At 63.5% G+C, this 56,610-nt stretch carries 51 protein-coding genes and 1 tRNA gene (2 of these 52 only partly in view); 29 read left to right on the top strand and 23 right to left on the bottom strand.

Translation table 11 applies throughout. The features are described 5' to 3' along the window. Positions 1-437, top strand: partial view of an SDR family oxidoreductase gene (locus C2I35_RS04730; protein ID WP_103761811.1) — the 3' portion only. The gene continues 412 nt to the left of window position 1, outside the view; the window shows 437 of its 849 coding nt (coding positions 413-849); its start codon lies off the left edge, out of view; its stop codon occupies positions 435-437. A gap of 132 nt (positions 438-569) precedes the next feature. Further along, complete coding sequence (locus C2I35_RS04725) at positions 570-1,181, top strand: BON domain-containing protein (RefSeq protein WP_103761810.1); 612 nt, start codon at positions 570-572, stop codon at positions 1,179-1,181. A 91-nt stretch (positions 1,182-1,272) separates the two neighbouring features. Here C2I35_RS04725 and C2I35_RS22080 read toward each other — a convergent pair whose 3' ends face one another. Then, a complete protein-coding gene (locus tag C2I35_RS22080) occupies positions 1,273-1,416 on the bottom strand; it encodes a hypothetical protein (protein ID WP_170067115.1) in 144 nt (47 codons plus the stop codon). Between C2I35_RS22080 and C2I35_RS04720 the strand changes: the two genes are divergently transcribed. Continuing rightward, entirely contained in the window at positions 1,415-1,978 is a 564-nt protein-coding gene (locus C2I35_RS04720) for a superoxide dismutase family protein (RefSeq protein WP_103761809.1), read from the top strand. The two genes, C2I35_RS22080 and C2I35_RS04720, sit on opposite strands and share 2 nt — an antisense overlap. A gap of 108 nt (positions 1,979-2,086) precedes the next feature. On the opposite strand, the gene C2I35_RS04715 is transcribed toward C2I35_RS04720, so the two are convergent. Further along, positions 2,087-2,356, bottom strand: coding sequence for a hypothetical protein (locus C2I35_RS04715; RefSeq protein ID WP_103761808.1), 270 nt, complete (start codon positions 2,354-2,356; stop codon positions 2,087-2,089). A 172-nt stretch (positions 2,357-2,528) separates the two neighbouring features. On the opposite strand from C2I35_RS04715, the gene C2I35_RS21805 reads away from it, so the two are divergent. The 5 genes from C2I35_RS21805 (at position 2,529) to C2I35_RS04690 (ending at position 9,233) form a co-directional block, all read left to right on the top strand. Then, a complete protein-coding gene (locus C2I35_RS21805) occupies positions 2,529-2,990 on the top strand; it encodes an ANTAR domain-containing protein (RefSeq protein ID WP_146049965.1) in 462 nt (153 codons plus the stop codon). Continuing rightward, positions 2,963-4,504, top strand: a complete 1,542-nt coding sequence (locus tag C2I35_RS04705) for a bifunctional aminoglycoside phosphotransferase/ATP-binding protein (RefSeq protein WP_103761806.1) — start codon at positions 2,963-2,965, stop codon at positions 4,502-4,504. Before C2I35_RS21805 ends, C2I35_RS04705 begins: the two co-directional genes overlap by 28 nt. A gap of 102 nt (positions 4,505-4,606) precedes the next feature. After that, positions 4,607-7,417 carry a xanthine dehydrogenase family protein molybdopterin-binding subunit gene (locus tag C2I35_RS04700; protein ID WP_103761923.1) on the top strand — a complete coding sequence of 937 codons (2,811 nt, stop codon included), beginning with the start codon at positions 4,607-4,609 and terminating at the stop codon, positions 7,415-7,417. Then, on the top strand, positions 7,414-7,974 hold the full coding sequence (locus C2I35_RS04695) for a (2Fe-2S)-binding protein (RefSeq protein WP_103761805.1): 561 nt from the start codon (positions 7,414-7,416) through the stop codon (positions 7,972-7,974). The genes C2I35_RS04700 and C2I35_RS04695 overlap by 4 nt, the downstream gene beginning before the upstream one ends. After that, positions 7,974-9,233: a cytochrome c gene (locus tag C2I35_RS04690; protein WP_103761804.1), complete on the top strand. Its 1,260-nt coding sequence runs from the start codon at positions 7,974-7,976 to the stop codon at positions 9,231-9,233. Before C2I35_RS04695 ends, C2I35_RS04690 begins: the two co-directional genes overlap by 1 nt. 218 nt (positions 9,234-9,451) lie before the next feature. On the opposite strand, the gene C2I35_RS04685 is transcribed toward C2I35_RS04690, so the two are convergent. Both C2I35_RS04685 and C2I35_RS04680 read right to left on the bottom strand, forming a co-directional pair. Then, positions 9,452-10,819: a hypothetical protein gene (locus C2I35_RS04685; protein ID WP_146049964.1), complete on the bottom strand. Its 1,368-nt coding sequence runs from the start codon at positions 10,817-10,819 to the stop codon at positions 9,452-9,454. Between the two features lie 8 nt (positions 10,820-10,827). Then, positions 10,828-12,663, bottom strand: coding sequence for a site-specific integrase (locus tag C2I35_RS04680; RefSeq protein ID WP_146049963.1), 1,836 nt, complete (start codon positions 12,661-12,663; stop codon positions 10,828-10,830). Between the two features lie 137 nt (positions 12,664-12,800). On the opposite strand from C2I35_RS04680, the gene C2I35_RS04675 reads away from it, so the two are divergent. Beyond that, complete coding sequence (locus tag C2I35_RS04675; protein ID WP_103761801.1) at positions 12,801-13,136, top strand: hypothetical protein; 336 nt, start codon at positions 12,801-12,803, stop codon at positions 13,134-13,136. A gap of 169 nt (positions 13,137-13,305) precedes the next feature. On the opposite strand, the gene C2I35_RS04670 is transcribed toward C2I35_RS04675, so the two are convergent. The 5 genes from C2I35_RS04670 to C2I35_RS04650 form a co-directional block, all read right to left on the bottom strand. After that, the gene (locus C2I35_RS04670) at positions 13,306-14,106 is read right to left on the bottom strand and encodes a hypothetical protein (RefSeq protein WP_146049962.1); all 801 of its coding nucleotides are present in this window, start codon (positions 14,104-14,106) and stop codon (positions 13,306-13,308) included. 81 nt (positions 14,107-14,187) lie between these two features. Then, complete coding sequence (locus C2I35_RS04665) at positions 14,188-16,443, bottom strand: hypothetical protein (protein WP_103761799.1); 2,256 nt, start codon at positions 16,441-16,443, stop codon at positions 14,188-14,190. A gap of 276 nt (positions 16,444-16,719) precedes the next feature. Continuing rightward, complete coding sequence (locus C2I35_RS04660; protein WP_103761798.1) at positions 16,720-17,085, bottom strand: hypothetical protein; 366 nt, start codon at positions 17,083-17,085, stop codon at positions 16,720-16,722. Positions 17,086-17,399: 314 nt separating this feature from the next. Beyond that, on the bottom strand, positions 17,400-17,813 hold the full coding sequence (locus C2I35_RS04655; protein WP_103761922.1) for a hypothetical protein: 414 nt from the start codon (positions 17,811-17,813) through the stop codon (positions 17,400-17,402). A gap of 482 nt (positions 17,814-18,295) precedes the next feature. After that, complete coding sequence (locus C2I35_RS04650) at positions 18,296-19,183, bottom strand: LysR substrate-binding domain-containing protein (RefSeq protein WP_245890389.1); 888 nt, start codon at positions 19,181-19,183, stop codon at positions 18,296-18,298. A gap of 116 nt (positions 19,184-19,299) precedes the next feature. On the opposite strand from C2I35_RS04650, the gene C2I35_RS04645 reads away from it, so the two are divergent. After that, positions 19,300-20,004: an SDR family oxidoreductase gene (locus C2I35_RS04645; RefSeq protein WP_103761796.1), complete on the top strand. Its 705-nt coding sequence runs from the start codon at positions 19,300-19,302 to the stop codon at positions 20,002-20,004. After that, positions 19,994-20,242 (top strand): DUF6552 family protein, encoded by a 249-nt coding sequence (locus tag C2I35_RS04640; RefSeq protein ID WP_103761795.1) that lies wholly within the window; start codon positions 19,994-19,996, stop codon positions 20,240-20,242. The genes C2I35_RS04645 and C2I35_RS04640 overlap by 11 nt, the downstream gene beginning before the upstream one ends. A gap of 145 nt (positions 20,243-20,387) precedes the next feature. On the opposite strand, the gene C2I35_RS04635 is transcribed toward C2I35_RS04640, so the two are convergent. The 4 genes from C2I35_RS04635 to C2I35_RS04620 all read right to left on the bottom strand — a co-directional run bounded on the left by C2I35_RS04635 (position 20,388) and on the right by C2I35_RS04620 (position 24,204). Beyond that, entirely contained in the window at positions 20,388-20,957 is a 570-nt protein-coding gene (locus tag C2I35_RS04635) for a DNA-binding protein (RefSeq protein WP_170067113.1), read from the bottom strand. A gap of 216 nt (positions 20,958-21,173) precedes the next feature. Then, positions 21,174-23,231: a tyrosine-type recombinase/integrase gene (locus C2I35_RS04630; protein WP_170067112.1), complete on the bottom strand. Its 2,058-nt coding sequence runs from the start codon at positions 23,229-23,231 to the stop codon at positions 21,174-21,176. A gap of 299 nt (positions 23,232-23,530) precedes the next feature. Then, positions 23,531-23,605 (bottom strand) — tRNA-Gln (locus C2I35_RS04625). A 95-nt stretch (positions 23,606-23,700) separates the two neighbouring features. After that, the gene (locus C2I35_RS04620; RefSeq protein WP_103761792.1) at positions 23,701-24,204 is read right to left on the bottom strand and encodes an SH3 domain-containing protein; all 504 of its coding nucleotides are present in this window, start codon (positions 24,202-24,204) and stop codon (positions 23,701-23,703) included. A gap of 103 nt (positions 24,205-24,307) precedes the next feature. On the opposite strand from C2I35_RS04620, the gene C2I35_RS04615 reads away from it, so the two are divergent. The 5 genes from C2I35_RS04615 to cysK all read left to right on the top strand — a co-directional run bounded on the left by C2I35_RS04615 (position 24,308) and on the right by cysK (position 32,817). Next, complete coding sequence (locus C2I35_RS04615) at positions 24,308-25,294, top strand: 2-hydroxyacid dehydrogenase (RefSeq protein WP_103761791.1); 987 nt, start codon at positions 24,308-24,310, stop codon at positions 25,292-25,294. Between the two features lie 35 nt (positions 25,295-25,329). Further along, complete coding sequence (gene ggt / locus C2I35_RS04610; RefSeq protein ID WP_103761790.1) at positions 25,330-27,120, top strand: gamma-glutamyltransferase; 1,791 nt, start codon at positions 25,330-25,332, stop codon at positions 27,118-27,120. 89 nt (positions 27,121-27,209) lie between these two features. Then, a complete protein-coding gene (locus tag C2I35_RS04605) occupies positions 27,210-28,916 on the top strand; it encodes a hypothetical protein (RefSeq protein ID WP_146049961.1) in 1,707 nt (568 codons plus the stop codon). A gap of 152 nt (positions 28,917-29,068) precedes the next feature. Then, positions 29,069-31,576, top strand: coding sequence for a GcvT family protein (locus tag C2I35_RS04600; RefSeq protein ID WP_103761788.1), 2,508 nt, complete (start codon positions 29,069-29,071; stop codon positions 31,574-31,576). Positions 31,577-31,746: 170 nt separating this feature from the next. Continuing rightward, positions 31,747-32,817, top strand: coding sequence for a cysteine synthase A (gene cysK, locus C2I35_RS04595; protein WP_103761787.1), 1,071 nt, complete (start codon positions 31,747-31,749; stop codon positions 32,815-32,817). 175 nt (positions 32,818-32,992) lie between these two features. Here the strand turns inward: cysK and C2I35_RS04590 are convergent, their stop codons facing one another. The 3 genes from C2I35_RS04590 to C2I35_RS04580 form a co-directional block, all read right to left on the bottom strand. Then, the gene (locus tag C2I35_RS04590) at positions 32,993-34,114 is read right to left on the bottom strand and encodes an acyltransferase family protein (RefSeq protein WP_103761786.1); all 1,122 of its coding nucleotides are present in this window, start codon (positions 34,112-34,114) and stop codon (positions 32,993-32,995) included. Between the two features lie 412 nt (positions 34,115-34,526). Continuing rightward, a complete protein-coding gene (locus C2I35_RS04585; protein WP_103761785.1) occupies positions 34,527-35,273 on the bottom strand; it encodes a glycoside hydrolase family 25 protein in 747 nt (248 codons plus the stop codon). Continuing rightward, positions 35,270-35,929, bottom strand: coding sequence for a DUF938 domain-containing protein (locus C2I35_RS04580; RefSeq protein ID WP_103761784.1), 660 nt, complete (start codon positions 35,927-35,929; stop codon positions 35,270-35,272). The genes C2I35_RS04585 and C2I35_RS04580 overlap by 4 nt, the downstream gene beginning before the upstream one ends. 193 nt (positions 35,930-36,122) lie before the next feature. Here C2I35_RS04580 and C2I35_RS04575 point away from each other — a divergent pair, with 193 nt between their 5' ends. Beyond that, the gene (locus C2I35_RS04575) at positions 36,123-36,764 is read left to right on the top strand and encodes a Hint domain-containing protein (protein WP_170067111.1); all 642 of its coding nucleotides are present in this window, start codon (positions 36,123-36,125) and stop codon (positions 36,762-36,764) included. A 473-nt stretch (positions 36,765-37,237) separates the two neighbouring features. Here C2I35_RS04575 and C2I35_RS04570 read toward each other — a convergent pair whose 3' ends face one another. The 4 genes from C2I35_RS04570 to C2I35_RS04555 all read right to left on the bottom strand — a co-directional run bounded on the left by C2I35_RS04570 (position 37,238) and on the right by C2I35_RS04555 (position 41,950). After that, positions 37,238-38,311, bottom strand: coding sequence for a BMP family ABC transporter substrate-binding protein (locus C2I35_RS04570; protein WP_103761920.1), 1,074 nt, complete (start codon positions 38,309-38,311; stop codon positions 37,238-37,240). A 28-nt stretch (positions 38,312-38,339) separates the two neighbouring features. Further along, the gene (locus tag C2I35_RS04565; RefSeq protein ID WP_103761783.1) at positions 38,340-39,260 is read right to left on the bottom strand and encodes an ABC transporter permease; all 921 of its coding nucleotides are present in this window, start codon (positions 39,258-39,260) and stop codon (positions 38,340-38,342) included. Next, on the bottom strand, positions 39,260-40,342 hold the full coding sequence (locus tag C2I35_RS04560) for an ABC transporter permease (RefSeq protein ID WP_103761919.1): 1,083 nt from the start codon (positions 40,340-40,342) through the stop codon (positions 39,260-39,262). The genes C2I35_RS04565 and C2I35_RS04560 overlap by 1 nt, the downstream gene beginning before the upstream one ends. A gap of 90 nt (positions 40,343-40,432) precedes the next feature. Then, positions 40,433-41,950, bottom strand: coding sequence for an ABC transporter ATP-binding protein (locus C2I35_RS04555; protein ID WP_103761782.1), 1,518 nt, complete (start codon positions 41,948-41,950; stop codon positions 40,433-40,435). 165 nt (positions 41,951-42,115) lie between these two features. On the opposite strand from C2I35_RS04555, the gene dnaE reads away from it, so the two are divergent. Beyond that, on the top strand, positions 42,116-45,664 hold the full coding sequence (gene dnaE / locus C2I35_RS04550) for a DNA polymerase III subunit alpha (protein WP_103761781.1): 3,549 nt from the start codon (positions 42,116-42,118) through the stop codon (positions 45,662-45,664). 116 nt (positions 45,665-45,780) lie between these two features. After that, a complete protein-coding gene (locus tag C2I35_RS04545) occupies positions 45,781-46,635 on the top strand; it encodes a hypothetical protein (protein ID WP_103761780.1) in 855 nt (284 codons plus the stop codon). Between the two features lie 13 nt (positions 46,636-46,648). Here the strand turns inward: C2I35_RS04545 and C2I35_RS04540 are convergent, their stop codons facing one another. Continuing rightward, positions 46,649-46,843, bottom strand: a complete 195-nt coding sequence (locus C2I35_RS04540) for a SlyX family protein (RefSeq protein ID WP_103761779.1) — start codon at positions 46,841-46,843, stop codon at positions 46,649-46,651. Between the two features lie 163 nt (positions 46,844-47,006). Between C2I35_RS04540 and hisS the strand changes: the two genes are divergently transcribed. The 5 genes from hisS to C2I35_RS04515 all read left to right on the top strand — a co-directional run bounded on the left by hisS (position 47,007) and on the right by C2I35_RS04515 (position 51,418). Further along, positions 47,007-48,503: a histidine--tRNA ligase gene (hisS, locus tag C2I35_RS04535; protein WP_103761778.1), complete on the top strand. Its 1,497-nt coding sequence runs from the start codon at positions 47,007-47,009 to the stop codon at positions 48,501-48,503. After that, complete coding sequence (locus C2I35_RS04530; protein WP_103761777.1) at positions 48,503-49,600, top strand: ATP phosphoribosyltransferase regulatory subunit; 1,098 nt, start codon at positions 48,503-48,505, stop codon at positions 49,598-49,600. The genes hisS and C2I35_RS04530 overlap by 1 nt, the downstream gene beginning before the upstream one ends. Further along, positions 49,597-50,292 (top strand): ATP phosphoribosyltransferase, encoded by a 696-nt coding sequence (gene hisG / locus C2I35_RS04525; protein WP_103761776.1) that lies wholly within the window; start codon positions 49,597-49,599, stop codon positions 50,290-50,292. Before C2I35_RS04530 ends, hisG begins: the two co-directional genes overlap by 4 nt. A 122-nt stretch (positions 50,293-50,414) precedes the next feature. Next, positions 50,415-50,876 (top strand): thiol-disulfide oxidoreductase DCC family protein, encoded by a 462-nt coding sequence (locus C2I35_RS04520; protein WP_103761775.1) that lies wholly within the window; start codon positions 50,415-50,417, stop codon positions 50,874-50,876. Continuing rightward, on the top strand, positions 50,831-51,418 hold the full coding sequence (locus tag C2I35_RS04515; RefSeq protein ID WP_170067110.1) for a DUF4166 domain-containing protein: 588 nt from the start codon (positions 50,831-50,833) through the stop codon (positions 51,416-51,418). Before C2I35_RS04520 ends, C2I35_RS04515 begins: the two co-directional genes overlap by 46 nt. On the opposite strand, the gene phnX is transcribed toward C2I35_RS04515, so the two are convergent. Together phnX and C2I35_RS04505 are read right to left on the bottom strand one after the other, a co-directional pair. After that, positions 51,383-52,165, bottom strand: coding sequence for a phosphonoacetaldehyde hydrolase (phnX, locus tag C2I35_RS04510; protein ID WP_103761773.1), 783 nt, complete (start codon positions 52,163-52,165; stop codon positions 51,383-51,385). The two genes, C2I35_RS04515 and phnX, sit on opposite strands and share 36 nt — an antisense overlap. 66 nt (positions 52,166-52,231) lie before the next feature. Continuing rightward, entirely contained in the window at positions 52,232-53,245 is a 1,014-nt protein-coding gene (locus C2I35_RS04505) for a histone deacetylase family protein (RefSeq protein ID WP_103761772.1), read from the bottom strand. A 364-nt stretch (positions 53,246-53,609) separates the two neighbouring features. Between C2I35_RS04505 and C2I35_RS04500 the strand changes: the two genes are divergently transcribed. The 5 genes from C2I35_RS04500 to C2I35_RS04480 all read left to right on the top strand — a co-directional run. Further along, complete coding sequence (locus tag C2I35_RS04500) at positions 53,610-54,155, top strand: hypothetical protein (protein ID WP_103761771.1); 546 nt, start codon at positions 53,610-53,612, stop codon at positions 54,153-54,155. Between the two features lie 201 nt (positions 54,156-54,356). Beyond that, positions 54,357-54,806, top strand: a complete 450-nt coding sequence (locus C2I35_RS04495) for a hypothetical protein (protein ID WP_103761770.1) — start codon at positions 54,357-54,359, stop codon at positions 54,804-54,806. Continuing rightward, positions 54,806-55,222 carry a phage holin family protein gene (locus C2I35_RS04490; protein ID WP_103761769.1) on the top strand — a complete coding sequence of 139 codons (417 nt, stop codon included), beginning with the start codon at positions 54,806-54,808 and terminating at the stop codon, positions 55,220-55,222. The genes C2I35_RS04495 and C2I35_RS04490 overlap by 1 nt, the downstream gene beginning before the upstream one ends. Continuing rightward, positions 55,191-55,961: a coiled-coil domain-containing protein gene (locus C2I35_RS04485; protein ID WP_146049960.1), complete on the top strand. Its 771-nt coding sequence runs from the start codon at positions 55,191-55,193 to the stop codon at positions 55,959-55,961. Before C2I35_RS04490 ends, C2I35_RS04485 begins: the two co-directional genes overlap by 32 nt. A 15-nt stretch (positions 55,962-55,976) precedes the next feature. Next, positions 55,977-56,610, top strand: the 5' portion of a protein-coding gene (locus C2I35_RS04480) for an AI-2E family transporter (RefSeq protein WP_103761767.1). Its footprint extends 371 nt past the window's final position; only the first 634 of its 1,005 coding nucleotides appear in the window; its start codon is at positions 55,977-55,979; the stop codon falls past the right edge of the window.

Genomic DNA, 56,610 nt, shown 5'->3' with positions numbered 1-56,610 from the left:
AAGAGCAGATAGCGGCCACGTTCCGCACCAATATCTTTGGACAGATGTTCATGGTGCAGGCCGCGCTTCCGCATATGGGGGAAGGCGCGGCAATCGTGGCCACCACATCGGTGACGGCCTATCGGGGGGAAGATCTGCTGATCGACTATTCCGCCACGAAGGGGGCGATCCTGTCGTTCATCCGCGCGATGGCGCACAAGCTGGCGCCGCGCGGGATCCGGGTCAACGGCGTGGCGCCAGGTCCGATCTGGACACCATTGATCCCTGCGTCCTTCCCGCCGGAAAAGGTGAAGCACTTCGGCAAATCCAGCACGCTTGGCCGCCCGGGGCAGCCCAACGAGGTGGCCCCCGCGATCCTGTTCCTGAGTTGTCGGGACAGTTCCTTCATGACCGGTCACGTGCTGCACCCCGACGGTGGCGAGGCCACCGCCGACTGACGCCGGTGTGGCCCGGGTCCGTGCCTTTCCACGCGCCGTCGATCAGGAACATCTGCGCGGCCGTTTTCGTTTTCTGGCAGGAACCCGAATTCAAGCCGCCAGACTGCTGGCGCGCCGCGAGAGGAGAACACCATGTCCAGAAGATTGAACGACCTGACCGAGCAGGAAGCCCGCGACGAGTTGGCCCGCCACCACCGTCATAGCCGTCGGGGCCCCTACGGCTATGACGAACAGATGGACAGGCCATGGGATTCCGCAGCCTACGTCGCCGGACGACACCCGGTCGCGGGCTACCCTTGGACTGTACCGGTCTATCCGGCGCCCGAGCCCGGCCTGCCGGCCGCGTATCCGGGGTATCCTCCCAGGGGGTCGGATTACGGGTATCGCCAGGCACCGCGCGGTTATGAGGAACGTGGCTTCCTTGCGCGCGCGGAAGATGAGGTGACGTCATGGTTCGGCGATGATGCGGCCCAGCAACGTCGCGAGGTCGACCATCGTGGTCGCGGGCCAAAAAGCTACGTTCGTTCCGATATCCGCATCGAGGAGGATGTTAACGACTGGCTGACCGACGACCGGGATGTCGATGCCACCGAGGTCAGCGTGGGCGTGAAAGACCGCGAGGTCACGCTTGACGGCACGGTGGACACGCGCTGGGCCAAACGCGCGGCCGAGGACTGTGCCGACAGCGTGTCGGGCGTGGTCCACGTTCAGAACAACCTCCGCGTAGACCCAGCCGCGGCCTGACCGTTTCGGCGGGCGCCCATCGCGCCCGCCGGTTCATTCTCGCGGCCGGGGCGCCTGACGGGCGCTCCGCCGCATATCCCTCTCAGCCAAATCATGCCGAGTAATCGCCCGCATGGGCCACGCCTGTTTCGGTCTGGAACATGTGTCGGTGGCTGTCGGTTTTTCTCTGAGTAGACACCGTGCCGCCGACGAAAGACCGGTGGGGCGGGCCAAGCCCGAGAAAGGACATGATCATGACTCATCATCCCTCAACCCATGCCACATCGACCCGCCGCCTCTGGACGGCGGCCGCCGCCGGCGCCCTGTGCCTGGGCGTGGCGGCGCCCATGGCCGTTGCGCAGAGCAGCGGGGCGCAGATGCCTGAGAAGGATATCACCTTTACCTCTGCCGAGGGCGAGGAGATCGGCACCGGTACGCTGACCGGCACCCCCGCCGGCGTGCTGATCGAGGTCGACTTGCAGAACCTGCCGGCCGATAGCTGGCACGGGTTTCACATCCACGAGAAAGGGGTGTGCGACGTCGAGAGCGGCTTCAAATCCGCAGGCGGGCATTTCAATGCCGGTGACACCGAGCACGGCCTGATGGTCGAAGGCGGGGCGCATAGCGGCGATATGCCGAACCAGTATGTTTCGGCAGACGGCAAGCTGATCGCGCAGGTTCTGAATACCGCCGTGTCGATTGGCGGCGAGGCCGATGTTTCGGGCCGCGCCATCGTCATCCATGGCGGGGCGGATGACTACGAAAGCCAACCGTCCGGCGACGCCGGTGAACGGATCGCCTGTGCGGTCATCGATTGATGGTTGCTTTCCGGCCGGGTCGCGATATGCGGCCCGGCCGGGTTTTTTACGAATTCCGAATGGATGGGCTCTGCCGTTGATTGACCTGCTGGCTTGGCCCGAGGCGCCTCAGACGTCGTCCGACATCGGGGTCTGACCCTGCTTGCCCTGTTCTTGTGACAGGATGTTCCGCACCTCCCGCATCAGGGCTTCACGCTTTTCCCTGTTATCCGCGGGATCGGATTCAATCTTGCTCAGCTCGGTCAGGATCGACTTGAGATACTGCTCGCGCGTGCCGGCGGAGTATCCCTCTTCAGCGAGGATGTCGTGAAGTTCCTCCGGGCCGATCCAGTCGCCGTGGCTTGCCTTCAGTCTCGTGATGTCGGGGGTATCTGACATGGGCCTTTCCTTTCTCCCCCAACCTTCTCTGGCACGGCGAGGTTCCATCAAAGGGGCGAGGCCCGCGGAATGCGGCCGAGCGGAAAACAGCGCAGTCGAAGGTCGTTTCGTTAGGTGCAGCCGGGAACACTGATTACCTTTTTTGGACGAGAACCGGGAGAAAGGAAATTCCATGTCCTCGCTCAGAGTCCTGATCCTCGAAAATGAAAGCGTCGTCGCGCTTGACCTCGCATCGATCCTGGAAGCGCGTGGATGCGATCCCGTGATCGTCTGCGAGACGGCAGAACTGGCCGACCGGAGCATCGACATCGCCGTTCCTGATGCCGGAGTTCTCGACATCGAACTGGCAGAGCGGGATGCTTGCCTGGCTATCGCCACGCGGCTTGCCGGCAATGCCTGTCCGGTTCTGCTTATTGCAGATGACATGGCGTTGCCGGAGCATCTTTCCGGGATGCACGGGGCTTGTCATCATATCGAGAAACCTTTCAGCGAAACTTGCTTTCTCAGCGCGTTCGATATGCTGACTGCGGAAAAATCGCAGGGAGGCGTCGAACGACCTTGCGGAGGCGTATTGAGGCCCCATTCTGATTGTCGCGGAGCATTGGCATGGCAGAGGACACACAGGACAAGGTGATCGCCTTTCTCGGCCGTCACGAAGGTGACGGCGGAAGTCGGAGCGATCACGTCGAAACGCATAGCGCGCATGTATTCCTGCATGGCGATACGGCCCTGAAAATCAAGAAGGCCGTCCACTACGATTACCTCGATTTCACTGCGCTCGAGACGCGCGAAAGGATGCTGCGCCGCGAACTGGAACTGAACCGGCCGGGCGCGCCGCAGATCTATCGCGATGTTGTGGCGGTGACGTGCGACGGCGACCGTTTGGAACTGGACGGGCAGGGGGCACCGGTGGAATGGGTGCTGCGGATGTGGCGTTTTCCGAAGGAGCATGAGCTTTCGGCTGTCGCCGCCCGCGGCGAGTTGAGCGATGCCCTGGCGGATGACCTCGGCCGAGCCATCGCGGATTACCACGCCGATGCGCCTTTGCGAGAGGGCGACGGCGCCGACCGTATACGGGCGATCATCGAGGAGCTGGAGACCGCCTTCGGGGCCATGCGCGATGACCTTGGCGGCGGCGAGGCGGATGCATTCATCGCGATGACAAAAGCGGAGTTCGGCCGGGTCGCGGCGCTTTTGCGGGAGCGGGCCGCCGGGGGGCATCTTCGGCGCTGCCACGGCGATTTGCATCTGCACAATCTCGTGCTGATCGACGGCGGGCCGGTTCTCTTCGATGCGCTCGAGTTCGACGAGGAGCTGGGGACTTGCGACGTGCTCTATGACCTGGCCTTTCTGGTCATGGACCTGCTGAACCGTGGCCTCGGCCGGCAGGCGAACATCGTTCTGAACGCGTGGCTGCATGCAAATGAGGGGCAGCAGGATGAGGGGCTCGCCGGGCTTCCTCTCTTTGTGGCGTTGCGCGCTGGCATTCGGGCGATGGTGGCGGTGCAAACCGGCGCCGGTGACCGAGAGGAGATTCGGGCGCAGGCCCGGGGGTTTCTCGAGACGGGCCTGGCCGCGCTGGAGCACTGCGAGGCACGGCTCGTAGCGATTGGCGGGATGTCCGGATCCGGCAAGTCGACGATCGGCAGGCGCCTGGCGCCGCAGATCGGCCGGTTGCCGGGGGCCGTGCATCTGCGGAGCGACCTGGAGCGCAAGTCGCTTGCCGGCGTAGCCCCGGAAGACCGCTTGCCGGAGAACGCCTATACGGCGGCGGCATCCGATGCGGTGTACGATCGTCTCGCGGCGCGTGCGGCGGCCGTTCTGGCAACCGGGCAGAGCGTCATCCTCGATGCCACCTTCCTGACCCCGGTCGAGAGGACACGCGCACGAGACCTGGCCGCGCAGGCAGGGGTGCCGTTCACGGGCATCTGGCTCGACGCGCCGGTCGAGGCATTGACGCGGAGGGTTGATGCAAGGGAAGGCGACGCCTCTGACGCCGACGCTTCCGTGGTGCGTAAGCAGGTGGAAAAGGATACGGGCCCGATTGACTGGCAGAGGGTAGAGGCCTCGGGCGACAGAGAAAACGTGGCCAAGGTGGTTTGGGCGTGGATCGCCAGTCCGGGCAGGTCGTCTCCCGCCGGTTCCTGAGCCGAATGACCTTCTGATCTTCTTGAACGGCTTCCATGGCCAGTCCTTCAATCAACATGGAACGTGATCGAAAGCCTGTGCGTTGAAATACTGGAGGCACTCATGAACCATTTGTCGCGACGGGGATTCCTGAAAGGGGGCGCGACTGCCGTGGTAGTGAGCGTGACCCCGCTTCACCAAGCTTTGGCCAGGCTTCAGACCGAGCGACAGACACAGCCGCCCGGATGGCGTGAAAACGGCAATGTCCGCTTTCGCCAGGATGGCATTCCCAAGGTGACCGGGGACAAGGTCTTTGCGGTCGATATTCGGGCCAAAGACATGCCCGACTGGCCGGACGGACAGGCTCACGCCTTTCTCATTCGGGTGCCTCGGGCGGATCGGATCTTCGAGGGCGTGACGCTCGACCCGCTTGGCGAAGAGATGCGCCCTGACACCGTCGTGACGGCAGAGACACTGCGCAACGATGGCGTCGAGATGGTCGAGCCGGACTTCTACGGGGCGTTCTTTCTCGAAGAGGGAAACGTGCCGGCCTACCTGGGGCAGCCTGTGGCGCTTTTGGTTTACCACGACTACGCGCGGTTCCGCGCGGCGCGGACAAGGTTCAAGTTCAACGAGGATGCGCTGATCTGGGGCGATGCGGCCGAACCGCCGGCGCGCACGCCCTATGGCGCCACCCGTTACGTCCGGATCGGCGGGGAGACGCGGGAGGCCGAGGATCGTTTCTCGCCCCTCAGGAACGGCACGATATTCGCAGGGTTCGAAAACGGCGAGGCGGATTGGCCGGACGCAGACAGCGAAGGCGATGTCGGCGGCAAGGCCATGGCCCTGGCCGGTGAGTTGCGGTCTGAGCTGGAAAATCCACCCGAAGGCTGGAATGTCTATCGCCGCAAGTATCGCTCGCAATATGTCGATCCCGCGGCGCTCGAGCCCGATAACGGCAACGCGTGGTACGATACGGCCACGGGCCGCCTTCACGTGGTGACGGGCACTCAGTCGCCCTGGATCAATGCCGACCATATCGAAAGGATGGTCAGCGCCAGCCGTTTCGATCTGACAGAGCTGCGTTTTAGTCCCGGCTATACCGTGGGCTATGGCCAGAAAGAGCACCATGTGCACCCCTATTACGTCGCCATGGCGGCCCTCTACGGTGACGGCCGCCCGGTGCGGTTGGCGCTCGACCGGTGGGAGCAGTTCCAAAGCGCGCTGAAGCGCCATCCGTTCGATACCGATATCACGCTCGCCGTCGACCGCGAGACGGGCGAGTTTCGCAGCTTGGCCGCCGACCAGCGGGCCGATGGCGGTGGGGTGATGAATTTCAGCCCTTCGGTGGGCCAGGTGTCCGCGACGGCGCTGCAATCCATCTACTATCTTCCGAAAAGCGATCTCGCCGTGCAGGTCGACGCCTCGCGGGCGCCGACCGCGGGCTCGATGCGCGGCTACGGCACGCTGCAAAGCATGGTCGCGATGGAGCTGATGGTCGACGAGGTGGCCGAGGATCTGGGGCGCGACCCGATCGAGCTGCGCCGGATCAACGCCTTCCGCAGCGGCAACAAGAACACCCAGGGCGCAATTCCGGGTGGGCACCTGCGGGCCGTCGAAATGCTCGAAGCCGCCGCGGCCGACCCGATCTGGACCGAACGCGCCGAGAGAAAGAAGGCGTTCGAGGCCGAGAACCCGGGCTATCATTACGGTGTCGGCTTCTCCTGCGTGCAGAAGGACTACGGCACCGGGGCAGAGGCCGCTCTCGTGCAGCTTGAGCTCTCGCCAGACGGCCACCTGCACATGCGGCACGTGGCCTCGGAAATCGGCTGCGGTGCGACCACGTCGCAGATGCTGGTGACCGAAGCGCATCTCGGCAAGCCGGCCGACAGCGTCGATTTTGCCGTGACGGATTGGCCCAGCCTGTCGCTTGAGGCCAACAACGAACCTTACACGATGAGCCAGGACACGCAGGACAGCCTGGCGGAAAACCCCCGCTGGGTGCCGCGCATCACGTCGCCCCGCAGCGCCTCGAACTCTGCCTATTACTTCACCCACGCCACCACGGAAGCGGCGCGGCTGCTGTTCGAACTCGGCCTCTGGAAAGCCGCGCTCAGCTTCTGGCGCGAAGGCATCGGGGGCGGGCAGGCGGGCCCGCTGTACGTGCGCCGGGAAGAGGCGGAGTGGCGCGACGGGCACTTGGTGGCAGGCGGGCTGAACCCGCTTCCGCTGGAAGACCTGGCGCGCCGCGCCCACGAGCGGGGTTACATCACCGGCGTCACGGTGCACACGTTCAATCGCTGGGCCTGGGCCCGGGCGGAATTCGAGGTCGAGGGCGAGCGGTTCGAGGCTCCGATTGACGCGCTTTCCGTCCGCTGGGGCGAAGGGGCCGATTCCGGGAAGCGGGCGGCCATGACCGATGGGGGCTATGCCTTCCAACCGCGCCAGCGTGTCGAATACCCGCCCACGCAGCGCAACAATGCCGCCGTCACCTATTATGCCCCCTGCGCGACGCTGGTGGAGCTTTCGGTCAATCCCGGTTCGGGAGAGGTCAAAGTGCTCAACCACCGGTCCTGGCTGGAATGCGGCCGGCAGATCGTGCCCGAGCTGGTCTCGGGGCAGATACAGGGCGGTATCGCCATGGGCATCGGCCACGCGCTCTACGAAGAGATGCCGCCTTATGAAGACGGGCCCGGAAACGGCACCTGGAACTTCAGCCGCTATCGTCTACCCCGCGCCGAGGATGTCGCGGTTTGGGCGCAAAGCGCCACGGTGCTCGAGCCCCTGTCGCCCACGGACCCGCCGAAAGGGATTGCGGAGGTGGTGATGATCCCCGTGGTGGCGGCGATCGGCAACGCCGTGCATCACGCCATCGGCCACAGGTTCGACCGCACGCCGATCACGCCCGAAAGGATTAAGGAGGTCACAGGATGACCGCCATGATGACCGTTTTCATGACGATCAACGGCACCGAGACCGAGCCGTTGGAGGTGCCCGAAGACCTGATGCTGCTGGAGTTCCTGCACGAATACCTCAACCTGACCGGCACGCGCTATGGCTGCGGGCAGGGGGTCTGCCGCGCCTGCGCCGTCATTCATGACGGCCCGATGGGTGCGCGGGTGGTGCCGGCCTGTGTCACCGGTGTGGCATGGGCCCACGGACGCGCCTTCCGGACCGTCGAGGGGCATGCCGATCGCGACGAGGAGGGTAACGTCACCGCGGTCACGCCGGTTCAGCAGGCGTTTCTCGATCACTTCTCCTTCCAGTGCTCCTATTGCACGCCCGGCTTCGTCGCCGCGGCGCAGGCGTTGGTTGAGCGGCTGGAAGTCGATCCGGTGCCCGCGGAAGACGTCGAAAATGTCGTGCTGGAGGCGCTGAACGAAAACATCTGCCGCTGCACCGGCTATGTCCGCTACCTCGAGGCGACACGGGACGTGATCCTGGCGACACCCGGCCTGACGATCGGCGACGGCCGGGCGGAGGGAAGCTGATGCGCACCGTGCTTCGCGTCCTGGCCGGGCTCGTTCTTCTTGGCGTCATCGTTGCCGTGGTCATCTTTTTCGGCTTCACCGGGGCCGGGCCCGTGCCCCCGGCCAGCCGCGATCTCGAGGCGCTGGATGAAGAGACAAGGGCCGAGATGGTTTCGCTGGGTGAATACGTTGCCAAGGCCGGCGATTGCGCCGCCTGCCACGAGAGTGAGGATGGGCTGGCGCTTGCCGGAGGCACGCCGATGGAAACGCTCATGGGCACCGTCTATGGCACCAACATCACCCCGTCAGAGGCCCACGGTATTGGCGACTATTCACCCGACGATCTCTATCGCGCCATGGTCTACGGTATCGCGCCCGGCGGGCGGCGGCTCTATCCGGCCATGCCCTACACCTCCTACCATGCGGTCTCTCGCGAGGATATCGACGCCCTCTACGTCTATCTCATGGCGCAGGAACCGGTGGAAAAACCGAACCGCGATGCCGACATGGCCTTTCCGTTCAACATTCGGCCCCTGATCGCCTTCTGGAACCTGATCTATCGGCCTGACCCGCCAGAGGGTCCGGGCCCCGGATTGTCGGCTGGGGAGAAGTTGGCCGACACCGGTCGCGGGGCTTACCTGGTCGACGTGCTGGGCCATTGCGGGGAATGCCACACGCCCCGCAACCTTGCCTTTGCCAAGACGGGCGAGCATCTGGGTGGCACGGTGATCGAAGGCGCCGTTGCCCCCGATATCACACCGCAGGGGCTGGCCGGCCGGGGCTGGACCGAGACGGACCTGTCGCAGTTCCTCTCGACCGGTCTGTCGCCGCAGGGCGTGATGACGTTTCGCATGTTTCCGGTGCTCAGCCATTCGACCAAGTATCTGCCCGAGCGCGATATCGAGGCGGTCTCGGCCTATCTGGCGCAAGACATGCCGGAACCGTCCGAACCGCCCTCCGATCCCGACGCCATCGACGCACACCCCGAGGGGCACCGGCTTTATGTCGGGCTTTGCGCCGGCTGCCACGGCACCAACGGGAGCGGCCAGCCCTCCGGCTCTGTCCCGATGGTGGGCAATACCACATTGATGCTGGACAACCCGTTGAACCTGCAGCGCGTGATCCTGGAAGGGATTCCGGCCCGGCAGCTGAGCGGTCATCTCAGAATGCAGGAAATGCCCGCGTTTGACGCCACCTTGGCGGAGGCGGAATTGGAAGACCTGAGTGGCTATCTGCGAGCCCGGTGGGGTGTGGATGCAATCGCAATGCAAGACCAATAGGTATGAGGGGCTTAGCTGCGAACGCGAACGCAGAGGGTTCGGCGCGGTGGCGTCGACAGATGCTTGCCGGCGATCCTGATCAAGTCTCGTGCGGAGTCCCGAATAGAGTGTTCGAAGTGTCTCCAGTTGGCTGCGCGTATTCTTGGGGCCGGACCAGCGCCGTCCTTCCTCTTTTATTGATCAAATGACAATTTCAACCTGAAAGCCGGCTTTGCTCTTCAGACGTCGAATGAGTTGAATATCTTGTCGATTTCCCGTCCGGCCGCCGCGAGCGCAGCTTGCTTCGCCCGATCTCCGGTGTATTTCTTCCGGGCTTGCCGTGATGTGTGATCGTTCATCAGCATGCCTGCGAGCGTTGCATCCTCGCTGATTGCAAACACCACGTCGTAGACGATGGATCGGCAGATATGAGCGCCGGTACCGAACTCCGAGGACCAGACCTGCGACACGTAATTCGCGGCAACCGGTGTGCCGTCAGGATGTACAAACAGCGGCCATTCCTGCTGCTCGGCGATCTGGCGCAGGGTTTCGAGATATTTTGGGTCATCATCCTGAAGCAAGCGCGCATCGACAAAGTGCTGCACGCTCGGGTGAACGGAACCGGGGTATTCCTCTCGACCGGGACGATGCCGGGTCTTGCGAAGCTTGTAGTCCCGGAGGCGATAACGGTCCTCGGTCCAGACCAGGTCGCGGCCGAACTTGAGATCATGCCACTCCCGTCGAAGAGGAGTCAGCGGGGGCACCGCGATCGCCAGGGCCCGGTTGCGTTTGATCATGCGCCTTGCCGGGTTTGTTTGCCGCGGCACTTCCGCAAGAACCTCCTCCGCGCGAGGGTGGATGGTCGTGATGTCGATCGCGGCCAGGGCGGCAAATTTTTGCGCCGTCTCCATGTTGGCTCGGTCACGCAATTTCTGAAGGAGCTTGTCGAGCTCCTTGACCAAGGGCTTCGGATAGGCTTTCGAGAACCGAAGGAAATCCCTAAGGTCTGTGAATGTCGCGACGATGGTGGAAGTGCTCAAAGGAGCCCCACGCACGGAAATCCGGGTTGTCTCGTAAGCGTAGTATGCCCGAAACGACGGGATGTCGAAGTCCAGATCCAGACCGCTCTCCCGAAGGTACCAGCCGTATTGGCAGATCTTGCGGGTCATGCGGTCGTAAATATCCGGGGCCAGCTTGATCTCGCCATCGTCCCTCCGGTCCCGGATGCGGGCGAGATGGTGTTGCCAGTCCATCGGAAGGTCACCGGGATAAAGCGAGATCTTGCGGTCGTAGTTGCGACGCTTCTCGCGGGAAATGCCGGCAAATCCCCTGCAGGCGGTCAGGCTCTGTTCCGCTGCTCGAAGCGGTGCAAGCGGCGGGGCCTCTGGCCCGTCGGTCTTGATCATGGCCGCGATCACATCGTCAATCGCGGCGGCGCCGTCATTCAGACGAGCCCACACGCGGCAGTCGGATGGCGTGAGTTCGGTGCAGCCATGTTCGGACATGAATTCGACCAGGCTGTCGAGCGCCTGCAACTCACCGAGCGGCATCTTGAGCAGAACGGGAGAGGCCGCGTTCGGCTGCCAGTGCGGTTTTGCGAGTATCACGTGGCGAGTCATTGTCCCACCAAAGCCTCCGCCAACAAATCCTGCACTTCCTCGAGTTTCTGCCGCTTGTCGATCCATCCGTAGTATGTGTCGAGCACGCCGATCGAACATCCGAGATACGCGGAGGCGCGGCCGCGGTTGCTCCAGGACCGCGCGAGCAGGAGCGTGGCAAAGCCATGCCGGAAATTGTGCGGGTACATGGGAAGGCCGATCTCCGCGCTGCTGCGGGTCAGCCACTTGTAGAGCATTTGCCCTGCAAGCGGGTTCGCCGATCGCTCTGAAACGAAGAGGTGCGTTGCCCTGGCGCATTTATTTTTTTCGCAGAATTCTGAGTTGGCGAAGTCGAAGAGCGGTCGCGCCGTCTTCAGATACCAGTCAATCACCTCGTAGCCACAATACTTGTCGTCCCGTATGTGGATGGGGGGCAGTTCGACATACTCGCCTTTCATATCCTTCTGGGCGACCCGCAACTCGAAGAACTTCTTTTCGCCTGTCGTCTTGTGGAAAAAATTCTGCCCGGTGCCACTACACTCTGCAGCCAGCGCGCTGCCTTTCCGCAGGCCGGCGCCTCTGATTTCCAGCGCCGAGAAGGCCGCGCAGGTCGAAAGACGCCGTACAGTGCGCAGTTGGGTTCCCGTAAGGGGTTTGTCTGTTGCGAGAATGTCCTTCGCACGGTCCTGATAGAGCACATGCTGTCTCAGGAAGGTTCGGACATCTTCGGGGTTGTGAATGAGATTCTCGCAGAAGGATCGGTTTTTGGGTGACATCTTTTCGCCCGCCGCGTGACCCTCTTGGAGTTGCGGGTTCGTCGTCAAGTTCTTGAGCCATTTCTTTGTCTTGACGCCGTTGGCTTTGCCAATCTGCGCCACGATGCGAACGTAATCCGCGGCGGTTCTCAGACTGAATCCGGTCTCCGTTTCCGACTGGTCGATCCAGTGACGGATGACGGCTATCCGCACGTGCGTTTTGAACAGCGCGTCGAGACAGTTCAGTGACGCCAGGTCCGCCAGGCCGGTTTCCTGCGCGGCCCGGGCGAGTGCCACCAGCGCAGCACTGTAGGTCTCGGCCGTCGTCGCGTTGAAGTTTTCGGTGCAGCTCTCCGAGACATCATCATATGTGCTATGGTCATATCGCGCCGCCTCGACCATCTCTGCGATCATCATGCGCACGGACTCCGGCACAGGCGTGCGGGCCGTCGGAACGAGATAGGTTGGGTCGAAGTCGCGTGGCAGGTGTGCTGCGATCTGCGGGAAGACGCGATGGCGCGCAAGCGCCCTGAGGGCTGTCGCGGAGGCCGAACTCTCATGGGCCGGCATTCCCTCAAGGAACGATGGAACGATGTCAGGGGTCAGGTCCATCGGGTCGATGCCAGCCGCCCTGGCACGGTCGGAGAAGGTCCTGACCGCGCCGAGTGTCCCCGAATGCACCGGTCCGTGATCCTTTGAAAGCTCCTCAAGGAGCGCGAGAAATGGCGTCCAGCCGTCGATGCGGTCGCGCAGTGCCTTCTTCGCATCGACGAGACCAAGGGTGGTCCTGATCCTGCGGCGGACGACCTCGCGCCACTTGGCATAGGCCGTCTTGCTCGACCAGAAGCCCCGGGCGGCGCCCGGGAGCGGTGCCGCGCCAATCGTCTTCGGCGCCGGGAAGTGCGCGTCGAACCAAGTCAGGAGATCGTCACCGCCGCCATCGAATGTCGAAAGGGGGGCGCTGAAAAACTCTGAAACGCGCACAACGCGGGTGCGTTCGGTTTCGTCGACAGTCTCGTCGAACACCGTCTGCATCGTTCTTGAGGCTGGCAGGTTTGCGGCCATCGCCGTTTGCGAGGCACTGGAGAAAAAACCCATTCTGTTTCCCTTTTTGGGTTGGAGGGACCGCGGCCGTTTTTCCGGACGCCGAGCGATATCGGGCGTCAGTCGGACTTGGGGCCGGGTACGGCCTTGCGGAAATTCCCGTAGCAAGCCTTGGCGAGCTCGCTGCCGGCATGCGCAAGAACCTGGCTGGCCGAGGTCGGGACGTGGTCATGTGCCTTGGTGACGGACAGGTGGCGCGTTTGAAGCGGTCTGTGCTTGAAGTTCGAGATGCCGAGGGCAAAGAGATCCCGGCGGATGGCGCGGCGTATCGTGCTGCGCCAACGATTTTAAGCGCGGGCAGTGGTCCAGGGGACTTCGGCATCATCGCAGTGGTGCTTCGGAAAGCGCGCATCAAACCAGTCGACGTCTGCAGGCATGCTCTCGAGCGGCATGCCGAGAAGTCGCTGGAGCCGGCGCAGGGCGGACCGGAGGCCTCGGTCTGGGTCATGATCGTGTACCTCACGTAGCGTGGCCGGTGGCCGGTCGGCCGGGTTTGCGACGATGCGGTTGAGGTTTGTCGTTCTGAGAACCATGGGATTTCCTTTCATCTGGTTCGTGGAGGAGATTGGTCGCCTGGCGTGCAGACGAAGCGAAAATGTGCGTTCGAGTCGAAATATCCGGGAACTAAGCGGTGCCTTATGTTCCCGACAGTTTCGCCTCGGCCGACACCCCGTGCAGGCACTCGCCTCGGCGTGCATCTGGGCCGGATCCTGTGCAGGAGCGCTGTGTTTGAGAGTGCGCGGCCGCGCGGGCCGTGGTGTCCGCAAACAGGCCGCGGGGGGTGCCGCCGGTGGAGGTCGTCGCAGCGTCGGGCGCGTCGCCGTCCCGGGTGTCGGTTCGCGCTTCTTCTGACATGGCGGCGGGGTCAACCGCGCCCGAGATCCTGAGCCTGTGTGCCACGTCCGAGACGATGAAGCGAACGCGTCCCTGGCAGATGATACGGGCCGGGAGAGCGTCCTTGTCTGCGAGCATCGCGTCGATCCGGGACTGCGGGACTTTGAGATGCCGCGCCAGGCACGAGGCGGGCAGGGCATGTCCATGGATCGGTGCGAGGTTTTTCCACGTGTTCCGCGGGCTCGACAGCAGCTGCTCGACTTGTGCCCTCAGCATGAGGTTTCGCTTCGGTCCGAACGCGTAGAGCGGCGGGTAACCATTGTTGGACGCGCGCAGCTGGTCCAGGAGAACGTCTCTGGAAACACCGAACCACTCGGCGACGTTCGTGGCGCGCACCAAGCCTCCGCCAAGCATATTGTCTTCGAAGGTGTCCGATGGCGAGAGGCCGAGCAGGTGCTCGTAGACTCTCACCATCGGGTATTTACGACCAAGCGGGTGAATCCCGAACCGGGCGAGGAAAGGGCGCACTTCGTTGCGCGACAGCGTCGACCAAGTGTGCAGGTCGAGGAGCGTTGCGGCGTGAAATCTTGTGAAGGGAAGCATGGGCATCTCCTGTTTTGCAGGAGATGGTTCCCGTCACAGCGAGACGGAAAGAATTTCTGAGTCGACGCGGTTGACGCTGATCTAAACCAGACCTGGGCGGCTTTCGCGCCAATCGCGGATCCGCGCGACGTGGAAGCGGGCCGAGGCGGGCGTCATGAACGGCTGTTCGCTCATGATCCGCTCAAGATGCTCGTCAGTCACTATGGCGAATGGCGCGGGGTCGTCGCCGCGCGCATAGACACCGAACGCCCGCAGGCAGCGCCACAGAAAATGCGCGGCTTCCAGCACCTGTTTCGTTTCACCCTCGAGCACCGCCTGAAACCTGGCTGGAAGCGGATAGACCGCCTGCTTCAGCCGGCTCCCCCTCGCCGGCATCGGTCCGAGGCGGTCCGTCGGCAAAAGGCCGGTTGCGGCGACCTCCGGTACGGCGTGCAAGGCGTCGAGCCGGTCGATGTTCCGCGACCATGTTATTCGCAGATCCGGGCGCAACGATCTCTCATGCATCCATGCCCATTCTTTGTCGAGCTGCCAGGGCTCGAGCCCGGCGACGACCGCCACACCCATCAGCGCATCGACTGGGTTATCTGCGCGCGGGATACCGGCGTCGACGATATGTCTCTGGAGCTCTTGCCAGCCGGGTGTCCAATTGCGTCCAACATGATCGGCCAGGCGCAGCAATGCCAGGCGGTAATGTAACATTTCTCGCGGATGGCTCGCGTGAGCAGCCGCGATCAGGTCATGCCATCTTATGATGTCGACCGGAGCGTCGAACACCGTCTTGTCGGGTGTCAACTCATACAATCGCCGCGCCGCAACGATCAATTCTTTCACCCCGAAATCGCCGTAAACCGCCGCTACGGCGACAGATTGCAGCGCATTTTCCAGGGCTGTTGGGGGGCCGCCACTTTGAGCCCTGAGCCAAGCCCTCTGGTCTCCGATAATTGTGCTCGGCAGTCGCTCGGGAAACTCCGTGCGCAAGACATCAAGAGCCGCGAGACCGGCGAGGCATTTCGGGAGATCCCGGGTCCCTGCGGCTATCTTGAGAAATTCACGCGCGACATTCACGTCGATTTTCGCCGGAGGTATTGGCGGCTTGGCGCGTTCTGCGAATTTCCTTATCAGCAGCAGGCCCTGCATGTTGTTGCCGCTCGCAATGGTTCCGTTGGCGCGAGAGATCAAGCCGTCCCAGAGAGACAACCGGTCCGTGTGAGCGAGGAACGCGCGGAGAACCGTCCGGTAGCCGAGCAGAGTGAGAGGCGTGCGTTTCTGGGATGCGGTTTCGAGGAACGCTACGGCGTCGGCGAGAAAGGTCGGGGACTCGATGTCGAAGCCGGCTTCCAGAACGTCTCGCAAAAAGCGGCGCAAGTTCCGCACGCGACGGCGGTCAGTCGAGCGTTCATTGGCAAATGCAGACACTTCTGCCTCTATTGCTCCTGGTAAGACAACCGGGCGTCTTTCTGTCCTTCTTTTCCGAGGCTTGGCGGGCGCCTCCTGGCGTTCGGGACGGCGGACTCGGTCCGCGGTTACGTTATCGGGCACTGCGCCGGGGATGGTTTTTCGAAGCAACGAAAGTAGCGCCAGGAGATAGTTATCGGCGGAATACTCAGAAACCTTCTGCTTCACTGCGGCACGGTATCGAGTCGCGCACTCCAAAGACATTGACCATCCGGGTCGGGGGCCATCGACACCGAACACTCCAAAATCCACGGCAAGTTCGAAGGCACGACGGGCGCGGCGGGCTTGACTGACTGGCATCTCGTCCAGCACCCCATTAAACTCCGGAGGGAGGCCAAGAGGTTGCCTGTCTCCGTCACGATATGTCGGCATGGAGCCAAACTTGTTCGGACCAAGTATGCCCGCCGTCACGACGCGCGGATCGTCTCTGAGTTTGTCGATTGTCGATAATGAATTTCGGAAAGAATTTCGCTCCGTGCGACGCAAGTCCCGGTCAGCCGTCAACGCCATCTGTCGCGTAATATCCCGCAAGGCCACTCCGGGGAACATCGCTTCCATCAATCTCCTGTTCACGCCGGCGATGCGGTTTTCCCGGGCAAGCTGATTCAGCAGTGTGTACGGGTCCCCATCATGCAAAGCCCCGGCGAGTTTTACGTGACGCAAGATGCTGTCCCGGCATCGACGGTAAAGCGCCGCGTCCCCGAATGCCTCGACAAGTTCGTCGTCCGGCTCGTGGGGCAGCACGGTCGAGAAAGATCGCTCGGTTTTAAGTAGGTCGGGGTCCTGAAACGCTTCCGACCCGATAGCCGTCTGAGCGAGATCGAGCGACGCCAATATTGACGCGGTGCCGGGAGAAGGCAGCGTGCCGCTTTCGATCCGCATTCGCAGATTTGCAAGGCTTAGGGAAGTGTCTGAATGTGTCATACGAGAAAGATGGGACTGTTTGCGATGGTCAAAAAATTTTCCAGTGGCAACTGACGAGACCGGGAAAGACCTCATTCATTCGTTCAGAGCGAATTCGAAAGTACGAATGGCTTTGGAGAGCGGGTCGGTGAGCCACGGGGTCACGTCGCAGATATCCTGCTCCCCCGAACTCATTAGGATAGGACGCTCAGGCGGCGCTGGCGCGCCACCTGAAGGGAACAGCGTGCCCTGGCCTCAGTCGGCATGACGGAACTGCGCGAGAAGCTCGCTGACCCGCGCTCCGTGCCACCGTGTTATGTCGGAGGCTGGCAGGCCTCGCTCATGACCGATCCGGTCGAGCGATGAGGGTGACTGGTCAGCCAGGACGCGGTGGATGTCGCGCAGCGCGGCCTCGACGGCATTTGTATCCGGGATCGGCTGCCCGAAGGCGCCGTGCAGATCACAGAGCGCCGCGAACCCGCTCGGATCATCGAGCGCATCCAGCAGGTCGCAGAGACTCGCGCCTTCACGGCGAAGGTGCTGCTCCACAGTGTAAGCCGCGCCGAGACGGGCCTCGGCGGTGTCGATGGTGGTGGTGTTGAGGGTGGTGGAATTGAGCATGATGTTCTCCCTTCATGCAGTGTCGGAAACGGAGGTGTGCCTGGTTCATCGGCGTCATGTTCCGTCGCAGGGAGAAGGTGGGCGTTGGCAGGTTCCTTTCGTTTGTTCTCAATGGCTGGTCTTCGGTGCTGGTGATGAGAACATTAGTCGATCATCCGGATTACGAAGAAGAAATCTGCCGGGCGCTGATCTTTTGCTGTCGCGCCGCATCGGCGAAGACGTTCCGCGACGGTAGAAGGCTGGGTTATCGGACCTTGCATTCGTCCGAGGGCATGACGCCGACCGTGCAAACCCCGCATGGCCGGCGCCGAAGGTCAAGCGGCGTCCCGCGCCGGGAGGGCAAGCGCCAGCGCATCGCGCTCTTCGTCCAGTTCTCCGATCTCGACGAGGAGGTCATAGAGCCGGTCGGTGAGCAGGCAGAGCTCTTCCACCTCGATGCTCGCGGGATCGAGGAGGCTCCAATGTGACAGGTCCGGTTCGAGCTCGTCGATGACGGGGTCGAGGGACAGGAGCCGGTGTAGATCGACGAGCCTGCGCCGCGTCCCCCGGTCAAGTCGCGACGCTTCGCGCAAGCCGGTCATCAGACGCTGGACGCGGGCCATTCCGGCCTCGCCGTCGATCAGCCCCGCGGCGTTGCACAGAGCCGATCCGTGCTTGTCGAAATGCGCCCGTGCGGCAGCAAGTTGCAGGTCTGCGGACAGGGTATTCGTGGGTAAGTTACGCAGCATCGTGGTCCTCTTTGGTTGCGCGTCTGCCGTTCGTGGCAGCATCAAGCCTGTCCGCATGTTGTTTCTCCGAGATGATCCTCCTTTTTGCTGCCTCGGCTGAATGGTCGTTGTTTCGGTGTCTTGATATGGAGATTGGCCATTCGCCGGCGGCACGAAGCAAAAACTTCAGTTTTTTCGGCGCTGCCGGAAATCTCGCTTCCAGGGTCGTCAATCGGCCCCATGATGCCGACTGCCGATCTTCGCCGTTGGAGCAGGTGTCCGAAAGGATTTCTCTGATATCCACGAAGAAAACAGGAGGCGGGCCAAGCTTGAGGGCGACAGCCTCGTGGGACCTCTCGGACCTTCGCCGGCTTGCTCAATTCTTGTCGCACCTGCGATGGTCACCAGCAGGAAGGGCGGGAAGCCGTCGTTCGCTGCACATGACGTCAATGTACGTTAAGTGGACAAAGTTGCCTTAGCTGCGGCGAACCACGGCGACTCACTTAGGCGCTTTCGATAGTCATGCCGAGAAACCAGTCGCGGACGATCAATGACGCATCAGACGGGTTTTGTCGCGGCGTCAGCAGGTAGAAGTCCAGTCCACCTTCGAGAGCACAGTCGAGCGGTTGCACAAGGTGCCCAACCTTCAGGTCTCGCTGAACGAGGAAACGGCTTGCCAGCGCAATACCCTGCCCAGCCAGCGCCGCGTCGATAGTGAGTGTTGTCTGGTTAAACCGAAGTGCGCGCGACAGCTCAACTTCACCCCCAAAGGCGGCTTCGATGAATTTCGGCCAAAGATCGTGCGAGTCGTGCAGCAGCGTCATGCGCGACAAAGCCGCCGCGTCGAGCGGTAGATCCTGACGGGCGATCAGGTTGGGCGAGCAGACTGCAATCACCTCCTGCGGGAAGAGTAGATCGGCGCGCAGGCTCGCCCCGAAGGGCGGCCGTCCCTGCCGCACCGCGAGGTCGATCCCGTCGGCATGGAAGCTCGCGACGCGCTCGGTGGCGGTAATGCGCAGGTCGATCCCGGGATGGGCTTCGGTGAGCTCCGCGAGCCGCGGGATGAGCCACTTCGACGCAAAGGTGGGGGTCACACTGATCGTCGCTCGCGACGGTGCCGACCGGAGTGCCACGGTTGCCTCCGAGAGCTGTAGGAAAGCCCGCGAAACCGCCGCGTGGTAAGCGCGCCCCTCCTCGGTGAAAGCCAGACCACGGGACACCCGCAGGAACAGGCGAAGGCCGAGATGTTCCTCGAGTCCGCGGACTTGCTGGGCTACCGCCCCTTGGGTCACGCCCAGATCATCGGCCGCCGCGCGGAAGCTCAGATGTCTGCCCGCCGCTGCGAATGCCCGGAGGCCGTTAAGGGGCGGCAAGCCGTTTTCCTTCGACACGATAGATTTCCTACACTCACGAAATAGCCCATCTGGCTGGTCATAGTATCCCATACCACTTACTTGATGGAAAACAGAAACAACCGGATTCTCCGGCCACTAAGGAGCATAGGACCATGACGATAGAAAAAGTAGCGCTCATCACAGCAGGCGGTAGCGGTATGGGAGCTGCTGCTGCGAAACGCCTGGCCTCCAACGGCTTCAAGGTCGGTGTTCTATCTTCTTCCGGCAAAGGAGAGGCGCTCGCCGAAAATCTCGGCGGCTTCGGCGTCACCGGATCGAACCAGTCGGTCGAGGATCTCACACGCCTCGTTGACGGCGCGGTTGACCGGTGGGGCCGCATCGATGTCCTGGTGAACTCAGCCGGGCATGGACCCAAGGGAGATATCATCGAGATCACCGACGAAGAGTGGCATGCGGGGCTTGATGTTTACCTTCTGAACGTGATCCGTCCCACCCGCCTCGTCACGCCGATCATGGCGGCACGAGGCGGTGGCGCGATCATCAACATTTCGACCTTCGCAGCCTTCGAGCCCGACGCGCTCTTTCCAACTTCGGGCATCTTCCGCGCCGGCCTCGCCAGTTTCGCCAAACTATACGCCGACAAGTATGCCGCACAGAACATCCGCATGAACAATGTTCTGCCTGGCTTCATCGACAGCCTGCCAGAGACCGAGGACCGCCGCGCACGTATCCCGATGGGACGCTACGGCAAAGAAGAAGAGATTTCCTCACTCATCGGCTGGCTCGCTTCGGAAGGCGGCAGCTATGTCACCGGGCAGAACTGGCGGATCGACGGAGGGCTGACCCGTGGCGTCTGAGGCAACAAATATCATCCAGCGCGGCCAAACGGCGTTCATCGTGAAGTGGATCGCCTCGGTCATCCAGATCCTGGGCTACGCGGGAACCGCTTTCGGCTGGACGCCCTGGAACCTCTACCTGTTCCTCATCGGCGTTCTGGGCTGGCTGATTGTCGGCGTGATATGGAACGACAAAGCGATCATGTTGATCCACTTTGTTGCTCTTGGCTCCATGCTGGCGGGGATGGCGAGTCAATGACGCAAAAGGGTTCGAAGCCGCCGTTCGCTACTACTTGCATGGATGGCCGCTGTGGGCCGTTCGCAAAATGTACTACAGCAGGAGAGTCCAACGTCGGGTCATGCAGAGGCTACAGGGCAAAGGCTGGCCTATCCCCCAGTACAGGTCATTGCCGATCCCCCGAAACATTCCCGTGGAACAAACCTTTCAAGATTAGGTCTCGCTCGTCGAGCTTACCTTTCAACACCGCAAGCTCGCGTTCTTGCGCGCCGATGATCCCCTCGAGTTCGGTCGTGCGGAGTTTCGCATCATGCGCTACTTGCTTCGCCTGTTCGAGACGCTGGATAGTTTCATCCTTTTCGGTGTCCACTTTCACGAGGGCAGTTTCACGTTCCTCGATTTCAGCATCCTTGCGTTTGAGTTCGTCGGAGTAGCTTTTGCGCGCGGCGGCCGCCGCTTCGTCCGCGACCCGATAGACCTGCGACCAAACCGCCTCGAACAGGTCACGCACCGTGTCCGGAACGTCCGGTGCGGTCTCGGCCAGGCGCCGCTTTTCTTCGCGGCGCTCTCGCACGATGCGCAGAGCCGGGCAGACCTTCGAATAGGAACCGCCGATCTCGCCGCGCACAGCCTCTACAGTCGGATTGCGACCGTCCTTTTCAATGATACTAACGGTTTGATCAACGGACTTGAGATACGCCTCGGTGATTTGGCGCTCGTCTGTTTTCTTCGGCATGTTCCTGGTTCTCCTGGTAAGATTTGGTAGCGGTATTACTTCCGCTACCGCCTGGTTCTGTTTCGATGCGAAGGACATTGGTCCGGTCCGCTGCTGACGAAACAATTTTCAAGAGGCTGTCGTGCGGCAGGGTATTTCGTCGGTGCAGATGAGCAGTAACTGGACTGATACGGCTTGCCGCAACGCTCCGGCTTCGGCTTGTGGGCCAGTTGTTGATCACGCGATCGCGTGTTCCACCGTCCTTGCCTGTTTGAGGTTTTCGATGCGAGAGGATGGTTCAGATTTGTCGATCGACTTCCGGCTTGGTCGTTTCTTCGCCTTGCCTGGCTGATCGGAAAGCTTCGACTCGCTCGTCGCCGTGGACAACGCCAGGACGTGCTCGAACGCCAAACGCGCCTCTTCGTTCTCGTTCGGGATGATGTTGTACTCCGAAAGCACGTCCGCAACGGCATTGGGCGCGTTTGCCCAATCAAGCGTCTTCAGATTCCGCCAGTTCGGTCGCGCAGGCATTTCTGCGCCCGCGATCGCGATTGCCTCGATCTGCGCCCCATCGCTGTCGCGCAGGATCCGTAGGGCGCCCAGCACACCAACGTCATCGAATACGACCTCGGTTCTGGCGAGCTGACCGGCAACGAGCTGGCAGTCCTCGATCACCGGGTGACGGTGAGGGGCGGAGTAACCGACAACGATCTTGTGATCCGCCCGATCAAGGAGTTCCTTGAGTTCCGACATGTTGGCTTCAGTGTAGTGCTTCCCGATCATCGTCGATGAGACGTGACCGATGATCATCTGTCGATCGGCGAGGGGAACACCGCCAGCCCAGAGCGCCGAGGAAAGGGTTTTGCGAAGTGCGTAGAGATCTTCGTTGTAACTCGCGATCCCAAGACGTTTGCGGATCGTCAACATGCGCTTTGACAGGATCTCCTGCGGTTTCGTCTTGCTCTCGCACATTTCCGGGAAAAGCAGGTCCGTTGGTTTTTCAAGAGCCACGATCCAGTCGATGAACCCGAGGTCGATGAGGACCTGTGGCACCGGCACGATGCGCTGGCTTTCGACGGTCTTCCCGTACTGTTCGTCGGACCAGCACAGCCGGAGGCACCAGACCTCGCGCTGGACCAGGTCGCACTTCTTGAGCTGCAGGACTTCCGAGGGGCGTGTGCCCATGGTCAACAAGATGAGCGGGATCCAGTAGAGCCCGTCGCGATAGATGTAGCGGCCAGACCGACTACGTGACGTCCGGCTCATGCATCCCCGATAGAGTGGCGATGTCAGCAATGTCTTGATCCGCTGCCCGGACCAGCGGAGCCGAATCTTCGGACGCGTTTTGCGAATGTAGAGCGGGTTCAGGTCCTTGCGTCTTTCGCTGTCCTTTTTCATGAGCTTGGTAAGTTTTGGGTACGTGGTGACACGAACTTCGCCCACGTAGCCACACTGCTCGCGCGCGCTGTCGAGAAGCTGGTGGATACGGTCGAGGTGGCGCTCGAGATTGGTGTGCGTCACGCGCGGCTCCAGCTGGTCGCTCAACTCGGCGCGTTTCTGTGCCGGCGAGATATCGTCGCGTGCCGCGTAGGACTCGTAGAGGCGGGCATCGGCCTGGTCGGCCGCGTCGATCTCCTCCTGTTTCGACAGAAGGGTTTTTTCGGAAGTGCTTTTCGTATAGCGGTTCTTGCCGTGCGCCCGACCGTGCATCGCCGGCAGGCGGCTGAGCCACACCAGAAATGAGTCGATGAGTGCTGGCAGCCGTTCGAGCCGGATATCGCCAGCGTAAGCGATCAGCAACTCGGCCGTAACTGTGAGCTTACGACCCATTTCCTCCGGCCGCGACCTGAGCGCGCCGGCCAGTGCATCGGATATCCGCACCGCGCTGGGGATCTTTCCGTTTTTGACCGTGATGTCGTGGCGGCTGAGCAGGTCAGCGGCGCCTTCGAGGGGATCCTTGCCATCCTCGAAGACCTCGATCTCGAGCTTCATAAGGCTGCGTCGTGTCGCGCAGACGGTTCGGGCGAAGGCGGGTGCCAGGGGAAAGCGAAGGATCAGGTTCAGCTGATTGGCAGCGTCTTTGACGGCGCAACGTGCTTCCGAAAAATCATGGGTCCGCATGGCCTGGCGCAGGCTCGCGCATCCGGCCTCAAGCGCATCAATGCGGGCTTCGATGTCGATGTCGGGATCAGCCGTATCCCGAACCATGCGCGAGATATCGAGGCGCACGATCTCGCGTAGGACTTGCGCCTGTTCGCGGTCGCTCAACTGCGTTGCGTCGATGATGTTCTTCATGCCTGTCTCCCGGTCCGTGGCGGCAGCGGGCAGGGGCTCCGACGCCGGATCGGGCAGGACATGGCTATGCACATTCCGGGACGGAAAAACCGAAGAAAGAAAAACTGAAAAAAATTCGGTGCTACGGTTGTCCGTTTCGATGGTCGGTGACGCTACGGAATGCAGGGCCGGGTTCACGCATGCTGCGGACCTCGGCGGATTCTTCGAGATGCGAAAAATCGATGGCTCGGGCGGGGGAGCGAGAGTGCACGGACAGGGCGTGCAAGGAGCGTTGATTTCGTTGGGTTTTTTCTGGTTCATGGCTGGGGTGGTAGGATTCGAACCTACGATACACGGTACCAAAAACCGATGCCTTACCGCTTGGCTACACCCCAACAGTGCCGCGCTAATTACTCTGCTCTTTGACGCGGTTCAAGGCCCGAGATGAAATTATTTGACCGATCGGCTGTGAATGCCCGACGGCGCGGAATCATTCGAGAATCTCGTCTGGTTCCACGCCCCACAATGCCGACTTCTGCGCCCAGCCACGATAGCCTCCTGCCATAAGCCGGCACCACTCGAGCGCGCATTCGTCGATCCGTGCGACGACGCCCATCTCAAGTTGCGCCACGACCATGGAATTCGGATAGGGCTTGGAAAAGAGGTTCACCATATCGTCCTCGACGATCACGGTGCGGGTCCCCGACAGAAGCGAGTAGTGCACCCAGCCGCCTTGGCCGTCGCGGTCGCGCACCCGGCGCCAGTGGCCATGCTCTGCGGTAATTTCCAGCGGTAGGTCGCGGCGCTTGAAAACCCAGTCGATACGGTGCGTCAGGCTGGGACCACGGCGCACGTTGCCTTCGGCGGCCTTCATCGAGACAAAACGCGGAAGGGGCAGGTTTGTGACAGGCCCGCGTTCCTCTTCCTGGGCAAGGGCGGGCAGGCCGAGCGCCGCGATCAAGGCGGCGCCTATGCAGGCGGAAATCCGTTTCATTGTACTTACTGCTCACTCATCTGACCCGGGGTTCTTGTGCCCCGAGGCGTCCTGCGTCACTGTACAGAAGAAAGCGCAGTATGGAAGACGGGGGAGACGCTTCATGGCATCTGGACGACTGAGTGTTGTCGTAACGCGACGCCTGCCGGAGATCGTCGAACGACGCATGCAGGAATTGTTCGACGTCACGTTGCGCGAGGACGACACGCCGATGAGCCGCGAGGCCTTGGTCGAAGCGCTCAAGACCGCCGATGTCCTGGTGCCGACGCTGAGCGACCATATTGATGGCGGCCTGATCGGGCAGGCGGGTGAACGGCTGAAACTGATCGCGAACTACGGTGCCGGTGTCGACCATATCGACGTGCATACTGCCCGCCAGCGCGGCATTCTGGTGTCGAACACGCCCGGTGTGCTGACCGACGACACGGCCGATATGACCATGGCGCTGATCCTGAGCGTGACCCGGCGAATCCCCGAGGGGCTCTCGATGATGCAGAGAGAGGACTGGCCCGGCTGGTCGCCCACGGCGATGCTGGGCGGACGCATCGCCGGGCGGCGCCTAGGTATCCTGGGTATGGGCCGTATCGGGCAGGCGGTGGCGCGACGGGCCGCAGCGTTTGGAATGCAGGTGCATTATCACAACCGGCACAGGTTGCGAGCCGAGATCGAGGACGAGCTTGGCGCGACCTATTGGGAAAGCCTTGATCAGATGGTGGCGCGGATGGACGTGCTGAGCGTCAACTGCCCGCACACGCCGTCGACCTTTCACCTTATGAATGCGCGGCGGCTGAAATTGATGAAGCCCGACGCGGTGCTGGTGAACACCAGCCGGGGCGAAGTCGTGGACGAGAACGCCTTGACGCGGATGCTGCGAGCCGGAGAAATCGCCGGTGCCGGTCTGGACGTGTACGAGAATGCGAGCGCCATTAATCCGCGTCTGCGCGATCTCAAGAATGTTGTTCTGCTGCCTCATATGGGATCCGCCACGGTCGAAGGGCGGCTTGAAATGGGCGAAAAGGTGCTCCTGAATATCAAGACCTTCGATGATGGACACCGTCCGCCGGACCAGGTCGTGCCCTCGATGCTGTAACCGCCAGCTTGGGCGGAAAACGCCGGAGAATTGGAATGCGTCTCTTACTTGCCAGCTTGGCTTTGTGCCTTGTCCCGTTCCTAGCCGGGATGGCGGAGGCCCAGCAGGCCGCCGACGCGGTCCAGCCCGAAGGCGCGGGCGCCGGCGCGGTTAACACATCCGAGGCGGTGGCTGCGGCGCTGGAGGCGAAAGCTGCGGGTCGTCCGGTCGAGGCGCGGGACTGGATGGTGGCGGCGGCCAATCCGCTGGCGGTCGAAGCCGGCGCGCGAGTCCTGCGCGAGGGCGGCACGGCGGCGGATGCGCTGGTGGCGGTCCAACTGGTGCTGGGGCTGGTGGAGCCGCAAAGCTCGGGCCTGGGCGGTGGGGCGTTCCTCGTATGGTATGATGCGCAAAGCGGGGAATTGACCACATTGGATGGGCGAGAGACCGCGCCTATGGCCGCCACCCCCACGCTGTTCCAGGACGCAGAGGGCCAGCCCTTGGCGTTTTACGACGCGGTCGTGGGCGGTCGGTCGGTGGGTGTGCCCGGCACGCCCGCGCTGTTGGCGGAGGCGCATGCCAAGTGGGGACGCGCCGCGTGGGGCAGCCTGTTTGCAGAGGCCATCGCGTTGGCGGAGGATGGCTTCGAGGTGTCGCCGCGCCTGGCCGCGATGGTGGCACAGGATGCGATCCGGCTTTTCGGCACCCGGGCCACGAGAGACTACTTCTTCCCTGGCGGCGAGCGTTTGCTGGCCGGCGCGATCCTGAAGAACCCGGACTATGCCGAGACGCTGCGCCTTTTTTCCGCAGAAGGTCCCACGCCCTTTTATACGGGCGACATCGCGGCCGACATCGTAGCGGCGATCCGGGGGGCTGATGGCAATCCGGGGGTGATGGAAGAGGTCGACCTTGCGATCTACAGCGTGGAGCAGCGCGAGGCGGTCTGCGCGCCCTACAGGGGGTTCGATGTCTGCGGGATGGGCCCGCCTTCTTCCGGCGGCCTGACCGTGGGGCAGATCCTTGGACTGCTCGCGCCGTTCGACATGGGCGCAATGCGACCCGATAGCATAGAGGCGTGGCGGTTGATCGGAGATGCAAGCCGGTTGGCCTTTGCGGACCGGGGCCGATACATGGCGGACAGCGATTATGTGCCGGTGCCCGTCAAGGGGCTGCTGGATCAAGACTATCTGCACAAACGTTCCCGGCTTCTGGAAGGAGACGCGGCCCTGCAGGAAGTTGCAGCCGGAGAACCCGAGTTCGACCATGCGCTTGATCTTGCGGACGATGTGTCGATCGAGCTTCCCTCGACGTCGCATATCTCGATTGTCGACCGCTTCGGGAATGTCGCTTCGATGACCACGACGATCGAGAACGCTTTCGGGTCCCGGCTGATGGTACGGGGGTTCTTGCTGAACAATGAACTGACCGATTTCTCGTTCGTCAGCCACGAGAACGGGCGGCCCGTGGCAAACGGCGTGGCGCCGGGCAAGCGGCCCCGGTCGTCGATGGCGCCGACGATCGTGATGCAGGACGGAGCGCCTGTACTGGCCGTCGGAAGCCCTGGGGGCAGTCGTATCATCGGGTATGTCGCCAAGACGATCGTCGCTTACCTGGACTGGGGCATGGATGTGCAGAGCGCGGTTGCGCTGCCGCACCTGGTCAACAGGTTCGGCACCTACGATGTGGAGGCCGAGACCGAGGCGCTGGACCTGCTGCCGGGCCTGACGGCGCTGGGGTTCGATGTGGCGCCGCAGGTCCTTGTTTCGGGCCTGCACGCGATTTCCATCGGTGAGACGTTGCAGGGTGGCGCCGACCCGCGACGCGAGGGGATCGCTCTGGGCGAGTAGGGTCTGCGCCGGGAAATCGCCCCGCAGCCATCCAATTCCTGCCCGAATTGGCTGGCATCACCTTCCGCAAGCATTTTGTGGAGCAGTGCATGATCAACGCTTATTCCATCGGGTTCGTTCTGACCGCCGGGACCATCCTGGCCGGGGTCGATTACTACGATCAGTCGAACAGGGCCGGCTTTTCGTTGGGCGAGATGACGCCCGGCGCGTATATCGAGACCATTCCGAACCGGTTCAGTTCCGCCAAGGAAGAGAAACTGGCCGAACATGCCGAACGCGAGCGCAAGAGCCGGTGGCGCCAAGGTGGCCTGGTTTTCCTGCCCGAGGCGCCCGAGGGATGGGAGCGGCGTGCCCTACTGGAAGGCGACGACAGTGCGATTCTGCCACCCGAGGCTGGGCTGGACGGCTCCATGAGCAACTCCGCCGGCAAGGGCTTGATGCAACAGATGGAGGCGCGCGACCACGTCAAGCAGCTGAAGGAACGCGCGACGCGGTCGTGGATCTATCAACGCGGCACGGAAACAGTATTTGTCGAGGTTCGTCTGGTCGAACGGCCCAGTTCGAACTCGCTGTTCGGTATCGTGGCCAGCGCCATGGATGGTACAATGATGGACGCATTCGAACGCAATGTGGGATACGGCGTGACCGGCGGTTTCGGCCTGACCGAGAAGCTGGGGCATGATGGCGATCGTCCCTATCATTTCCGCTATCTTGAAGGGTCGATCGGTTTTGGCAACGAGGTGCACCTGCGGGTCCACGCCAACGCATCGCGCGAAGCCACGCAAGAAATCCTGAGCCGGATCGACTATGACGGCCTGAACGACCTGCTGCCGCGTCCAGTGCCCAGTGTCGGCAATGATGTCAGCTTGCCCGACGGCATCGACCCGGCCGCGCTGAGCATGGAATTGCGCCGTCTGAAATCGGAGTTCCTGAGCCTGCGAGCGCTGGAAGCCCAGTACAAGATCGAGAACATCGATACCGGGGCCATGGTTCTAAGCGCCTACTCGATGCGCCTTGGTGGGCAGGGCGGTGATGTGGACATTACCGGTGGCAAGGTCACCGACCTGAGCGGGCTTATAGAACTGGGGTATTTCCGCGGACGCGAGGCCGTGATGGCGGGCAAGTCCGCCGAGGTGGTGCAGGCAGAGGTCAAGCAGATGGTCGACACGGTGATGATGGTGGCCGATGCCGAGACCGCCGCCGCCGCCGCCCGCGCCGCAAATGCGCCCGAGCCGGAAACGTCGCCCGAGTTGCAGGCCGAGCTTGCCGCGCTGAGCGGAGACACGAACATGCCGGTCTCGACCGGGCAAACGTCGAATGCGCGTGACACAGCGGCGATTGCCGCCGCCAACCGGGCGCGGGACATGGACGACTCGGCCAGCGCCAAGATCCTGATGCAGGTAGACGAAGGCAAAAGCGACCGCGACGCCGGCATGATCTATTCCAAGGCCATCGACCTTGTCGAGTTCGAGTCCTTCCGCGCGGCCCGCAATGCAACGGATGAGGAAATGGAGATGGGCATGGCCATCGCCGCCTCGGGCTTTGAGCGCAAGCACGACCTGCCGCAGGGCAGTTGCAGCTTCGACATGGGCGCGCTGCGGTTGGAATGCGACACATCCAAGGGTGTGCAACCCAACGGTCTTCTGTCCAAGCTGATCAACCAGGTCACCGGCGGAGAGGAAGTGACAACGCTGACACCTCAACGAACAGAACCGGCGGCCAAGCCCAAGCGGCTTGAACTTTCCAACGGCAGCTCCGGCTCGGGTCAACGCTGCGTCGGAAGCTTCTGCGACTAAACCAGACCTGTTTTAACGAAACCTGAACGCACCGTGTCCCAGTATGGGTGCGGTGCGTCGTTTTTGTTCTGTGACATGTCGGATGGACCCGCCGCATGTTTACAGGCGTGATACAACGCTCGCCAGCATGCCTGCCAAGGGAGTCGGATGTCATGAAAACACAAGTCAAAGCCTTGATCGTGGGCGGCGGTGCCGTCGGGACCTCGATCGCCTATCATCTGGCCCGCGCAGGCTGGGAAGACGTGATGCTGATCGAGCGTGACGAGCTGACCTCCGGCTCGACCTGGCACGCCGCGGGCCTGCTGCCCTATTTCAACATGTCCTATGCGACGACGCATATTCATGACTACTCGATCAAGTTCTACAAGACCCTTGAAGAAGAAACTGGCCTGAACGCCGGCTTCTCGGTCGTGGGCAACCTGCGCATGGCCCAGAGCAAACCGCGTATGGACGAATATATGCTTTACGCCTCGACCGCCGAGACCTGTGGCGTGCCTTACGAGTGGATGACGCCTGCTCAGATCAAGGAGCGGTGGCCGTTGGTCAATACCGACGATCTGGAAGGCGCGATCTATCACCCGACCGATGGCTACATCAACCCCGCCGATGTCACCATGGCGATGGCCAAGGGCGCCCGTCAGCGCGGCGTGACAATCGAGCGGAAATGGCAGGCCGACGGCTTTGAGTGGAAGGGCGATCACTGGGACGTGACGCTGACCAAGATGGTCGAGAAGGGTGGCAACCTGGTGCCTTCGGAAGAGCAGATTGTCGTGTCTGCAGAACACGTTGTGACCGCCAGCGGCAACCACGCGCAGCGCACCGCGCGGATGCTGGGCATCAAGATGCCGGCGATCCCGGTGGAGCACCAGTTCATCGTGACCGAGCCCGATGCCGAGCTGGTCAAGTACCGCCAGGACGGCGGCGAAGAGCACCCGGTTCTGCGCGACGCCGACGCCAAGTGGTATGTCCGCGAAGAGCGTGGCGGCTGGATCCTTGGCCCCTACGAGCTGAACGCGCCCGCACGGTTCGAATACTCGGTGCCGGACACGTTCCGCGCCGACCTCTTCCCGCTCGACCTGGAGCGGATCGAGGAAGAATACATGTCGATGATCCACCGGATCCCGTCGACGGAAACCGTTGGTTTGAAAGACGATTACAACGGTCCGATCTGCTATACGCCGGATGGCAACCCGCTGGTTGGCCCCGCGCCGGGGTTGCGCAACATGTGGCTGGCCGAGGGTTTCAGCTTTGGCATCACAGCGGCCGGTGGCACGGGCTATTACCTGGCGCAGCTGATGGTCGAGGGCGAAGCCGAGATCGACATGGCGAGCCTGGATCCCAAGCGGTATTCCAGCAATTGGATGACGACCGAGTTCGCCGCGCGCAAGAACGAGGAAGCCTACGAGCACGTCTATATCCTGCACCACCCCGACGAGGAACGGCCCGCCTGCCGCCCGCTGCGCACGGCGCCCGCCTATGATAGGCAGAAGGCGCGCAGCGCGCAGTTCGGGTTCGTCAACGGCTGGGAAAGACCCAACTATTTCGGGCCCTTGGACGCCGATGACAATTTCGACCACGACGCGCGGTCCTTCCGCCGTGGCGGCTGGTGGGAGTATACCAAGGCCGAGGCGGAAGCGGTGCGCAACGGCGTGGGCCTGATTGATGCGACCGCATTCACCAAGCACGTGGTGAAGGGTCCCGGGGCGACGGCGTTCCTGGACTGGTTCACCTGCAACAAGCTGCCGAAGGTGGGTCGCATCAACCTGACCTACGCGCTGACGGATCATGGCACGACGCGCACGGAATACACGATCGTCCGGACCGGTGAGAACGCGTATTATTGTGTCTCGGCAGGGGCCTGGACGGAATACGACGCCGATTACCTGCGCAAGGCGGCCGAGGAGAAGGCCGAGGAGTTCGGGTATATCGAGATCCAGGACGTGACCACGCAATGGGGTGTGTTCGCCATCGCGGGGCCGAAGTCGCGCGACGTTCTGAACGAGGTGATCAAGGATGCCGATCCGGCTACTGCACTGAGCAACAAGCGTTTTCCGTGGCTGTCTTGCCGCGAGATCGAGCTGGGCATGTGCCCGGTAAAGGCGATCCGCGTGGCCTATACCGGCGAGCTGGGCTGGGAGTTGCATCACCCGATGGAGATGCAGAACTACCTGTTCGATCTGCTGGAGAAAGCAGGCGAAAAGCACGGCATGAAGCTGGTCGGCGCCAGGGCGCAGAACTGGCTGCGGCAGGAGAAATCCTATCGCGCCTTCGGCAACGAGCTGGGCCGCGACGCGACCCCGCTGGAGGCCGATCTGCCGCGCTTTGTCGATCTGGATAAAGACTTTCACGGCAAGGATAAATTGCAGGAAACCGGTGTTCGCTTGAAGTGCTGCACGCTGCTGATCGACGGGCCGGAAGATGCCGATCCGTGGGGCCGCGAGGTGCTTTACACCGAGGATGGCACGCGGGTCGGGCGGCTGACCTCGGGTGGGTATTCGGTGCATTTCGGCAAGTCGATCGGTATGGGCTACGTGACCCCTGACCTGGCGGTCGAGGGTACGAAACTGAAGGTCAAGATGTTCGACAAGCTGTGGGACGCGACCGTGACCTGTGACAGCCCGTATGATCCCAAGAACGAGACCATCCGCAAGGATGGGTGAGGGATGCGCGACTCGGGGTGTTAACGGCTGAAACCCGGGTCGGTATCACGTCGGTATTTCAGTGGTAACGCGTCGGTGGCTTGCGCACCGGCGCGTTTCTTAATGGAGCGTCCCAAACGCGGTTAAAATGTGTTACGACTCTGGGGAAAACCAGATCTCGGGAGGATACCATGACAAGCCGAAAAACCAGCGGGCGCGGGTGCCGCTATGACAGCGTTCTGGACACGGTGGGCGACACGCCGGTTATCCGTGTGAACCGCATCGCGCCCAAGGGCGTGACCGTCTACGTCAAGGCCGAGGCGTTCAACCCGGCGGCGTCGGTCAAGGACCGGCTGGCGCTGAACATCATCGAGGCCGCCGAGGCGGATGGGAGCCTGGCGCCCGGACAGACGGTGGTCGAGGCGACGTCGGGCAACACTGGAATCGGGCTGGCGATGGTCTGCGCGGCCAAGGGTTATCCGCTGGTGGTCACGATGGCCGAGAGTTTCTCGGTCGAGCGGCGCAAGCTGATGCGGATGCTGGGGGCGAAGGTGGTGCTGACGCCGAAGGCGCTGAAGGGGTTCGGCATGTACACCAAGGCCAAGGAACTGGCCGAGGAAAACGGCTGGTTCCTGGCGAGCCAGTTCGAGACGGCGGCCAACGCCGATATCCACGAGGCCACCACGGCGCGCGAGATCATGGGAGATTTCGAGGGGGAACGGCTGGATTACTGGGTGACGGGCTATGGTACCGGCGGCACGGTGACGGGCGTGGCGCGGGTGCTGCGCAAAGAGCGGCCCGATACGAAGATCATCCTCAGCGAGCCGGCCAATGCGGCGATCATCAGTTCGGGTTATGTGAACACCCGCAACGACCAGCATCAGCCCACGGAAAGTCACCCGAATTTCGAGCCGCATCCGATCCAGGGCTGGACGCCGGATTTCATTCCCTACGTGATCCAGGAGGCGATCGACAACAACTACTATGACGAGTTGATCCCGGTTGCCGGGGCCGATGGCGTGAAATGGGCGCGTCGGCTGGCGGCGGAGGAAGGCATCTTTACCGGCATTTCCGGCGGCGCGAGTTTCGCCGTGGGGATGCAGGTGGCCGAGACCGCGCCTGAGGGGGCGGTGATCCTGGTGATGCTGCCCGATACCGGAGAGCGTTACCTGTCGACCCCGCTGTTCGAGGGCGTGCCGGAGGAGATGACCGAGGAAGAGGCCGAGATTTCACGCTCCACGCCTTCGGCGCAGATGGGGTAGGGGCGTCGGAAATTCGGATGTCGGCGTTGCGGGATGAAACGGGCGTCCACTTGGTGATCTCAAGTCAAGGCGCAATCCTTTTCAGCTTGCTTTGTGCATGACGAGGTAAGTTGCAGCTCAAGCGTCGGGATAAGAATGGGTTCGTGGGGCAGCTGCAAACGGTGCGGATGAACTCCTAACGTGCGGCGGGGACGCCAAGCAGGCGAGCCTTGGCCGAGGTTTGCAAAAGGCGCTCCGGCCCGACCATGACTGCCCAAGCCAACCCGAACACGATGGCGGATGCGATCAACAGGAGCAAAAGGTCCTGACGAACGTACTCCCCTATGGCCGGAATCAGGTGCATCCCGATCACGAAGTGACCGAGATAGATCGGGTAGGACAAGTTGCCGAGGTTCCGGAGAAGCGATGACGATCCGACTCTTTTCACAGTGGAATTGTGCCGCAGGCTAATGACGAAGAAAACGAGCATTCCGCCCCAGATAATCACCGGCGCGACCGGATTGTGACCGTTCGCCTGAAGCACGATTTGGAGTATTGCTGCGCCAACGTACAACAACAGCAGGGAACTTCGCAGGGCGTTGTACCCGTCCTTTTCGCTTCTCCACACAAGCATACCAATTGCGAAGAAGACGCCATGGCGAAGCAGGAGAACACTGAAAAAGTACCGATCCAGAAGGCTCTGGAGCCTTCCTGCATTGCCGATGGGCTCCATCAGAGAAAGAATGCCCAAGATAGCCAAATAGCAGGTGCTGGCAAGGCCAAGGGTAATCGCGCAAGCTTGGAAAATATCGAAGTTGGGCATTCGCAACCGGACAGCAAGAAGCAAGGCAATCAGTGAATAGAAAATGGCTTCGACGACAAGAGTCCAGATAACACCGTCAATATAGGGACCGACCGGAAACAGAATGATCGACCTAAAAAAAGAGTCGAGCAGGAGCGATAGGGGTTCGCCTGCCACATACCTAACCGTGAAGGCAATGAACGTGTAGACCCAGAGCGCTGGAAGAATTCGGATCGCCCTGTGTTTGAGGAATTCGATTGGTGCGGACCGGTCGGCACTGGCGACGATGACAAATCCGGAGATGACAAAGAATACTTGAACGCCGACCCACCCGTGGCTGGTGAATTGCTCCATCCATGGCCAGGCTCGGTCTTGTTGTGCCGCAGGAAAAGCTGGTTCGGCATCACTGAACAATCCAAAATGGAAATAGACCACGAGAAGGGCCGCGATAAACCTCAGGATATCGAGACCGTAAAGGTGGCTGTCGCGCTTTGGGTTTAGGTCACTGCTCACCATGACTGACCGACATAACGAACCCGCAGTTGGCGCGGCATTTCTGGCTCAGACATTAATAAATCCTTACTAAAAATTTAACGCTAGCGCGGCTTGCCAATGGTTGCAAAAGTTATTCCATGCGCCGCGCCAGGAATGGCTATGCGCGCTTTGGCAATTAAAGGTGATAACCGTCGCGAGCAGCGTTCCAAAATGGCTCGACGTGGACGAACACCTAGCGGATGATCGCATCCCTCGTTCGGTGACGATCGTCTACGCATCAGGTGACTGTGCTGATGCCCTGGCTGCCCTAAGCCTTTTGCAGGAGTTGCATGGTCGCCTATGTCCTGCCCCTCGTCGAACGGATCCTTGTTCTGTCAGCAAGGTTGGCAAAGCAGCCGTGTGACTTAAGGGGAATTCTTCGGGGCGCGCCGCATCAGCGGGTGCGCGCCTGAAGCCAGCGGCGCCAGGTGCTGCTGTTTCCCGCAAAGACGTTGATGTCGACGCCGCCCGCCACGCCCGGCACGACGCCGGTGCCGGTATATTGCCAGAAGCTCCAGCTTTGGCCGGGAAAGGTGGTGCGCAGGGTCTTGGCGGTGGAGCGCAGCCAGAATTCCTCGTTCAACTGGCCGATGCCGGTCTGGCGGTAGAATTCCAGCGTGGTGTAGATGATCGGGCGCTGGCCGTAGTGGCGCTCGAGTATGTCCATGAAGACGCGCGCCTGGCGGCGGACCTCGGCCCCCGGCGGGCGGGTGGTGCAGGTCGGCGAATATGGGTTCCATTCCAGGTCGATCACCGGGGGCAGGGCTCCGCCTTCGCGGGGCACGTTGCGGATGAACCAGCGGGCCTGCACCTCGGGCGGGGTACAGAAATAGTAGAAGTGGTAGGCCCCGCGCGGGATGCCGGCCTGTCCCGCGCCGGCCCAGTTGCGGGCGAACTTGGGGTCGACGCGGTCGCCGCCCTCGGTTGCCTTGATGAAGGCGAATTCGATGCCGGACTGCGCGACGCGGGCCCAGTCGATATCGTTCTGGAAGCGGGCGACGTCGATGCCGTGGATGTCGTAGTTCCAGGGCGGCGGGCCGTCCCAGTCGACGGGGTCGTTGTCGCCATAGCGCGGCCCGGCGCAGGCGGAAGTCAGGGTAAGGGTGACGAGGGCCAGCGCGGCGACGAGAAACCGGATCATGAACAGTCCTTTGATCGTACCAATACAAGGGCGAGGTTGTTGGCGGGCATCTCGGTGCGGGCGATGAGATCCAAGCCTGACTCGCCCGTCCAGCGTAGCATGTCGGCGTCGTTCTTGTAGCCCGCGTCCGGATGATCGGCGCGAATGGCGGCGTCGAATCGCGCATCGCCGTCCGAGGTGGCCCGGCCGTCGCGCAGGAAGGGGCCGTAGACGATGAAGCGGCCCTCCGGGGCGAGGGCGCGGGCGGCCTCGGCGATGAGGGTGCGGGCGGCCTCGGTCGAGATCAGGTGCAGTAGGTTGACCAGCAGTATGAGGGCGAACCCGTTGTGGGTGGCAGACCAGCCGGGTTGGGTGGCGTCGAGGCGCAGCGGTGGCCGTATGGCCCCGTCGGGCGCGTCGGCGGACCACGCGGCGATGGAGGCGAGGCGGTCCTGGGTGACATCCGTGGGCTGCCAGGTGAGGCCCGGAAGGTGGGTCGCGAAATGGGTGACGTGCTGGCCCGTGCCGCTGGCGATTTCGAGCGCCGTGCCGGAGGTTGGCGCGTGGGTCCTGAGCAGGTCGAGGATGGCGTCGGCGTTGCGCTCGGCGGCAGGGGCGTGCAGGCGGGCGCCTGTCCCCTGGTGGGCGACGGAGATGCGGGGGGGCGTGTCTGTCATGGCGACAGTTGGGACGGGATCGGTATCGGAATCAAGGGGCGGTGTCTGCGCGTCATCTGGGCCGTGGCGCCGCCGGCCCCAGGCAACACCAAGAAAATTAAGTATCCGGCACGATATTACCTCAATTCGATCCCAAATGCGGCGCATTACGCCCGGACCTTGTTTCCGTATGGGAAACTCACTGGAGTGCGAAATGGGCTACGTGGATTCGATCACGGTGAATGACAGAACCGACCGGCGCTACATGACCGGTATTTGCGGTGAGGCGAACGTGCGCACGCCTTTGGGCGGGCGGCGTGTGGAGATGCTGAAGCCCGGGGACATGGTACTGGTGCGGCATAACGGAATGCAGCCGGTGCGGATGATCTGGACCTGGACGGTGACGGCGGCGGAGATGCGCAAGCATCCCGAACTGGCGCCCATCCGGCTGAAGCCGCGGGCGGTCGGACCGATGATGCCGAACCGCGATTTGCGGATCGCGAGCGGTCACCGCGTCCTGATCCCCGGCTACCGTATTGCGGGCGCGGAGGACCAGCCCGGCTGCCTGATGCGGGTCGATGGTGTCGCGTCCGCCAGCGACGCGGCCTATTCCGACTGGTCGTCGGAGGAAGTGACCTATTACAACCTGGTCTTTGATCGCCACGAGGTGATCACCGCCGAAGGCCTGCCGATCGAGACATTCCGTCCGTCGCCCAAGGCGCTGAACCTTCTGGATATCGGCGCGCAGCAGCGTCTGAAGGACCTGTTTCCGGAACTGAACCGCCGGCGCTGTGCCTATCCCGGCCTGCCGCATCCGGTGGCGAAGGCCAGTGCGTACATGTCCCGGGTCGCCTGAAGCGACGGTGGTTCCAAGGGGCATCATACCGACGCCCCACAGAAGAAAGCCCCGCCGGGTTGGCGGGGCTTCGCAATGGATGATGAAAGCGAGAGTTCGCAGTGGGCGCGGAGAGCAATGACCGCTTGGAGCTCCTTTTGCTATCGCTGGTTTTGTGCCGCGCGGAATCAAGGCCGCAGGCCGCCGCGCGATCGCCAGACCGCCCCCCGGGCTGGCGATTGGGTGCCGATGGTGTGTCGCACTGAAGTTTCTCGGAGTTTGCGGGGATAAAGTGCACCGAAGATCTGTCGGTCGCCAGCCCGCGGTCTGGCAATCGCGCGGCTTGCGACACGAAAAAAGCCTTGTCCGTAAAGCCGTTATCGATCGCACCCCACGCCCCAACTTTGCCCCGGACGTGGGGTGCTTGTCATCGGGCCGCCCTGAACAGCTCTGTGTTCTGCACTGCATGGGCAGGAGTGGCGGCCCCTCACGACTTACTGAGGGATTTCGGCGGTGAGGCCTTCGACGAAGAAGTCCATCCCGAGAAGCGTGCCGTCATCGGCCACTTCGCCTTCGGCCAGCCAGGCCGATCCGTCCTGGCGGTTCAGCGGTCCGGTGAAGGGGTGGTAGTCGCCCGACGCGATGGCCTCTTTCATCGCGAGAGCCTCTTCCTTGACGTCGGCGGGCACGGCATCGGTGATCTCGCCGATCTCGACCATGCCAGGGGCGATGCCGTCCCATGTCTCGGTGCTTTCCCACGTGCCGTCGATCACCGCCTGGGTGCGGGCAATGTAGTAGGGCGCCCAGTTGTCGATGATGGAACTCACACGCGGGGTGGGCTTGTACTCGGCCATGTCCGAGGCCTGGCCGAAGGTGATGACGCCCCCGGCCTTTTCCGCCGCGGCCTGGGGCGCGGTGCTGTCGGTGTGTTGCAGGATCACGTCGGCGCCCTGGTCGATGAGGGCGGTGGCGGCGTCGGCCTCTTTCGGGGGATCGAACCACGTGTAGGCCCAGATCACCTTGAACTCGACATCAGGATTGACCTTCTTGGCGTGGATATAGGCGGCGTTGATGCCGCGGATCACCTCGGGGATGGGGTAGGAGGCGATGTAGCCGATGATGTTCGATTCCGTCATCTTGCCGGCGATATGGCCCTGGATCGCGCGGCCCTCGTAGAAGCGGGCGGAGTAGACCGAGACGTTATCGGCGGTCTTGTAGCCGGTTGCATGTTCGAACTTCACGTCCGGAAATTCCCTGGCGACGTTGATCGTGCTGTCCATGTAGCCGAAGGACGTGGTGAAGATCAGGTCCGCGCCGCGCCGCGCCATCTGCATGATCGCGCGTTCGGCATCGTTGCCCTCGGGCACGCTTTCCTGGAAGACGGTTTCGACCTGGTCGCCGAAATGTTCCTCGACGGCGAGGCGGCCCTGGTCGTGTTCATAGGTCCAGCCGCCATCGCCGATGGGGCCGACGTAGATGAAGCCGACCTTGGTCTTGTCTTGCGCCAGCGCGGGCAGGGCGAGGCCGAGCGTCAGGGCGGCGGCGCTCAGGATGCGGGTGAGGGTCATGAAGAACTCCCTGTTGGTGTGGTTGGCCTCATTGCGAGGCATGGAACGTGCGGCCCAGGGATCCGGGTGCGCGGGATTTGTCGCCAGACATGATGACCAGCACGAGGATGGTGATCAAGTAGGGCGACATGGAAAGGTATTCGACCGGGATCGGGATGCCCGTGGGCTGGAGGTTCAGTTGCAGCACCGAGATGCCGCCGAAAAGCCAGGCGCCCAGAAGAACGCGGCCCGCTTTCCAGCTGGCGAAGACCACGAGCGCCAGCGCGATCCAGCCGGAACCGGCGGTCATGCCTTCGGTCCATTGCGGAACGCGCACGAGGGAAAGGTAGGCGCCGCCCAACCCCGCGCAGGCGCCGCCGAAAAGGATCGCCAGGAGGCGCACGCGCACGACCTTGTAGCCCAGGGCGTGCGCGGCATCGTGGTTTTCGCCCACCGCGCGCAGGATCAGGCCGGCGCGGGTATATTTCAGCATGGCCCAGACGGCGGCGACGAGCGCGAGCGCGAGATAGACCATCAGGTCATGGGAAAAGAGGATGGGGCCCAGGACTGGGATGTCCGACAATACGGGAATGTCGAGACTGCGCGTCGGCGGGGGCTTGATGCCCTGGTAGCCCTGGCCCAGAAGGGCGCTTAGTCCCAGCCCGAAGAGCGTGAGCGCAAGGCCGGAGGCAACCTGGTTGGCCAGCGCGAATTGCGTCAGCAGCGCGAAGAGCAACGACAGGATGGCGCCGCCGAAGGCCGCGGCCACGAAGCCGATGACGGGCGAGCCGGTGTTGACCGCGATGGCGAAGCCGCAGATCGCGCCGGTGATCATCATTCCCTCGACCCCGAGGTTCAGCACGCCTGCGCGTTCCACGACAAGTTCGCCGAGGGCGGCCAGCAGGATGGGCGTGGAGGCCACGATGAGCGAGGCCAGGAGCAGCGTCGGGTCGATCGCGGAAAGGTCCATCACGCGACCTCGGCCCTGCGCCAGCGCAGGCGGAAATGGGTCAGAAGGTCCACGGCCAGAAGGAAGAAGAGCAGCATGCCCTGGAACATCTGGATCGCGGCGGCAGGCAGGCCGAGATTGGTTTCGGCAAGCTCGCCGCCGATGTAGGTGAGTGCCATCAGCAGTGCTGCCAGCAGGATTCCGACAGGGTGCAGACGGCCAAGGAATGCGACGATGATGGCGGTGAAGCCGTAGCCCACGTTGAAGTCGATATTGATCTGGCCTGCCGGGCCCGCGACCTCGAACATTCCGGCAAGCCCCGCCAGCGCGCCGGAAATTCCGAGGCAGATCAGCGTCAGGCGCGCCGGGTTCACGCCCGCGAACCGCGCGGCGCGGGGCGCTTGGCCCGACAGCTTGATATGAAAGCCCAGCATGTGCCGCGCGAGCAGGATGTAGGCGAAGATCACGGCGATCAGGGCGGCGACGACGCCCCAGTGGATGCCGGTCCCCGCGAAGAGCTCGGCGTTATGGGCCGACGGATAGTCGCGCAGGCTGCGCGAGCCGGGAAAGCCGCGGCCTTCGGGATTGCGCAGCAGGCCCAGCGCCATCTTGGCCAGGAGCTGTTCGGCCACGTAGACCAGCATCAGCGACACGAGGATCTCGTTGGTGCCGAAGCGGACCTTCAGAAGGCCGGGGATCATGGCCCAGGCCCAGCCGCCAAGGGCGCCCGCGACGACCATCAGCGGGAAGATCAGGGCGGACTCGGTGGGATAGAAAGCCAGCCCCACGCCCGCGCCGGTGAGTGCGCCGATGATGTATTGCCCCTCGGCGCCGATGTTCCAGATGTTCGCCCGGAAGCCAAGCGCGAGGCCGATGGCGATGAGGGTCAGTGGCGCGGCCTTTACCAGAAGTTGCGGGCGGTCGAAGCGGGCAAATTCGCCGAAAAGCGGCTCCCAGAAGATCGTGCGGATCGCCTCGACCGGGTCTTGCCCGAGCGCGGCGAACATCGCGCCACCGGCGAACATGGTGATCAGCACCGCCAGCACCGGGGCCAGCGCCGACCAGGTGCGGGACGGCTGAGGGCGGCGCTCGAGTTTCAGCACGGGGTGCATCCCGTGCCGGGGGCGGAATGCCGTTTCTTCCCCTGGCTGAAAATATCCCCGCAGGAGGCAAGATACTCTTGGTGCGCGGGCTCAGACATGCGCCACCTCCATGTCGTGCGCGCCGCCCATCATCAGGCCCACCTGCTCGGTCGTCAGGTCGGCGGTGGGGTGGATGTCCGAAAGCCGGCCCGCGTTGAGCGCGGCGAAACGGTCGGAGATCTGCATCAGCTCGTCGAGGTCCTGGCTTATGACAAGGATGGCGGCCCCCTTGGCGGCGAGGTCCATCAGAGCCTGCCGGATGAAGGCGGCGGCGGCGGCGTCGACGCCCCAGGTGGGCTGGTTGACGATCAGAGCCTCGGGGTCGTGCGCCATCTCGCGCCCGATGACGAATTTCTGCAGGTTGCCACCGGACAGGGCGCGCGCGGCGGTGTTGGGCCCGGGGGTGCGAACGTCGAACGCAGCGATCACCTTCTCGGCGAAGCTCTGTGCGCGGGGCCAGTTCAGGAAGCCGCGGTTGGAGAGATTCTGCTTGGTGGCGCCGGTGAGCAGGCTGTTTTCTGTCAGGCTCATCTCGGGGGCGGCAGCGTGGCCCAGCCGTTCCTCGGGGGCCGCGAAAAGACCGAGGTCGCGCCGGGCCTGCGGGGGCAGGCGGCCGATGGGTTTGTCGTCGAGACGCAGGGCGTCGGGCGTCACAGGCAACTCGCCCGAAAGCGCGGCGAGAAGTTCGTCCTGCCCGTTGCCCGCGACGCCGCCGATGCCGAGGATTTCACCCGCGTGCAGGGTGAGCGACACGTCCCGAAGCGCGGTGCCGAAGGCCGAGGGCGCGCGAACCGACAGCGCGTCGAGCGTGAGGCGCGGGGCGCCGGTTTTGGTGTCGCGCCGGGCGGGCGTCTCGAAGGCGCTGCCGACCATCATCTCGGCCATGGCGTGCGCCGTGGTCTGCGCCGGGTCGCAGGTGCCGACGTTGCGGCCCCGGCGCAGGACCGTGGCGCGGTTGCAGAGCGTGCGGATTTCTTCGAGCTTGTGGGAGATGTAGAGGATCGCCACACCCTCGGAGGTGAGCTTCTGCAAGGTCTTGAAGAGGATCGCGACCTCTTGCGGGGTCAGCACCGAGGTGGGTTCGTCCATGATCAGCAGGCGCGGGTCCTGCAGCAGGCAGCGGATGATCTCGACCCGCTGGCGTTCGCCTGCCGAGAGGTCCCCCACGGTGCGCCCGGGGTCGAGCGGCAGGCCGTAGGTTTCCGAGACCTCTCGGATACGGGCGGCGAGGGTGCGCATGGGGGGCGGGGTTTCCATGCCGAGGGCCACGTTTTCGGCCACGGTGAGCGCGTCGAAAAGCGAGAAGTGCTGGAACACCATCGCAACGCCGTGGCGGCGTGCGTCGCTGGGTTCGGACGGAGCGAAGGGCGATCCATGCAGGTGCATAGTGCCGCTGTCGGGCTTGACCAGCCCGTAGATCATCTTGACCAGCGTCGACTTGCCCGCGCCGTTTTCACCCAGGAGGGCGTGCACCTCGCCGGCGTGGATGTCAAAGCTGACATCCTCGTTGGCGACCACGCCGGGATAGGCCTTGGTCAGCCCGTCGATGCTGAGCAGCGGTTCCGTCACGCGCCGTTGTCCCCCCGGTTTCGCGGTCCCCGTCCCTGTTAGCGCAAGGCGGGCGGGAACGGCAATGGGGGGCGTGGGATACGCGGCGTCGGGCCGGTCCGGGTGATGCGGATTTGGGCAGATGTCGGGCTTGGCGAAGGGAGCGGTGCTGGATAGTGTGTCGGTATGAGCAGTTCCCCCCGATTCATCCATCTTCGCGTCCATACCGAGTATTCCCTGCTGGAAGGGGCCGTGCGGCTGAAAAAGCTGACCGACCTTTGCACCAGGCACCAGATGCCGGCGGTGGCCGTGACCGACACCAACAACATGTTCGCCGCGCTGGAATTTTCCGTCACGGCGCAGGGGGCGGGGGTGCAGCCGATCATGGGCTGCCAGATGGACCTGCAATACATGACGCCCGAGCCGGGGAAGCGGCCCGTGCCGCCCGCGCCGGTGGTTCTGCTGGCGCAGAACGAGGAAGGCTACGAGAACCTGATGAAGCTCAATTCCGCGCTGTACCTGCGCGGGGACGGGCAGCTGGCGCATCTGACGGTCGAGGACCTCGAGGCGCATGGCGCGTCGGTGATCTGCCTTACCGGGGGGCCGGAGGGGGCCGTGGGCAAACTCTTGCAGCTGGGACAGCGCCCGGCGGCGGAGGCGTTGATGCAGAAGCTGGCGGGGATCTTCGGCGACCGCCTGTATGTCGAGTTGCAGCGGCATCGCGGCGAGGCGGGCGTGCCGGAGGCCGAGGCCAAGACCGAGCGCGGCTTTGTCGAGATGGCCTATGCCATGGATCTGCCGCTGGTGGCGACGAATGACGTCTATTTTCCCGAGGCCAAGATGTACGAGGCGCATGACGCGATGATCTGCGTCGCGGAAGGCGCCTATGTGGACCAGTCCGAGCCGCGGCGGCGGCTGACGGCAGAGCATTATTTCAAGTCGCCGGCGGAGATGGCGACGCTGTTCGCAGACCTGCCCGAGGCGCTGGAGAACACGGTGGAGATCGCGCAGCGCTGTGCCTTTGGTGCGTATCGGCGCGACCCGATCCTGCCGCGCTTTGCCGATGACGAGGTGGACGAGTTGCGGCGGCAGGCCAAGGAAGGCCTTAATGAGCGATTGGCGGTCATTCCCCACGCGGCGTCGGTCGAGGAGTACGAAAAGCGGCTGGAGTTCGAGCTGGGGATCATCGAGGGAATGGGCTTCCCGGGTTACTTCCTGATCGTGGCCGACTTCATCAAGTGGGCCAAGGACCATGACATCCCGGTGGGGCCGGGGCGCGGGTCGGGCGCGGGCAGCCTGGTAGCTTATGCGCTGACGATCACGGACCTTGATCCGCTGCGGTACAGCCTGCTGTTCGAGCGGTTTTTGAACCCGGAACGTGTGTCGATGCCCGACTTCGACATCGACTTTTGCATGGATCGCCGGGAAGAGGTGATCCAGTACGTGCAGGGCAAGTATGGGCGCGACAAGGTGGGGCAGATCATCACCTTCGGTGCGCTTTTATCCAAGGCCGCGGTGCGCGATATCGGGCGGGTGTTGCAGATGCCCTATGGGCAGGTGGACCGCCTGTCGAAGATGATCCCGGTGGAGGGGGTAAAGCCCGTTTCCATCGAAAAGGCATTGGCGCAGGAGGATCGCCTGCGCGAGGAGGCCCGCAACGAGGAGGTCGTGGACCGCCTGCTGAAATACGGGATGCAGGTGGAGGGACTGTTGCGTAACGCCTCGACCCACGCGGCGGGCGTGGTGATCGGGGATCGCTCCTTGGATGAGCTGGTGCCGCTTTACCAAGACCCGCGGTCGGACATGCCGGCGACGCAGTTCAACATGAAATGGGTCGAGCAGGCGGGGCTGGTGAAGTTCGACTTTCTGGGGCTGAAGACTCTGACCGTCATTCAGAACGCGATCGAGCAGATCCATGCCGGGGGGCGGGATTTGCATACGGCGGCGGATGGCAGCCGTATCTACGAGCCGAACGAAGGGGCCGAGAACGATATCGGGCAGATCCCGCTCGATGACGAGAAGACCTATGCGCTTTATGCCAAGGCGAAGACGGTTGCGGTGTTCCAGGTGGAAAGCTCGGGCATGATGGATGCGCTGAAGCGGATGAAGCCCACCTGCATCGAGGATATCGTGGCGCTTGTGGCGCTCTATCGGCCCGGGCCGATGGAGAACATCCCGAAATATTGCGAGGTGAAGAACGGGCTGAGCGAGCGGGATTACCTGCACAAGTCAGTGGATCATATCCTGGACGAGACGCAGGGCATTATTGTTTACCAGGAACAGGTGATGCAGATCGCGCAGGAGATGGCCGGGTATTCGCTTGGCGGTGCGGACCTGTTGCGCCGGGCTATGGGCAAGAAGATCCAGGAGGCGATGGATGCCGAGCGGCCCAAGTTCATCGCGGGCGCCAAGGATAACGGCGTCGATGATGCCAAGGCGCTGGAGGTGTGGAACCTTCTGGACAAGTTCGCCAACTATGGCTTCAACAAGTCGCACGCGGCGGCCTATGCGGTGGTCAGTTACCAGACCGCATGGCTGAAGACCAATCACCCGGTGGAGTTCATGGCCGGCGTCATGAACTGCGATATCCACCTGACGGACAAGCTGGCGATCTATTTCGAGGAAGTGAAGAAGGGGCTGGAATTGCCCTGGGCGCCGCCTTGCGTGAACCGCTCGGACGCGACCTTCCAGGTGAAGGACGGCGTGCTGCATTATGGCTTGGGCGCGTTGAAGAACGTGGGCGTCGAGGCGATGCGGCTGATCGTGGCGGCGCGGCACGAGGGGGGCGAGGAGGCCCCGGATCAGGTCCGGGGCGGGGGCGGCGAAAAGCCGTTCGTGACGCTCTATGATTTCGCGCGGCGGGTGGACCTGAAGGCGGTGGGCAAACGGCCCTTGGAGATGCTGGCGCGGTCGGGGGCGTTCGACGCGTTGGACCGCAACCGGCGGCGCGTGTTCGACAGCCTGGAGTCGCTGATGCGCTATTCGGCGGCGATCCATGAACAGAAGGGCTCGGCCCAGGTGTCTCTGTTTGGCGAGGCGGGCGAGGACCTGCCGGAGCCGCGGCTGAGCCCGGTCGAGGACTGGCTGCCTGCGGAGCGGCTGACCGAGGAATATGCCGCGGTGGGCTTCTACCTGTCGGGGCATCCGCTGGACGACTACATGGCCGCGCTGAAGCGCAAGGACGTCAAGACGTTGGACGAGGTCAACGAGCTGGCGGCACGGTCGGGCGCCGTGGTGGCGAAGATGGCCGGCGTCGTCGCCGGACGGCAGGAGCGGAAATCGGCGCGCGGCAACCGCTTTGCCTTCGTGCAGTTGAGCGATGTCACGGGCGGCTACGAGGTGACGATGTTCTCGGACACGCTGGAGGTGGCGCGCGAGCATCTGGAAACCGGCAACCAGGTGGTGATCGTGGTCGAGGCGACGATGGAGAGCGATCAGCTGAAGCTGCTGGCGCGGTCGGTGCAGCCCGCCGATGCGGTGGTCGCGGATGCGGGCGCCAGCGGGCTGAAAATCTTCGTCGACAGTGAAACCGCCATCGGGTCGGTGGCGCAGGTGTTGACCAATGCGCCGACGACCGCGGCACGGGGCGGGCGCGGCCCGATCCGGTTCTGCCTGATGAACGAGGCATTGCCCGGCGAGGTGGAGATCGACGCGGGCCGCGAGTTTCCGGTGACGCCCCAGATCAAGGGCGCGATCAAGAGCCTTGAGGGCGTGGTCATGGTCGAGGACCTTTGAAACCTCGCGAGTGATTCGGATCGGCAACACTCCACCGGTGCGGCGTCGGGCCAGTGGACCGTATCGCGGTTCTGGGCTAAATCGTTGACCAGAAGCGATGGGACCCCGGGAGGACCATGCGGAAAATTGTATTGATTTGCGCGCTGGCCCTGGCGGGCTGTGGCGCGCCAGAGGCCGAGATCGGCCGGTTGTCCGAGCAGGATCTGCCGGAGGGGGCCGAAACCATGGGCGCGATGCCCGGGCCAGAGGCGCGGGAAGAGGCCGAGAGCGGCGGATTCCTGGCGCGGCTGCTGGGCGGGGGCAAGCCGAAGGGCGGCACGTCCGAGCCAGAACAAAGCGCGGAGCCCGGTGCCACCGAGGAGACGGCGCGCCAGACACCGCCCGAAACCTTTGGGGCGTCGCGTGAAGTGGAGCCGAAGCCGCAAAAGCGGGGGCTGTTCGGCCTGTTCGGTGGCGGCGGCAACGCGCCCGCCGATGGCGCCACGAGTGAAGTCGCGCCTGGTACGGTGCTGCCCTATGGCAAGGTCGCCCGGATCTGCGGGCTGAGCGACCGGCAGATGGGGAGCCGGGTTGAGGTATACCCTGAGCGGCGCGGGGCCTACGCGCTTTATGACAGTGCCCCGCAAAGCACCGGCCTGCGGACATTCTACCTTACCGGATTCGACGACGGCTGCGCGCGGCAGTTCTCGGCGGCGGTGGCGGTTCTGGCAGGGGCGGAATCGCACGAGCAATTGCGGTACGGCCTGCCTGCAGAGGTGCACCCCTACAGCACGACCGACAAGGCGTATGAGCAGCTCAAATCGCGGGTCTGCAAGGTGGGGCGCGGCAAGCCCTGCGGCAACCGGATCAACCGGCTGGACCGTGACACGGTGTTTGTCAGCATTTACGAGCGGTTCGGCAGCAACGCGCAGTGGCACACGCTGTTGGTGCATGGCGGCGACGTGCTGGCGCAGGACCGCAAGGGCGGCTGAGTTTCCGTGGTTCCTACCAGTGAGGCGGGCGGCTGTCGCCGACGACATCCTGGCCGCCCTGCGCCGTCTCGCGCTCGGCCTCGCGCTCCAACAGGAGTTGAACGCGGCGATTGAGGAGGGCGATCACCGTCTCCTGCCGGGCGACGGTGTCGGACAGGTCGTCCACGGCACGGGTCAGGTGGGCGATTTTTTCTTCAAGCTCTTGCATTTCTGGCCTATCGACTGCGTTCCGGTACAGGATTGAACCTAATCCCGCCCCGTTCAAGGGGAAAACACGTGATGGCACCTCAGCCTGCGCCTTGCCGTGCTTGCCCCGCACCCCGCCTTCGGCTAGACCGCGCCGCAAAGCCCTTAGCCAAGGAATTAGGGACATGGCGAAGACCAAGAAGGCCCCGCGCCCCAAGGCGGAAACGCCCAAGGGGTTCCGCGATTATTTCGGTGTGGAAGTCACCGAGCGCGCCGACATGTTGCGCAAGATTGCAGGGGTCTATCATCGCTATGGGTTCGACGCGCTGGAGACGAGCGCGGTGGAGACAGTCGAGGCGCTGGGCAAGTTCCTGCCCGACGTCGACCGGCCCAACGAGGGCGTCTTTGCCTGGCAGGAGTTCGACGAGGACGACAAGGGCGACTGGATGGCGCTGCGCTATGACCTGACGGCGCCGCTGGCGCGGGTCTATGCGCAGTATCGCAACGACCTGCCGACGCCCTATCGGCGTTATGCGATGGGACCGGTGTGGCGGAACGAAAAGCCGGGGCCGGGGCGCTATCGGCAGTTCTATCAGTGCGACGCGGATACGGTGGGCACGGCCAGCATGGCCGCCGATGCCGAGATCTGCGCGATGCTGGCAGACACGCTGGAAGAGGTGGGGATTCCGCGCGGCGACTACCTGATCCGGGTGAACAACCGGAAGGTTCTGAACGGCGTGCTGGAGGTCATGGGCCTTGACGAAGGCGAGCAGCGTGACGCGGTTCTGCGCACCATCGACAAGTTCGACAAGGTGGGCGAGGAAGGCGTGCGCGCACTGCTGACCGAAGGGCGGCTGGATGCGTCGGGCGCTTATATCGACGGTGTGGGGCTGTCCCATGCGCAGGCCAAGCCGGTGCTGGCCTTCCTGACCTCGGAAGCCGAGGACGCGGCTGAGACGCTGGCAAACCTGCGTGATGCGGTGGGCGAAAGCGCGATGGGCGCGGAGGGCGTGCAGGAACTTGAGGCGATTGCCAATCTACTGGCGGCGCAGGGCTATGGCCCGGACCGGATCGTGATCGACCCGAGCGTGGTGCGGGGTCTGGGGTATTATACCGGCCCCGTCTACGAGGCGGAACTGACCTTCGAGATCTTTGACGACAAGGGCCGCAAGCGGCAGTTCGGCTCGGTTGCGGGCGGGGGGCGGTATGACGACCTCGTGAAGCGGTTCACCGGGCAGGCGGTGCCGGCGACGGGGGTCTCCATCGGGGTCGATCGCCTGCTGGCGGCGTTGCGTGAGAAGGGGCGGATCGGGGGTACGGTCGAGGGGCCGGTGGTCGTGACCGTCATGGACCGGGACCGGATGGCGGAGTACCAGGCGATGGTGTCGGAACTGCGGAGCGCGGGCATCCGTGCCGAGGTGTACCTCGGGAATCCCAAGAACTTTGGCAACCAGATGAAATACGCGGACCGGCGGGGCAGTCCCGTCGCGGTCATTGCGGGCAGCGACGAGTTCGACGCGGGCAAGGTGCAGATCAAGGACCTGGTTCTTGGAGCGCAGATTGCCGAGAACGCCACGCTGGAGGAATGGAAGGAACGCCCGAGCCAGTTCGAGGTGCCGCGCGACCAGCTGGTGGCGAAGGTGCGCGAGATGCTGGACGGCCAGGAAAGCGGACAGGGCTGATGGGACCGACCCCGGACAACCGCGCGGCGGTCAAGGCCGAGGCGGCGCGGCTGCGCGACATGTTCGAGGCGGCGGGCGCGGTGCCGGTGGAAACCTCGGTGCTGCAACCGGCGGACACGTTGCTGGATTTGTATGGCGAGGATATCCGGGCGCGGGCCTACGTGACCTCGGACGCGCTGCGGGGAGAGCAGATGCTGCGGCCCGACTTTACCGTGCCGGTGGTGCAGATGCACATGGCGCACGGGGCGGAGCCGGCCTGTTACACCTATGCCGGTGAGGTGTTCAGGCGGCAGGAAGACGACTCGGGTCGGCCCAATGAATACCTGCAAGTGGGGTTCGAGATGTTCGACCGGCGCGCGCCCGCGGAAGCGGATGCGCGGGTCTTCGCGGTGATCCACGAGGCGGTGAAGCACCTGCCGTTGCAGGCCATCATCGGCGATATCGGCATCCTGATGGCTGCCGTCGAAGGGCTGGACACGACCGAACGGCGCAAGGTGGCGCTGCGCCGGCATATCTGGCGGCCGCGGCGGTTTCGCGCGTTGATCGAGCGGTTCTCGGGCCGGGCGCCGGTGCCGGAGAGCCGGGCGGCGCTGTTGGCGGCGACGGACCCTATGGCCTGTGACGCGCCGATGATCGGGCTGCGCGGGCCGGACGAGATTGCGGCGCGGATCAGGGCGCTGCGCGAGGATGCGGACTCTCCGCCGCTTACGGCGCGGGACGTGGAATTGCTGGATGCGGTGCTGGCGGTGCGCGAGACCGCCGACAACGCGCTGGAGCATCTGCGCGACATCGCGGTGGACATGCCGGCGATCTCGGGCGCGGTGGAGTTACTGGCCCGCCGGCTGGAGGCGCTGGAGCGCGCGGGCGTGGCGCCCCAGACGCTTGAGTTCGAGGCCAGCTATGGCCGGACGCAGATGGAATATTACGATGGATTCGTGTTCGGCTTTTCGGTGCCGAAGCGCCCGGACCTGCCCCCTGTTGCCACGGGCGGGCGCTATGACGCGCTGACCCGGCGGCTGGGCGGCGGCCACGAGATCCCGGCAGTGGGCGGCGTGATCCGGCCCGACCAGGTGCTGGCGCTGGAGGGCGGGGCATGAGCGTGAAGATCGGTGTGCCCTCGAAGGGCCGGTTGATGGACAAGACGTTCGGCTGGTTCGCGGACCGGGGCGTGGAGCTGGGCCGGAGCGGCGCGGAACGCGAATACGCGGGCTTCGTGCGCGGCGTCGAGAATGCCGAGCTGGTGTTGCTGTCGGCGGGAGAGATCCCGCGCGAGCTGGCTGCCGGGCGGATCCACCTCGGAGTGACAGGACAGGACCTGATACGCGAGAAGCTTGGCGGCTGGGAGCAGGTGGTCGAAGAGGTCGAGGTGCTGGGCTTTGGGGCCGCGGACCTGGTGCTGGCGGTGCCACAGGTCTGGGTGGACGTGGGCACGCTGGATGATCTGGATGCGGCGGCGGCGGCGTTTCGGGAGCGGCATGGGTTCCGGTTGCGGATCGCCACGAAGTATCACCGGCTCGTGCGGGAGTTCCTGCGCGACAATGGCGTGGCGGATTATCAGCTGGTCGACAGCCAGGGCGCGACCGAGGGCACGGTGAAGAACGAGACGGCGGAGGCGATTGCCGATATCACCTCGTCCGGGGACACGCTGCGGGCCAACCACCTGAAGACGCTGGAGGACGGGATGATCCTGCGCAGCCAGGCGACACTGTTCCGGTCGCGCCGGGTGGCGCATGACCCGGACGATCACGCGGCACTGAAGGCGCTGCTGGATACGCTGGGCGTGGACTGAGGGCGTCTTTTGAGTATTTTTGGAACAGTGAAAACCTGCCGGTGCCATGATCCGGCGGCGATGCGGGACGTGGGCGGTTTGGAGTTGAGTATTTCTGGCAAGAAAAAGCCCGGGGTGCGGTGATGCAGCCCGACGCGCGGCGGCCGTATTCGTTTCGGGATGATCCGGCGGTGCCGGCGTTCGATGACGGGCGGATCGTCGTGGTGATGGATGCCGAATGCGCGTTGTGTTCCCGCGCGGCGCGGCGGATCGCAAAGCTGGACAAGCACGACCGGGTACGGATCGCGCCGATGCAGGGCGCGTTGGGGCGGACGCTGCTGGTGCATTACGGGCTTGATGCGGATGATCCGGCGTCCTGGCTGATGATCGAGGATGGGCGGGCCTGGGGATCGTTGGAGGGGATGGCGATGCTGTTCCCGCGCCTGCATTGGGCCTATGCGCCCGCGCGGCTGGTGTGGGTCTTGCCGGTCGGGCTGCGTGACTGGATCTATGCGCGGATCGCGCGGAACAGATATGCGGTTTTCGGGCAGGGGGACTTGTGTGCCTTGCCGGACCCGAAGGTGCAACGGCGGCTTTTGCGGTGACGGTCTATGCGCGGCTGCTGGGCGAGACCGGGATGGCGGCGCTGGCACCGGAGTGCCGGGCGCTGCATGCAGGCGACGGGGTGTTTCACGGGCGGATCACGGTGGAGGTGACGCGCAATCCGGTGCTGCGGGCGGCGCTGCGGTTGGCGGGGTTTCCGCCGGCGGTGGAGGACGCCGAATTGAGGTTCGAGAAACGCGGGCGCGGTGCTCGGGATGTCTGGACGCGCAGCATGGCCGGGCAGGTCATGCAGACGGCGCAGTGGGCCACGCCCGATGGCAAGCTGGCCGAGCGGATGGGCGCGATGGTGGCGATGTGCCGGCTGGTGCCGGCGCAAGGCGGCCTGGACCTGGTGGACTGGCGGTTCCGGTGCCTGGGCCTGCCGGCGCCGGGATGGGCGGCGCCGAAGGTCAGCGCCTCGGAGCGGCCCGACACGGGGCGCTACCGGTTCGAGATTTCCATCGGGCTGCCCTGGGGGAGCGCGCCGGTGCTGTGCTATCACGGGTGGCTAGATGTGGCCCAGGCGGCGGACGAGGGCGGGTAGGTCGGCGACGGTGTCGATGACATGATCGGCGCCGGCGTCTTTCAGGATTGCGGTGGCGTGGGCGCGCAGCGGCTCGATCTCGGCTTCGGTGAGGGCGGCCAGTTCCTCGGGCGTCTTGCCCACCGCGTTGCCGGAAAGCGCGACGCCCACGGTCACGCAGCCCGCCGCCACGCCCTCCTTGATGCCGGGGGCGGTGTCGTCGACCTTGAGGATCGTTTCGGGCGGGTAGGCGACGAGGTCGATCATGCATTGATACATGCCAAGCGGGCCGGGGCGGCCTTCGGGCAGGTCGTCCGAGCATACCAGGGTGTCGGGGGTGTAGCCCTGCGCCGCCGCGACGGGCAGGACGTGGTTCATGATCGAGCGGGTGTAGCCGGTGGTGGAGCCGATCTTGAGGCCCATTTCGCGCAACTGGGCGATGGCTTCGGCGCAGCCCGGCACCAGTGTGGCGTACTCCGCCGCCACTTTCTCGTTCATGGGAACAAAGACCTTGTAGACCTCATCGACATCCGCGTCGCTCGGCGCCCGGCCATACCTGTCCTGCCATTGCCGGGCGAGGTCGGGCATGTCGAGCATGGTGCGGATGTGGTCCCACTTGGGCGCGCCCATCGGGTCGCGGGCCTGTGCGATCGTGGCGGTGATGCCGAATCGGGCGAAGGCCTCGACGAAGACGCCCATGGGGGCGAAGGAACCGAAATCGACGGTGGTGCCGGCCCAGTCGAACACGGCGGCGGTGAAGCGGGTCATTGGGGTCTTTCCTGCTGGTGGTTCAGCCGTGTCTAGCGGTGGAGCTTGATGGTTTTGTGACAGATCTCAGAGCCCCGAGAGGAAGGCCGAGAGGGCCGTGCCCAGATGGTCGGAGACATAGCCGCCCTCCTGCACCAGAACGAGCGGCAGGCCGGTGGCGGCAAGCGTGCGGGCGATGCGGGTGAAGCCGGGGGTGGTGAGGGCGAGGCCCTTGAAGGGGTCGGCTTGGTGCGCGTCGAGGCCGAGGGCCACGACCAGCGCGGTTGTGCCGAAATCCGTGATGCGCGCGAGGGCGGTGTCGAGCGCTGGGGCATAGCCGTCGTCGTCGGTCAGGCGGGGCAGGGGGAGGTTGAGGTTGGCGCCGAGGCCGGGGCCGGCGCCGCGTTCCTGCGCGTGGCCCCAGAAGAACGGGTAGAAATCGGACGGGTCGGCGTGGATCGAGACGGTGAGCACGTCGGCGCGGTCGTAGAAGATGCCCTGGGTGCCGTTGCCGTGATGCACGTCGATGTCGAGGATGGCGGGGCGGTGGCCCGCAGCCAACAGGCGCTGGGCGGCAACGGCGGAGTTGTTGAGGAAACAGAAGCCGCCGGCCTGATCGGCATAGGCGTGGTGCCCGGGCGGCCGGCAGAGCGCGTAGGCGTGGGGTGCGCCGGAAGCCACCGCGTCAGCGGCGGCGATGGCGGATTGGGCCGAGGCGTAGGCCGCGTCCCAGGTGTGCGGGCCGATGGGGCAGGCGGTGTCGGCCTGGTGATAGCCCGCCTGACCGACAGGGGAGGTGGGGTAGCTGTCGGCGCGCGTGCGGGGGTGGATATTCGGAATGACCTCGGGCGCGGCGCCGTCGAGGGCGGACCAGCGGGCATGGATCGTGCGGAGAAAGCCGATGTACTCTGAACTGTGCACCGCGGCGATGGGGGCGAGCCCTGCATCGGGTGGGGCGGCGAAGGTGCAGCCCGCGGCCTGGGCGGCGTCCTTGAGAATGGCGATGCGTTCCGGTGCTTCCGGCGAAGGTTTCAGGACGCCCTGATGCAAGAAGGTCTGGGGGGCGTGGGCGGACTGGGCCGGGGCGAGGAAGGCGTGCATGATCGGGGCCGCTTTAGCTGTTGTACGCGATGCACGGTAGCGCGGAGCGTCGGGGAATGACACCGGAAGGCTGGGCAAAAAAATGCACAGTTGCGCGTCGTGCGGGCGGCTGCGCAAAGAGCGAAGAGGTTCACGATATTGTTTTCGACTGTGTGAACGGCGCTTGGGGCTCCGGATCACCGCGCATGAAATTATGATTTATATCAAGTTTTTACGGTGAATTTGTGTCAAGTCCCCGCGACGTCTCCGCCATGGGCCGCGCGGTAAAAAAAACCGATGCAAGAATTTTTTCGGAACCCGGAAGGGGGCAAGCAGTTCTTATCCCAGATCGCAGCACGGTGCTGCACAAGCGAAGGAGATTACAATGTTTAACCGTACGATTGCACTCGCAGCCGCATTCTCGACCGCAGGCGCCCTTGCCGCCTACGCTGAATCCACCGTCGGCGAAGACGTGACGAACAAGGGTCAGGTCCTGGAAAACGCCGCTGAAGTTGAAGATGGCAACACCGAAGTTGAAGCGAAGACCTATTCCGAAGATGGCGACGACATTGTCGTGATCGGTACGCAGACCTCGGGTTCTGCAGATGAAGGCGTGGACGACGAAGTCGCACAGGACGAAACCGGTTCGGAGAATACCGAGGGCGAGAACATCCTGCTGATCGCGGAGCCGGGCACGATGATCTACACCGTGACGGGCGAGCCTGTCGGGACCGTGTCCTACACCGAGGACCGCGGCGAAATGGGTGGCCTGGTCTTCGTCGACCTTGACGCCGAAGGTGGCTACCAAGTGCCGACTGTTGGCATTCAGGTGAAGTCGCTGCAGACGACCAACGAAGGCAAGGCGCTCGAGTATGCGTTCTCGGTCGACTATCTGCGTGACCGCATCGCCGACGCGATCAACCGCGGCTAACGCCAGTTGTAAAGTGACGAGTATGAACCGGGGTGTTTCGGCGCCCCGGTTTTTCGTGTCCACGGAGTTGTTCGGCGGCGGCTTGGACGCGGGCACCGGGGCGTCAAAGATATTGCAGACGCAGCGGAACCTCCGAAGCCCGCAGACGTTGACAGAGCGATACAGATCGCAACACGTCACAAATGCGTGAGGAGACCGAAAATGAACGCCAAGACGAAAGCCAAGGAAATGGTCGAAGACGGTAAGGAAGCCGTCACGAAAGAGGCCGAGGCCCGCGCGGCAGAGATGCGCGACGACGTGGCCGATCACGGCGATACGATTTCAAGCGCGACCAAGAAAGCCGCTGGTGAGTTCGAGGATTATGATGCCGTGAACTCGTTCCTGACCCAGGCGGGTGAGGCCGTCGAGGACGCGACCAACCGCCTGCGCGAGCGGTCGTTGCCGGACATGGTCGAGGATGTGTCGGCGTTTGCACGGCGCAACCCTCTGTTGTTTTTGGGCGGCGCGGCGCTGGCCGGGTTTGCCGCGGCGCGTTTCCTGAGCGCCAGCGCGCCCTCGGATGCGGATGACGGTCCCGAGTTGATCACGGCGGACGATGACGTCTGGTCGGGTTATCTGCCCGAAAGCCCGCACACGGGGACACACGACTGATGAAGGACGCGCCCAAACCACCATTCGGCGTGGTCGTGGCCCGCATCCTGCGCGAAGCGCGGGGACTGCTGGCCGCCCATGCCGACCTGGCGCGCCGGGAGCTGAGCCAGAACCTGCGGTCGGCCAAGGCCGGACTGATCCTGATTGCCGCCGCTTTACTTTTTGCGCTGGTCAGCGTTCACGCCCTTGCGGTGGTGGCCGTGCTGGCACTGGCGGATATGGGGCTTGGATTTGGCACGTCTGCGGCGATCGTGTTCGGGGTGTTCGTCACGCTGACGGTCATACTGGGCGTGATCGGAATGCGGTGCCTGTCGGCGCGGGCAATGATGCCCCGACGCACGATCGAAAGCCTGAAATCAGATATTGCACTATTCGAGGAGAGTCATGATGACCGCGAAGTCTATGGAAAAGCTTGAGAAAGACGCAGAACAGCATCGTGCCGGACTGGCCGATGCGATCGGGGATTTTGCCGAGAGCGTGAACCCCGGACGCCTTGGACGGCAGGCCATCGACGATGCCGCCGAATTTGGCCGGACCGCCACCCACAGCATCACGCAATCGGCCAAGGACCATCCCGTTGGCCTGGCGCTTGTGGGGATCGGCGTGGCAATGCTCGTGGCCGGTGGTACTGCGCATCAGAAGGGTGCGTTTTCCAACGTCGGTCGGAGCTCGAACGGGTTGAGCCAAGACGAGCGTATTGCCCGTGCAGCCGAACGCAATGCCAAGCGCACGCAGATCGCCGCTGGCCGCGTGTCCGCTTCGGCGTCGCGGATGCGCAGGAAGCTCCATAGCGGCCTGGAGCGGCTAGGGCCGGAAGCCCGGGATCGCGTGATCTCGCTGCGGTTGAAGGCCGTCGATGCTCAGGAAGCTGCGGAGCGGTATGCTCGCGGCGCGGCAAAGTCGGCCGTTGATACGCACAACTCGCAACCCCTGGTGACCGGGCTGGTCGCGGCAGGAATCGGTGGATTGCTGGGGGCATTGCTGCCCAGCACGCGCCGCGAAGCCGAGTTGATGGGGGCCCGCCGGGATGCCTTTCTGCGTGCAGCCGAAGAGCGTCTTTCGGCGGAAATCTCGGAACTGGAAACCAAGGGCAAGTCCGCGGTCAACGAAGCGGTCCGCGCCGGCACCGAACAGTTCAATTCCAAAGCTGGCTGAAGGTAAATACGCAAGGTGGTATCGGATCACGCCCCGTCGAAGCTGGTAAGGGCCTGCCTTATCACCCTCACATTCATCGCAGTCGTCGCCGCGGCAAAAGAGGCGCAAAACCTCTTTGCCCCGGCGACGTTCGCGCTTGTTCTGGGCGTGGTGATGTCGCCCGTCGCAAGCCGGTTGGAAAGCCTCGGTGTGCCGCGAACCGTCAGCGCGGCTTCCGCGCTGATAGTCGGTGCTGTCGTCATCTTTCTGCTGATTGTTGCGCTGGGACCGTTGCTGTCGGCGCTGATCGATCAGGTGCCGCGCATCCAGCAGCAGTTTCGCGGCTGGATGAACGAACTGACATTCATGTTGCGCAGTATCGGCGGCATCAATTTCGACGTTGAGCGCACCATTTCAGAGGGTGGCGAGAATGCGGTCGAAGAGGCGATTCCGTCTGTCGCGGAAGCGCTGTGGCTGGCGCCAAACCTGTTCGGGCAATTGCTGATTTTCGCGGGGACATTGTTCTTTTTCCTTATGACCCGCGACGACATCTACAGCGCAATCCCACAGTACCGCGTGGCGCTTAAACAGGCCGATCGCGCGGTGTCGCATTATTTTGTGACCATCACGCTGATCAACCTCGGTCTTGGCGCGTCGCTGTTCGGTGTGC

The organism is Roseovarius confluentis, from assembly GCF_002917925.1.
Taxonomy (GTDB): domain Bacteria; phylum Pseudomonadota; class Alphaproteobacteria; order Rhodobacterales; family Rhodobacteraceae; genus Roseovarius; species Roseovarius confluentis.
The sequence above is the reverse complement of the archived record's forward strand: the minus strand, read 5'-3'. Positions and strand labels throughout refer to the sequence as shown.

Coding starts and splice junctions, on each gene's coding strand:
- C2I35_RS04725 (WP_103761810.1), top strand. CDS start 570: ATGTCCAGAAGATTGAACGACCTGACCGAGCAGGAAGCCCGCGACGAG.
- C2I35_RS04720 (WP_103761809.1), top strand. CDS start 1,415: ATGACTCATCATCCCTCAACCCATGCCACATCGACCCGCCGCCTCTGG.
- C2I35_RS22080 (WP_170067115.1), bottom strand. CDS start 1,416: ATGATCATGTCCTTTCTCGGGCTTGGCCCGCCCCACCGGTCTTTCGTC.
- C2I35_RS04715 (WP_103761808.1), bottom strand. CDS start 2,356: ATGTCAGATACCCCCGACATCACGAGACTGAAGGCAAGCCACGGCGAC.
- C2I35_RS21805 (WP_146049965.1), top strand. CDS start 2,529: ATGTCCTCGCTCAGAGTCCTGATCCTCGAAAATGAAAGCGTCGTCGCG.
- C2I35_RS04705 (WP_103761806.1), top strand. CDS start 2,963: ATGGCAGAGGACACACAGGACAAGGTGATCGCCTTTCTCGGCCGTCAC.
- C2I35_RS04700 (WP_103761923.1), top strand. CDS start 4,607: ATGAACCATTTGTCGCGACGGGGATTCCTGAAAGGGGGCGCGACTGCC.
- C2I35_RS04695 (WP_103761805.1), top strand. CDS start 7,414: ATGACCGCCATGATGACCGTTTTCATGACGATCAACGGCACCGAGACC.
- C2I35_RS04690 (WP_103761804.1), top strand. CDS start 7,974: ATGCGCACCGTGCTTCGCGTCCTGGCCGGGCTCGTTCTTCTTGGCGTC.
- C2I35_RS04680 (WP_146049963.1), bottom strand. CDS start 12,663: ATGGGTTTTTTCTCCAGTGCCTCGCAAACGGCGATGGCCGCAAACCTG.
- C2I35_RS04675 (WP_103761801.1), top strand. CDS start 12,801: ATGCGCAAGAACCTGGCTGGCCGAGGTCGGGACGTGGTCATGTGCCTT.
- C2I35_RS04670 (WP_146049962.1), bottom strand. CDS start 14,106: ATGCTTCCCTTCACAAGATTTCACGCCGCAACGCTCCTCGACCTGCAC.
- C2I35_RS04665 (WP_103761799.1), bottom strand. CDS start 16,443: ATGCGGATCGAAAGCGGCACGCTGCCTTCTCCCGGCACCGCGTCAATA.
- C2I35_RS04660 (WP_103761798.1), bottom strand. CDS start 17,085: ATGCTCAATTCCACCACCCTCAACACCACCACCATCGACACCGCCGAG.
- C2I35_RS04655 (WP_103761922.1), bottom strand. CDS start 17,813: ATGCTGCGTAACTTACCCACGAATACCCTGTCCGCAGACCTGCAACTT.
- C2I35_RS04645 (WP_103761796.1), top strand. CDS start 19,300: ATGACGATAGAAAAAGTAGCGCTCATCACAGCAGGCGGTAGCGGTATG.
- C2I35_RS04635 (WP_170067113.1), bottom strand. CDS start 20,957: ATGCCGAAGAAAACAGACGAGCGCCAAATCACCGAGGCGTATCTCAAG.
- C2I35_RS04630 (WP_170067112.1), bottom strand. CDS start 23,231: ATGAAGAACATCATCGACGCAACGCAGTTGAGCGACCGCGAACAGGCG.
- C2I35_RS04620 (WP_103761792.1), bottom strand. CDS start 24,204: ATGAAACGGATTTCCGCCTGCATAGGCGCCGCCTTGATCGCGGCGCTC.
- C2I35_RS04615 (WP_103761791.1), top strand. CDS start 24,308: ATGGCATCTGGACGACTGAGTGTTGTCGTAACGCGACGCCTGCCGGAG.
- ggt (WP_103761790.1), top strand. CDS start 25,330: ATGCGTCTCTTACTTGCCAGCTTGGCTTTGTGCCTTGTCCCGTTCCTA.
- C2I35_RS04605 (WP_146049961.1), top strand. CDS start 27,210: ATGATCAACGCTTATTCCATCGGGTTCGTTCTGACCGCCGGGACCATC.
- C2I35_RS04600 (WP_103761788.1), top strand. CDS start 29,069: ATGAAAACACAAGTCAAAGCCTTGATCGTGGGCGGCGGTGCCGTCGGG.
- cysK (WP_103761787.1), top strand. CDS start 31,747: ATGACAAGCCGAAAAACCAGCGGGCGCGGGTGCCGCTATGACAGCGTT.
- C2I35_RS04590 (WP_103761786.1), bottom strand. CDS start 34,114: ATGGTGAGCAGTGACCTAAACCCAAAGCGCGACAGCCACCTTTACGGT.
- C2I35_RS04585 (WP_103761785.1), bottom strand. CDS start 35,273: ATGATCCGGTTTCTCGTCGCCGCGCTGGCCCTCGTCACCCTTACCCTG.
- C2I35_RS04580 (WP_103761784.1), bottom strand. CDS start 35,929: ATGACAGACACGCCCCCCCGCATCTCCGTCGCCCACCAGGGGACAGGC.
- C2I35_RS04575 (WP_170067111.1), top strand. CDS start 36,123: ATGGGCTACGTGGATTCGATCACGGTGAATGACAGAACCGACCGGCGC.
- C2I35_RS04570 (WP_103761920.1), bottom strand. CDS start 38,311: ATGACCCTCACCCGCATCCTGAGCGCCGCCGCCCTGACGCTCGGCCTC.
- C2I35_RS04565 (WP_103761783.1), bottom strand. CDS start 39,260: ATGGACCTTTCCGCGATCGACCCGACGCTGCTCCTGGCCTCGCTCATC.
- dnaE (WP_103761781.1), top strand. CDS start 42,116: ATGAGCAGTTCCCCCCGATTCATCCATCTTCGCGTCCATACCGAGTAT.
- C2I35_RS04545 (WP_103761780.1), top strand. CDS start 45,781: ATGCGGAAAATTGTATTGATTTGCGCGCTGGCCCTGGCGGGCTGTGGC.
- C2I35_RS04540 (WP_103761779.1), bottom strand. CDS start 46,843: ATGCAAGAGCTTGAAGAAAAAATCGCCCACCTGACCCGTGCCGTGGAC.
- hisS (WP_103761778.1), top strand. CDS start 47,007: ATGGCGAAGACCAAGAAGGCCCCGCGCCCCAAGGCGGAAACGCCCAAG.
- C2I35_RS04530 (WP_103761777.1), top strand. CDS start 48,503: ATGGGACCGACCCCGGACAACCGCGCGGCGGTCAAGGCCGAGGCGGCG.
- hisG (WP_103761776.1), top strand. CDS start 49,597: ATGAGCGTGAAGATCGGTGTGCCCTCGAAGGGCCGGTTGATGGACAAG.
- C2I35_RS04520 (WP_103761775.1), top strand. CDS start 50,415: ATGCAGCCCGACGCGCGGCGGCCGTATTCGTTTCGGGATGATCCGGCG.
- phnX (WP_103761773.1), bottom strand. CDS start 52,165: ATGACCCGCTTCACCGCCGCCGTGTTCGACTGGGCCGGCACCACCGTC.
- C2I35_RS04505 (WP_103761772.1), bottom strand. CDS start 53,245: ATGCACGCCTTCCTCGCCCCGGCCCAGTCCGCCCACGCCCCCCAGACC.
- C2I35_RS04500 (WP_103761771.1), top strand. CDS start 53,610: ATGTTTAACCGTACGATTGCACTCGCAGCCGCATTCTCGACCGCAGGC.
- C2I35_RS04495 (WP_103761770.1), top strand. CDS start 54,357: ATGAACGCCAAGACGAAAGCCAAGGAAATGGTCGAAGACGGTAAGGAA.
- C2I35_RS04490 (WP_103761769.1), top strand. CDS start 54,806: ATGAAGGACGCGCCCAAACCACCATTCGGCGTGGTCGTGGCCCGCATC.
- C2I35_RS04485 (WP_146049960.1), top strand. CDS start 55,191: ATGATGACCGCGAAGTCTATGGAAAAGCTTGAGAAAGACGCAGAACAG.